The sequence below is a fragment of the Enterococcus sp. 12F9_DIV0723 genome, assembly GCF_002174375.1.
GTDB classification, from domain to species: Bacteria; Bacillota; Bacilli; order Lactobacillales; family Enterococcaceae; genus Enterococcus_A; species Enterococcus_A gilvus.
In genome coordinates this window covers 2,398,390-2,456,060 of sequence record NZ_NIBK01000001.1, presented here as the reverse complement: position 1 = coordinate 2,456,060, position 57,671 = coordinate 2,398,390, and the positions used below count along the sequence as shown (strand labels likewise).

Sequence of the window (57,671 nt, the reverse complement as noted above, 5' to 3'; positions counted from 1 at the left end):
ACGGCACGCTGATGTTTGACAGCAACATCGATGAAGTCGTGAATGCGTTGAAGGTCAAAAAAGACAAGATCGAATCAAAAGGGATCAAGTCGATCCGTTCCCGCGTGACGAACATCAAAGAATTCTTGCCGGCTGACAAACAAGACATGACCACCGAAGAATTCCGCCAAGCGATCCTCTTGCAGATCTTTGGTGTGGACAGTGTCGATCAAGTCAAGACCCATGAGTTGACTGACGAAGATTGGAAAGCCATCAATCAGATTTCTGAAGACTACTACAAAAATTGGGATTGGAACTACGGCCGTTCGCCTGAATTTAATCTGGAACGCCAAAAACGTTTTCCGATCGGTTCTATCGAGGTTCGCCTAGACGTTGCCAATGGCGCGATCGAAAAGGCAAAGATTTTCGGTGATTTCTTTGGATTAGGCGAGATCAAGGATGTCGAAAAGCAATTGGTGGGCACCCGTTATGATAAGAAGGCCTTAGAAGACCAGATTGACCAGATCGACCTGACGCATTATTTTGGCAACATCACAAAAGAAGACTTTTTATCGTTGATCTATTAAGACAAAACGCCCTTTCGATCTCAGAAGGGGCGTTTTTTTTAGTATCGGACTTCAAGAAAACAGACTGTAAAAATCGTTTTCTTTTGTTAAGATAGGAAGTAAGAATACAGTCAACAAAGGAGCTTCTATGAAAAAGCGCGAATTCATCGTTCAGGACCTATTGAGCAAAATCTATCAGGAAGAATTTAAGGAGGGAAAGCTGCCGAATCAAAGAAAGCTGGCGGACATCTACGGAGTCTCTCGCTTTACGATCCAGCAGGCAGTGAAAAACCTCGAGGAGATCGGGATCGTTCGCGTCGTTCAAGGCTCGGGGATCTTCGTCCATGAAAAATGGGTGAAAAATCCGCTGATCTTCAATTCGCTGACTCGAACCCCTTATGATCGGATCGGCTCAAAGATGATCGATTTGAAGAAGGGGCCTGCTACGTTAGATGAGCAGAAGATCTTTCAACTTCCAGACGGAGAGGAGATCTGGACCTTCGAACGGATTCGGATCGTCAATTACAAGATCGAACAGCTAGAGATCTCGAAGCTGCCGGTGGCGATGTTTCCTGATTTATCCAAAGAGGTCGTCGAGCACTCGATCCAGAATTACGTGGAGCAGAAGGGCTTCCGAATTTCCCATTACATCACCAGCTATGACCCCATCACTACGTCAAAGGAACAATCAAAGCTGCTCCTGTGCAAGCGCGGGACCCCCGCGATGCAAATCACGAATCGAGCGATCTTAGAAGATGGTCAGGTCTTTGAATACAGCAGCATCGTGGCGATCGATTATTCAGTGACCTATATCCGACCGTTTGACCGCGAGATCCATCGGTCAAGGATCGATTAACGCTGCCACTTTCATTTGCCAAAAAACGCCCCGCGCTTCAGCATCCAACTGAGTGCGGGGCGTTTCGCTAGTTTTTCTTAAGGTGTAACGATCGTTCCGTCAGGTGTACGGCTTTGCGTCCATTCGTGAGGACGGTAGACCACGGGATACTCCGCGGCTAATTCTTCATTGAAGGTAACGCCGATGCCGCTTTCTTCGATCGGATAAAAGAAGCCTTTTTCAGGAGTCGGAATATTGCCAAAGAGCTTCTTCGTGTTTTCAGGAACGTCGATGTTCTCTTGGATGGCGGCATTGTGTAAATGAATATTCAAGTGCGTATTCACCGCTAATCCAACAGGGGTGATGTCTGATGGTGTATGCCAAGCAATACGGATACCCATCGCGTCGCAATAATGGGCCAGCTTCAGCGCCGGTGTGATCCCGCCGATCTGTGACACATGCGCCCGCATGTAGTCGATTTGACGGTTGCGTACCAATTCCTTCCACTCCATCGGATTGTTGAACAATTCGCCTGTAGCGATAGGTGTCACCGATTGGCTGCGCAATTGCGCCAACCATTCATTTTGGTTTGGCGGCAGGATATCCTCTAAAAAGAAGAGGTTGTACTTTTCTGCTGCTTTCGCAAATTGGATCGCCTGATTCGGGTGCAGACGCTCATGGACATCGTGGAGCATCTGGAATTGGGTGCCGTAGTTTTCTTGGATGTCGGCAAACATTTTTAGCGTCGTATGCATGTAATCCTCTTGATCAAAATAGGAGCCCTCGATCGGATTTTCTGGGGTTTCCAGGTTGCTTGGATTGCCGCCATAGAAGCCTAGCTGGCAACGAATGTAGCGATAGCCTTCTGCCAAAAAGGTATCGACCTCGCTGTGTAGATCTTCTAAGTTATCCGCGACTGCGTGGGTATAGGCAGGAATCGCCGTCCGCGCCTTGCCGCCCAATAATTGATACAACGGCATATCGGCCAATTTCCCTTTGATATCCCACAGCGCCATGTCGACACCTGAGATCGCGTTGTTCGTGATAGGCCCATTGCGCCAGTAAGAGTTGACATTCATGACTTGCCAAAGGTCTTCGATATGGTTCGCATCTCTGCCGATAAGCAGCGGCTTCAAATATTCCTCTACGACTATTTGAACGGCTAAAGGACGGAATTGGAACGTGCCGCAGCCGACGCCGGAGACCCCCTTGTTGGTCTCTACTTTTACAATTAATAAATTATGGCGATCCGGTTTGATCGCGTAGCTTTTTATATCCGTGATGATCGTTGGTGTCATTTTCTTCACTCCAATGTACATAAATATGAATCATTTGCACACTTATTGAAACACGCCAATGATAGGGCTGTCAATTTGGTCTGAAAAAAGGGAAGTATACGGCGTAAAAACAGTCCAATTTTTAAATATATTTTTATAAAACTTTGATAAATAGCTGTTTGTTTTTGATTTTTAACAAAAAGGACTGGTTTTACAAGTTTAGTCAGCCATGCTACTATGTGTGTGAAAACGGAAACACATGAAATCATGTTTCGAAGAATAAGGAGGAAAAATAGTGAAGCACGAAGAGATAGCAAAACAAATCATTCAACATGTTGGCGGTGCAGGAAACATCAACAATGCTTGGCATTGTATGACTCGGCTGCGGTTCAATTTAAAAGATGAGAAGCAGGTGGATTATGCCGCGCTGGAAAAGATCCCGAAAGTCGTCGGCACAAAATACCAGAGTGATCAGCTGCAAGTCGTCATTGGAACAGATGTTGCAGAGTACTTTGCACCGATCGCCAAAGAATTAGGCTTAGACGAGAACAGTCAGCAAGACAGCGGTGAGAAAAAAGGCGCCGTGTCTCTATTTATGGATACTGTCTCTGGAGTTTTCGGTCCGATCGTTCCCGCGATTGCCGGAGCCGGCATGATCAAGGGGCTGATGGCAGGGCTGGTCGCATTGAATGTGATCTCCAATCAAACAGACACCTATTTGATCATCGACATGATCGCTAGCGGCGTATTTACTTTCTTGCCATTCTTTGTTGCTGCTTCTGCTGCTAGGATCTTTAAAACCAATCAATATTTGGCAGTCGCCATCGCTGCAACGCTGCAATTTCCGACGATGACCAACGCGGTCGCGGAAGGATCGATCTCAGCCTTCAAGCTGTTCGGTGTGATCCCTGTACCGGTCTTCAACTATGCAGGTACAGTTATTCCCATCATCTTTGCCGTCTTGGCCTTAAGCTATATCTATCGTTGGGTAGACAAGGTCTTGCCGCAAGTGTTACGAACCGTATTTACACCGACGATCTCATTGTTTGCCGCAGGTTTGGTTACATTGACGATCATTGGCCCACTGAGTATTCATTTAGGAAACCTATTGGCTGCGGGTGTTGCGTGGTTGTTCTCGATCTCGCCTGTCTTAGCGGGTGTCGTGGTGGGAGCGATTCGTCCAATCGCCATCTTCACGGGATTGCACCATGCAATGACACCGATCGCGTTGCAAAACTTTGCCAACCAAGGGTATGACATGCTGATGCCGATGATGTTTATGGCGAACATGGCGATCACTGGGGCAACAGCAGCGATCTATACGAAAGTAAAATCAAAAGAAGAAAAATCTCTAGTCTTGTCTTCGGCTGTTTCTGGTTTGCTGGGGATCACAGAACCGGCATTGTTCGGGATCTTATCTAAATACAAAAAAGCATTTATCGCTGCGACGATCGGTAGTTCTGTCGCTTCAGCGTTTATCAGTTTCTTCGGCGTTCGTATCTACGGCTACATTTTATCTAGTATTTTCAGTCTGCCAGCGTATATCGGTCAATACTTCATCTTCGCGGTTTTAGGCATTTTGATCGCACTGATCTCTTCATTCGTGATCACGTATATGCTCGTTCCCGCAGAAGAGGGCGAAGAAGAAGAATTCACGAACGAAGTGAATCTGCACGCAGTAGCGAAAGGCAGCTATGTACCATTAGAAGATGTTCCAGATGAAGTATTTTCAAGCAAAATGATGGGGGACGGCTTTGCGATCAAATCCGTAGATGGCGTTGTTTACGCACCAGTCAGCGGAATCGTGACAACGGTCTTCCCTTCAAAACATGCGATCGGCATCAAAACGGCAAATGGCGTAGAAGTCCTTGTCCACATGGGGATCGATACGGTCACTTTGGATGGAAAAGGTTTCGACGTCGCTGTAAAAGCTGGAGACAAAGTAACCGCCGATACCAAGATCGCCAAAATGGATCTGGACTATATCCACAGCCAAGGAAAAGAAACCATGATCATCGTCGTGATTACGAACATGGATCGTGTGTTGAAATTCTCAGGTGAAAAAAATCTAGAAGGACAGCATCAAGCGGGGGCCATTTTGGAACGCGCCTTGCTGAATGGATAGGGGATAAGAAGTACATGAAACGAATGGAAATCTTAAAGCGTTTAGAAAAAGCCGGAGTGATCGCTGTCGTTCGAGGCAAAGATCACACCGAGGCGGTTCAGGCAAGTGAGGCGATCCTTGCGGGGGGAATCAAAGGGATCGAAGTGACGTTTACGGTTCCGAATGCGCAAGCAGTGATCCAAGAGCTAGCCGAAACCTATCGTGACCGAGAAGAAGAGGCGGTCATTGGTGCTGGAACAGTCCTGGATGCCATGACCGCGCGCTTAGCGATCATGGCAGGTGCAGAGTTCATCGTCAGCCCAAGTTTTGATCAGGAAACCGCGGAGATATGCAATTTGTACCAGATTCCTTATTTGCCGGGCTGCATGACGATCACTGAAATTCAGCAGGCGTTGAAAAGCGGAGCAGATATCATCAAACTCTTCCCCGGCAGTGTCAGCGGTCCGAGCATGGTTTCGGCAGTCAAAGCGCCGTTGCCCCATGTGAATTTAATGCCGACAGGCGGGGTAAATCTAGAAAACATGGCGACGTGGTTCGAAGCAGGTGTCGTAGCTGTCGGCGTCGGCGGAAATCTGTTGGCACCAGCCGCGAAAGGTGATTTTGAGCAGGTCACGGAAATCGCACAGCACTACGCGGCAAAGCTGGCTGAGATTCGAGGCAAAGCAAATGGCTAAGGTCGTCTGCTTAGGAGAGATCATGATGCGTCTATCTGCTGAGGTAGGGACGCGCCTTAATAAAGCCCATCAATTTGACGTATTTTACGGAGGCGGCGAAGCAAATGTTGCCGTCTCTTTAGCCAATTACGGTCATCAGGTCCAATTTGCCAGCAAGATCCCGGACAATAGCTTCGGGGAGGCGGTCACTCAGCACTTGAGAAGTTATGGTGTGGGAACAGAGTACCTGTTGAAGGGCAACGGCAGATTAGGAAGCTATTATGTCGAGCAAGGCGTCAGTCAGCGTGGCACTAAGGTCATCTATGATCGGAGCACCTCTGCTTTTGCCCAAATGGCTGCAGTAGAATGGGCTGGCCCTGAATTGTTTGACGGAGCAGACATTTTCCACATCTCCGGTATCACACCGGCATTGTCAGAAAGCTGGCAGCAGTTGACCCTCGAATTGGTCCAACAGGCCAAAAAAGCTGGCTGTAACATCAGTTTTGACAGCAATTATCGTAAAAATCTATGGACACAAAAGGAAGCCGGGGCGTTCCTAAGAAAGATACTGCCCTTCGTTGACTATTGCTCCGCAGGCATGCTGGATGCGATCCACTTACTGGGTATTCCAGAGTTGGATGCGGGTATCACCTACTATTATCAAAAAATGCAGGAGATGTATCCTGCGATTAAAGCCTTTTATTCTACACACCGCCAGGTTCATTCCAGCAGTGTAAATGAACTGCAAGGGACCTTATTTGCTGGAGGGGCCTGTTACACCTCTAAGCAGCACATGATCGATCCGATCGTTGATCGAATCGGTGGAGGCGATGCCTTTACCGGCGGCATCCTACACGGGCTGTTGAAAGAACGTTCACCAGAAGAAATCATTGAATTTGCGACCGCCGCTTCAGTATTGAAGCATTCAGTAAAGGGCGACTGCAATCAATTCAGTGAAAAGGATGTTTTAACGTTCGCAGAAAGCGAAAGCGCAAAAATAGAACGATAAAAGACTCAGAAATGCCTTCGATTCAATGAAGGCGTTCCTGAGTCTTTTTTAGTTATAAGGCTAAAATGATCTTGAAGTATTGACGTTTTTCATTGCTCTGCCAATGCCACTCACCGTTGGAGCGCAGAACGGCTTGCTCCAGTTCATGATGAGAATCATTCGTAGGGGCTGTCTCTACGGATTCGTCAAACGAATGACGCGTAAAGGCGCTAGTGTTGCTTTCGATGATCAATTGCGTATGTTCTTGCCGGATAACGATGTCGATCGTGCCAAAGCTCGTTTCCTTCAGGAATTTCTCGAACAATTGGATAAATAGGAACAAATCGTCGTCCTCCAGCAGAGCGGCTTCTCGATCCACTGCCAATTGGCAAGAAAAGAATTTCGCCTGTCGCTGAAATTCTCCATGGTAATAGTCCCGCATCTGCTGGAGCAAATGACTCAATCCTACAGGCTGGTCGCTGCTTTCAGCCTCTTTTTCAGCCAGTAGCTTAAAGGTCGCCAATAGATTTCTCTGCTTCTCTGTTGCCTTTAGCTGCTGCTGCAGGGATTCTTGTTGCAAAAGACGCTGCTGTTTGATGAAGGCGAGGTCTTCCTCGACTTGATACCCGGCGATCAGCAGCATCAATCCGCTGAACAAGATCAACGGCCAATCCGTCGTTAAATTCGCGGCTCCTGCAAAGAGCTGAATATAAAAGAAACAATGGATGAAGGCCGCCATAATGATCCCCGGCGAACAAATCGTGTAGAAGCGATTATGATCGGCAGATTCTGCCAAGGCGATCGCCGACGTATACAAGGTCATAAAGACGTTGAAGCCGCTAAAAATCTGTACGGCGATCGGCAAAGATAGCTTGCCCATCGCGAGACAACATAGACCAAACACCAATAAAAAGACCTGTGACCCTACACCGTAGAGATAATAGTGATGGTACTTTTTCGTTCTCAGCAAATAGTAGTTCGTTAAAAAGACCGGAATAAGGATCGACGTCAGATTGTAAAGAATCGAGGACACCCTTGGTCCTAATAATGTACTCGCGGGAACATTCAATACGAGGGATTGCATCCCCACCAGCAAAGTAAAGCCGATCAGCAGCAGGGAGCCGATGCTGGCTTTTTTTGATTCCTTCGGCTTTGAAAGGAATAAGGCCACCAATAAGGCAATCAACAGCGAGCAGACGATCAGCAGTAGAAACTGCGGCAGAGAACGAAGAATGAAGAAACGATTGACCTTCGCGGCGTCTCCAATGAATACTTGCGCGGGAATGCCGGCGTAGTATTCATAAGGCGTTTTCGTGACGATTCGTAATTTCTGCTGGTAATAATCATGAGGCAGACGGATCGTCGTCTGCAAGAGCCCCGGCTCTTTCTGGGCATCCATGGCGCTGTATTTGTAGATCAGCGTTTCCCCTACGAAAACAGAGAGCCACTGATGGTTTGTACGGACGACTAACTGCGGGTCCTTCAGCTTTGTCTCTAAATGCTGCTGCATAACGAGGGGATTGTTCGGGTGTACATTTTTTAAGCGCTGTTCCGTCTTGCCGAAGATGTAGTGATCCGAGTGATCCTTGACGATAAAGGTCCATCGTTCATTCAATGTGGTAACATTTGTTTTTTTAATTTCACTTGTAATTTTAAAAGTAGTAATTGAAAACGTCGTTAAAATAACTAATATTATTAAAAGTGAATTTGTTTTTTTAGGGGATCGAAAGTCTCGATCCTTCCCAGCCCGGAAGATAATGGTAGAACACCCTTTCATTGAAAAAAGAAAATATTTAGCGTATTTGGCTACAATAATAGTAACATATTGACAGAATTAGTCAAAAAATAGTCAGAATTTTCTTCAATAGTCCTATAAAAAATAGCTTTTTTTGATGAATGTGCTATGATGATACTAAGGTATTTTCTTTCTAAAGGAGGCGTGAAACACGTGCTTAAAAATAAAAAAATAACAGTTGTATATGCTGTTTCGATTTTTCTTCTGTTTGTCCTGGCTGTCCTAACAATTGTTATTCCAAAATTGCTGAATGTGACACCCTATGTCGTCTCTGATGACAAAATGGTGCCAGAATACCACAAAGGCGGATTGGTTTTTGTCAAAGACGTGATGGACCCGATTCATGTAGGGGATACGATCACGTATTATGAAAATCAAGGGAAGTCGATCAAAACACGGCGTGTCTTAGCGGTGGATCACAAAATCGACGGCTATTTTGTCAAAGGGGACAGTGCTGTCAAAGCAGAGATGGGGATGGTCCATGAGCGGAACCTGATTGGCCGACCGCACTTTTATCTACCCTACATAGGCTTTTTAGCAGATGCGAAAATTATGAACATCCTAAAGTGCTGCCTGTTTGTCGGAGCCATTTTAATGACACTCTCGACCATTTTCTTCCAAACGGAGAGAAGGCAGAAGCTGCGCCAGCAAGTCGAATGAAAAAAGGCCCCCCGATCGTGGGTCTCTCAAGCGTCAGTATGTTCTAGCGCTTGAGATCCTCACGATTCATGGAGGTCATTTTCTTTTTTAATAAGAGAGCAAGGATTCCTTGAGTTCATTTCTAGAATCTTTCATTTCTTCCTGTATTTCTTTCCGACTCGCCTTCAATTCTTCTTTGACTTCTTTGGAAGCCTCCTTCATTTCGTGTTTGCTGTCTTTCAAGTCACTGTTGACTTCTCTTCTCACTTCTTTTAACTCTGTACGAAAACTTGTTTTCCATACAGGACGAAAAATTGAACGATTGACTGTAAGCAACCCGATACAAGCGATCCCTAAAATCAACACGGTGATATCCAACCTATTTTTTTTCATATTCGTTCCTCCTCGAATTGTTGCGGCACATAGTCCAATCAACGAATCTCCCCCAAAGTTGCTTGTCGTTTCTTGTCGGTGCTCGTCGTTTTTCTTTTCGATTTATTACTACACTCTCATAATAAAAGAAAAAGGCCTCCGTTACGTCCAACCAAAGTCCTATTTTTGTTCGGCTGAAGGACCAGAAAAGGAAAAAAATGATAATTCCACAAAAAAAAGAGCAGAGAGCTGCTCCTTTTACTTCACGACCGTATAGCCGCCTTCTTGTAAAACGGCAACGGCATCGTCGTAACAATCAGATTTGATTAAAATATAATCCGTATTGTACGTAGAGATCGCGAAAATGCTGATCTGAGCGTCGGCCAGCAAAGAAGCGATTTTTGCCAAGATTCCTACCAGGCTAAAATCTAAAACGCCTTCGATCTTGAGACCTCGCCAATCATCCTCCCGATTGAGCGTATCAGCAGGAACGTGGTCGGTGGCAGAAACGAGTGAGATTTCTTCGTCTGTGACGCCTATGAAGAGCGGCTGTTGTGTGACGTCGATGGTTTTTAAGTCAGCGACTTGATACACGGACAACGCTTGCGGCAATGTGACTAGCTTCATTTTTTTAACTCCCTTCTATTCTTGTGATCCTTCAAATTTATCAGAGGGCCTAGTGAAATGCAATCGGATTCTTTGCTGAAAAACGCGCGTCATAGTATATTTGAAAAAATGATCGAAGGAGTTGTTGACCATGAAGGCACTGTATTTTGAAACCTTTGGCGGCAGCGAAGTTCTGCAATATGGCGAACTCCCTGCGCCTATTCTGAAGGAAGAGGAAGTATTGGTAAAAGTAGAGTATATCGGGTTGAACTTTGCTGATATTTACCGTCGCCGCGGGGAATACCACATTGAAAAGCACGAACCCTACATCAATGGGTATGAAGGGGCAGGCGTTGTCGTGGAGATCGGCGCCAAGGTGTCCAGTCAAAAAATCGGAGAGACCGTATTGTTTGTCGATGTTCCTTTTGCGAACGCCGAGTATGTCGCTGTTCCCAGCGAACAAGTGATTCAACTGCCAAAAGGCGTCGACAGCAAATTAGCCGCAAGCATCGGTCTGCAAGGAATGACGGCTGATTTTTTGGCACATGATCTGGGGGAAAATGCGCCCGGTGAAAAAGTGTTTATCACTGGGATCAGCGGCGGAGTCGGTCAGATTCTTTCGCAAATGTTAGTCGCGGACGGTGTCGAGGTGTACGGCTCTGCTTCCTCGACTGAAAAGCAAGCGTTGGCTTTGTCTCATGGCGTCAAGCATGTCTTTCCGAGTCGAGAAAATTCTTGGATCGAGTCCGTGATCGGCGCCTTTGCTACTGCCTATGACGGTGTCGGCTCCACGATCCAACAGAGTTTCGATTTGATCCAGCATCGAGGAAAAGTCGTCTTTTTCGGGATGGCAGGAGGCGACCCGGTAAACATCGACCCCGTCGAATTAATGTCGGAATCTAAAAGCCTGTTAACGGGAGATCTGTGGGATTACCTAACAAGTTACGAAGAACGGAAAATGCGCAGCCAACGATTGTTCAACTATTTCATTGAAAAAAAGATCGCCATCAGCGAACCGACTATTTTTCCATTATCAGAGGGAAAACAAGCCCATGAATTTCTCGAGACAGGCAAAAGCATCGGAAAGGTCCTGTTAAAACCGTAAGTCGAAGGTTCGTTAAGACGAAAAAACGTAAGCACAACTTTCGTCTTCTTTTTGTCTTTCTAGTATAGTGGACGGGGGAGGTGGAAACATGGAAAATCTTATCTTGATTGGGCACATTATTTTTGGTATCGCTTCATTTGCAGGCTCTTTATTATTGACGATTGGTTTTAGAAATTCATTCGCCAAATTGACAGGGATCCAAAAATCAGGCATCGTCTTGACTGTTGCTAGTCTTTTCGGAACGATCGCCTTTGCAATGTTGACAAAAGGCAACGTGATCGGTGCAGTCCTATTCATCGTATTGGGCATCGCTATGTGCGCATTGCTTGTGGCACCAAAAGCAGTAAAAGAATAAAAGAGAACAAAAGGAAAACGCTGGAGACTAGGTCTCTAGCGTTTTTTTGATGTCATTGAAATCATTTGTTGATGAAGAAAAAACGAGATGTGTAGAAGGACGGCCGAATGCCATCGTCTCGTCAATGAATTGTTCCAGCTCTTCCATGTCCGCGGCGATGACTTTGGCTAAATAACTGAAGGTGCCCGCGAGCCGATAATTTTCCAGCACGAGGGGATGGTCCGTACAAAATTCACGGAAAGCTTGACAATTGACCGTTTCAAACAAAATAAAAGCGGTAAGGCTTTTTTCGATTTTTTTATAATTAATGTTGATGGTATATTTTTCGATGATTCCTTTGTCCTCTAATTTTGTGATGTGTTCCTTTACGGCAGGGGCGCTCAAAGCGACTTTTTGGGCAATCTCACTATAGGACATTCGGGCATTTTTTTGTAACAATGCGAGAATTTTTTTATCCGTTTCATCCATTGAATGCACGCCTTTCTTTTTTTAGCTATTTTAGTTGATTTCCCTTAAATAATAAAGATCTTTTGCAAAAACACATTATAAATCAACTGTAATATCTTGGAATTCTACATTATCATAAGTAGAACAAAAGGAGGATCACTCATGAAGAAAATTTTATTGCTTTTGGCCGACGGCTTCGAATCCTATGAGGCCAGTGTATTTACAGATGTTTTTGGGTGGAATTTATTTGAGGGCGATCGAACAACTTCACTCGTTTCGGTGGGGATGCATCCAACCTTAGCGTGTACGTGGGGCTACTCATGTATCCCCATGAAACAACTGAAGGAGATTCAGTTGGAAGAGTTTGATGCGTTGGCGATACCCGGCGGTTTTGAAGAAACCGGCTTCTATAAGGACGCGTTCAATGAAGAATTTCTATCAGTTATTCGCTGGTTTGATCAAAAAAACAAACCCATTGCTTCGATTTGCGTGGCCTCCCTAGCTGTCGCAAAAAGCGGTGTGCTAAAGGATCGTTTCGGCACGACGTATCGCTTCAAAAATAATCCGCGGCAAGACCAGATGGAAGAAATGGGCGTGAAAGTCAAAAGAGAAGAGAGGATCGTCGAAGATCGGAACATCATCACCTCCTCTTCACCAGAAACGTCATTGGATGTCGCCTTCTTATTATTAGAAAAAATGACTAGCAGAGAAAATATGTTGAAGGTGAAGGAACGGATGGGCTTCTCCGTCTAAGAAGGAGGGATCGCCAGTTTTATAGTCAAGTCAGAGAAAAGCGTTGGTTGATCCCTTGTGTTACCTGTGAGACCGGTGGAACACTTTGGATGTGAAAGAACTGTCTGCTTCAGAGAAATAAAAAAATCTGTTCGTTGATTTTTAGGTCAACGAACAGATTTTTTTGCTGAATGTACATCACAGGAGGGATTCGAACCCCCGACCGTCCGCTTAGAAGGCGGATGCTCTATCCAGCTGAGCTACTGTGACAGTAGTTTTGCAACAATTGCTATTATAGAAAAACTACCCTTGAATGTCAATCCTAATTCGTTATTTTACTGATTCAAAGAGATATTCTTTGATCAGCTTCAAGGTTTTTGGATTTTCGACCAGAGATCCGTGATCAGCTTGCTCGTCCACAATGATTTCTTTGTATGTCTCACTGTCGCCGTATATCAAGCGCCCGGCCAATACACTAGTCAATGGGACCGTCATATCTGTGTTCTGTTCGCCGCAATTGCCGGCGATGTTGTAGACGGTGATGTTTTTTGGGATGTTTTGTTTATTTTTTAAATAGTATTTCAATAAGTCGCTTTCGACCTTTGGTTTTGTAAAGGTCGCGCTGTCGTCATTGTACTCCCAAGACGTATCGTTATAAGGGGACCCAAGCGTGATCAAGTGTGAAAGTGCAGGATCGTTGCTCTTTTGCTCGTTTTCCAAGTATCCGGTGATGATCAGTCCGCCATTGGAATAGCCCAAGTAATCATAGGTGTTGAAGGTATATGATTTTTCCGCGTATTCTAATGCCTTTTGGAACCAGCGTGATTGTTTCGGCAAGGAGGGGTCTGTTCCGTCCTCGAAAGCAACAGCGATGATGGGACGCTTTGTCTTTTTTGTAAAACGCCCTGAAGAGGTGATGGAATCATCCTTGTTGACCGTGATTTTTATTTCATCGACATTTTTTTCTGTCTGTTTTAACGAATCAACGAGACTGTCAAATCGATTGACATCTCCATTTGTACCGGGAACCATGATGACTGGTGCCGGTATTGGCAAGGGGTCAGTCGAACTTTTTGATGCATGCACGCGGTCTTTTGTTTCGAATAGGATCAATCCGAGAATACACACTAATAGAATTGCTAGGGCGCCCCAAATTTTTTTGTTCTTCACAGGCAATTCCTCCATTTCAGTTCCCTAGTGTACGCCGATTTTCTTGATGTACAAGTAAAAAGGCAGAAATTCAAAAAAGTTTCAAATTTCCGCCAAATGTATTAGTTGTTTTTTGAGATCAGTGCCACGCCATCCCCTAACGGAAGCAGCGTAGAAGTAAGTTCAGGAGAAGTGGTGACCACCTCTAAAAATTCATTCAAATGACGATGGATCGCCCGGTTCTTGCGAGGGATGTCCTCGATCGGCTGCAAGACGGTACCTGCTTGGAAAATATCATCCACCATCAGGACGCCATCGTCTGATAGAAGTCGCAGACATTCAGGTAAGAAGGCAATGTATTTTGATTTAGCACTGTCCATGAAAATAAAATCATAGGGACCTTCCAACGTGCTGAGAATGTCTGCTGCATCGCCTTCTAATAAAGTCACTTGGTCTGCCAAGCCCAGTTTTTCAAAGTTTGCTTTGGCCTTTTCGATCATGACCGGGAAGCGATCGATCGTTGTGATCTTTGCTTCTTTCCCAAGGGATTCAGCCATTAAGCTGGCAGAAAATCCGATGGCTGTCCCAATCTCTAGGACTCTCTTTGGTTGTTTTTGCTTCAGTAAAAATTGCAAGAAGACAACTGTCTCGTGGGGAATCACCGGCACGCCATTCTCATGGGCAAGTGCTTCTAAGTCACCCAGTGATCCAGTCAGTTGCTTCTGTTCGGTTCGTAAATAGTGCAGAATATCTTCATTGATTATTGGTCGGTACATCATTTCATTGCGCATTATTTTTCCTCTTTCTCTAGTAGGTTTCCTAATAAGGCCCAGTCCTCCGTGATCGTCTCACTCAACTTACGGTTGTAAAACACTGCCGCGGGATGGAAAAGTGGGAGAACGGTGTATGCTTGTTTTGACTGTTGGTAGTTGTTTTGGTCGGCGGTCAATTCTAAAACAGGTCCCCGATAGACGTCGCCATGGCGTTCGCTGATCTGCCATTTGGGTCCGAGCAGCCGTTGCAAACCGATATTGCCTAATGTTGCAATGATCGTTGGCTGGATCACCGACAGTTCATAGTCCAAGATCGGGGCATGAGCCAGAATCTCTTTTTTTGTCGGTGTTCGATTAGGGTACACGGTCTCAGGTTCTTTTGTCCGCTTGTTGATCCGTTCGACGATCTTATAGGGGCGGCTTCTGACCGCACTGGTGATATAGGTGTTTTCCCGAGTAAGCCCGATAGCTGTCATCGCTTGGATCAATTCTTTTCCAGCAGCTCCAGAAAAGGGGATATGATTCACGACTTCGTTCCGACCAGGCGCTTCACCCAGCAGCATTAATTTTGGATGACGAGGTCCTTGACCTGCCATAAATCCCTCAAGCTGGAACCCTTCGGAACGTGTTGCCACTAAATCGACAAGCTCTTTTGGATACTCCATTTTTGCCACCTCACTTTATCGTCCTTCTAATAGTAGAAAAAAGCAGCCCACCCGTCAATAATTAATCATTGACTTGGCCTATCTTTTTTAGTAAACTATGAATGTTGTAATTGTGGAACCCACAGCTACAACCGCGCAGAACAAGTTATTAAGTACTTCGGTCACTTGGGATGGCGAGTCTAAGTATCTATTATAAGGAGGTGCCACAAGCATGTACGCAATCATCAAAACTGGCGGTAAACAAATCAAAGTTGAAGAAGGTCAAGCAGTCTACATTGAAAAATTAGACGCTGAAGCTGGAGAAAAAGTTGTCTTCGACCAAGTTGTTTTAGTAGGCGGCGAATCTACGAAAGTAGGAGCTCCTATCGTTGAAGGTGCAACTGTTGAAGGAACTGTTGAAAAACACGGCAAACAAAAGAAAGTCGTTACTTTCAAATACAAACCTAAAAAACATTCACACCGTAAACAAGGTCATCGTCAACCTTACACTAAAGTTGTTATTGACTCAATCAAAGCATAAAAAAAGAAGGTGCCTAAGTTGATCAAAGGTACATTCACTCGAAATCATGCAGGTCAAATCAGCGAATTTACCCTGACAGGTCATGCCGAAGCAGGCCCTTACGGTAGCGATATCGTATGTTCTGCCGTTTCCGCGTTGGCGATCAGTACAGTAAATAGTCTGGATGCACTGGCAGGTGTCATTCCGAACATCGAGACCAACGATGATGAAGGTGGTTATCTTCATGTCGTGTTGAATCTGGATGATTCCATGACACAAGAGCAGATGAATATCTCGCAAATCTTGCTAGAACATTTATTGTTAGGCTTGCAATCAATCGAAACTGAGTATTTGGATTTCATGGAAGTCCAAACAGAATCTAAATCATAGGAGGTGCAGCTCATGTTAATGAATATGAACTTACAATTATTCGCCCACAAAAAAGGTGGCGGTTCAACTTCTAACGGACGTGACTCAGAGTCAAAACGTTTAGGTGCTAAACGTGCTGACGGTCAAACTGTTACTGGTGGATCTATTCTTTATCGCCAACGTGGTACTAAAATTTTCCCTGGTGTAAACGTAGGTATCGGTGGCGATGACACATTGTTTGCTAAAGTTGACGGCGTAGTACGTTTCGAACGTAAAGGTCGCGACAAAAAACAAGTGTCTGTATACCCAGTCGCTCAAGAAGCATAAGACATTCGAAGTCCTAATCCTGATTTTCAGGGTCAGGGCTTTTTTTTCGCTTCTTTTCACAAGTTAAGGTACTATTTTAATAGTGAAAGAAGTATGAGGTGTTTTTTGTGAATAAGAAAGAACGAACAGTACAAATTTTTGGGAGGATCGCGTCGGTGCTATCCGTACTGATGTATGTATCTTACATCCCACAGATCATGAATAATTTGGCGGGGGACAAAGGGAATCCCATTCAACCAATGGTGGCGATGGTCAACTGTATTTTTTGGGTGATCTACGCGTCTATGCAAAAGAAAAAAGATTACCCGATCATCATCGCAAATGTTCCAGGTGTATTTTTAGGAGCCATTACCTTTATAACTGCATTGATGTAAGTATCAAGAAACTAGCCAAGACAGAATTCCTGTCTTGGCTAGTTTTTTTTATTAGAGAAGACGATCGCTCCTATATAATAGAAGAAACACGGAATAGGGACGCACTTTTACTAGAAAAGGAATAATAAATGATAAAAAAGCTTAAAATTAAGTTAAGGCATTTTTCCGAAAAACCCATAAATTTTCAAATTTAAAAAATATAGTGTATTATTTTATATCGAAATGTTTGACTTTTTAATAAAAACTATAGATGATTGGTAATAGGGAATACACTAATAAAGAAGGTGACTGAATGGAACGACGGATTGACCGCATTTATCGCTTCGTTTTGGAAAATGCAAATGTAACAACGAAAGACGTAGCAGATTCATTGGATATTCAACGGACAAATGCTAGTAAGGATCTGAATCTTCTTGTTAAAGAGGGTCAATTGAGTAAAAGTGAAGGCAGACCTGTTCGCTATTTTGTTTCAGATCAATCAGGAGAAATGTCGTTTGATACAGAAACCACTCACATAAAGAAAAAAGTTGTCGAGCCGCCTGAGAAAAAGATCCTGCATCAAAACACAGGCAACGTCTTTACTCAGATCATAGGATCGACGGGCAGTATGAGAAATGCTGTCGAGCAAGCCAAAGCGGCTATATTATACCCCCCTCGCGGATTGAATTGTTTGATCACTGGACCTACAGGATCAGGTAAAACCTTCTTTGCCCACGCGATGTTTCAGTTTGCGCAAACGGAAGGTGTGGTGGAGACTGGACGAGAGCTGGTCGTCTTTAACTGTGCCGATTACGCAAACAACCCAGAGTTATTGATGAGCCACCTCTTCGGTTACGAGAAGGGTGCCTTCACGGGAGCGGACAGTGAAAAGGATGGATTGATCCAACAGGCGGACGGCGGCATGCTGTTTTTAGATGAGATTCACCGACTGCCGCCAGAAGGACAGGAAATGATTTTCTACTTTATGGATCATGGCACCTATAGTCGACTGGGAGAGAGTGGGAAAAATCGGTTTGCGAATGTTCGGATCGTCGGTGCAACGACGGAAGACCCGCATTCTGCACTGTTGGATACCTTTGTTCGACGTATTCCAATCAATATCCAAATGCCAGCCTTCAGCAGCCGCCCCGCATCAGAACAGCTAGATTTGGTTCGTGTGATGGTGGCGATGGAAGCTAATCGAATCCAGCGAAAGATCACTTTGTCGGAAGATGTTGTAAAAGCTTTGCTGGGCAGCGTTTCCTATGGGAATGTCGGACAATTGAAGTCGAATGTACAATTGATCTGTGCACGAGGGTTTATGAATCATATGATGCAGGAAGAAATTCATATTACTTTGAATGACTTGACTGAGGGGATCAAAGCAGGACTTGTTCAGCTTTCTGCTGACCGGATCAAGACGACAGATATCTCACCGTATTTGGAGCCAGAAATGGTGGTTACGCCAAATGAGATCGATGAATTGATCAAAACAGATACTTACGAATTGCCCTATAATCTATACGACATCATCGGTGATAAAGCGGCGTTGTTGAAGACGGAAGGTCTGGATCAAGAGACGATCAATCACTTTATCTCTACCGATATCAATGTCCACTTGAAATCCTTTTACAAGAATCATGGCTTTACCTTCGATACAGAAACACGTTTGACAGAATTTGTGGATAAGCGTGTGATAGACATCAGCAATAAAATCGCCGTGCTGGTGAGTGAACGTTTAGACACTCATTTTCAGCAAAACTTTATTTATGCGATGAGTCTCCATATTTCTTCCTTTTTAAAGAAAATACACGTGGGAGAAACTCGTGAGACAAATGCCAATATTCGAGAAATGGCGAAGGACTATCCGACCGAGTTTGCGGTTGCACGAGAGATCCGACGCTTAGTCGAAAATGAATTTCAGGTGATCATTCCAGATAGCGAAGATTATTATTTGACCGTTTTACTGGTGTCGTTAAGAGAAGACCAATCTGCAGGGAAAATCGGCGTCGTCGTCGCGGCGCATGGAAACAGCACCGCTACATCCATGGCCCAAGTGGTTCGAGAGTTGCTGGATGTATCCAATATCATCGCAGTGGATATGCCGCTAGACATGCATCCGCGAGTTGCCTACGAAAAAATGCGGGAAGCAGTGTCGCAGATCGACGAAGGCAGCGGCGTACTCATCATGGTGGACATGGGATCATTGGCTACCTTTAATGAAGAAATCCGAAAAGATACCGGTATCGACGTGTGCACCCTGGATATGGTGACGACACCGTTGCTGATTGAAGCGGCTCGCAAATCAAGTGTTCTTGGATCAGGAGTCGATGAGCTATACGATTCCCTACAAGGCTTTCGCGGCTATGGCCATGTAGTACAGGAAAAAAATGATTCCCACGAAAAGCAAGCGATCCTCGCTATTTGTGCTTCGGGAGAAGGAACGGCCAAACGATTAAAAGAAATCATCGAGCGCCCGTTGAAACAGCGGAATTTGAAGCATATTGAAGTGCTGACATTGGCTGTGGCAGATATCAAAAGCAAGGTGCCGGGATTCAAGGAAGAATTTAAAATATTAGCAACGACCGGGATCATGGACCCGAAAATCGGTGCGCCCTATATTCCGATGGAAAAATTTATCAATCAAAAAGCCGATCAAATATTGGATGAGCTATTATTGGAAAATGATCTGTCTGAACAAGAAGAAGTCGTCCTTGATGCGAATAAAGCACGGGAATTGTGTGTGAAATTCATGGAAGAGAGCTTTACGTTCATCAATCCAAATAAATTGATCGATCCACTGTGGCGACTGGCTAATACAGTGATCAAAAGTAACGGCGATTCTTCTGACTATGCATTGATTGTCAATTTTGTAATGCACATGGCTGGAACGATCGAGCGAGGAATCCTACAACAACCGTTGAAAATCGACGAGGAATCAAAGCGGATTTATCAAACGGTAACGGACAATGTTGTGATGAATCGCGGCTTGAACGAACTAGAAAGCCAACTGCGTATCACGATCCCTACTTCAGAACGATACTATATCTATCAATTACTTAAAAATAATGAAGAAATCATTGTATAAATAATACACAAAAAAGGATACAGTCTACTGTATCCTTTTTTGTGTATCGTTTGAAACGCGATAAATAAAGAATTCTTTAGTAGTGTATCTTGGCACGGCACTTGCTTTATTATAAGTGAGTACTGTGTGTCACACTGTACTCAAATGTAGCACAAGTCTTTTAGCATTTGAGCCTTGTAGTAGCAGGAGGTGGTGGGATGGTAATGGATATTCGACTCACTCGTATCGATGATCGTTTGATTCACGGTCAGGTAGCGACTGTTTGGTCTAAAGCAACAGGAATCGAGCGTATCTTAGTTGTCAGCGACGAGGTTGCCAACGATGAGTTGCGTAAGTTTCTCCTAAAACAAGCCGCACCACCAGGAATCAGGTCCAATGTCGTCACTAAAAGAAAACTGGTTGAAGTGTATCGAGATCAATTGTTTGATGGAATGAAGATCATGCTGCTGTTTGCCTCTCCGCAAGATGTGGTGGAGGTCGTCGAACTAGGTGTTGATTTGAAAGCGGTCAATATCGGCGGCATGCGATTCAGCGAAGGAAAGAAAATGATCACCAATTTTATTTCCATAGATAATGATGATGTGAGATGTTTCCTTGAGTTGTCAGAAGCAGGAATCGAATTGGAAATTCGCCAAGTGCCGACAGACCGAAAAACAGATCTGATGCAATTGATCAAAAAAGAGAAGATGCTGCAGTAAAATAATTTTGGTTACAGGTTTTTTTAGAACTTATTTATATTTTGAGCTGTAACAATAATAGTAGGAGGTATGAAGATGGTAGGAATTATCATTGCCAGTCATGGTGAATTCGCGAATGGTATCTTGCAATCCGGAGCGATGATCTTTGGAGAACAAGAAAACGTCAAAGCTGTTACTTTGATGCCAAGTGAAGGACCTGATGATGTTAAGGCAAAAATGAAAGAAGCAATCGCCTCTTTCGAAAACCAAGACGAAGTATTGTTCTTAGTAGATCTTTGGGGTGGCACTCCATTCAACCAAGCAAACAGCTTGTTTGAAGAACACAAAGACAAGTGGGCAATCGTTGCTGGTATGAACTTACCAATGTTGATCGAAGCGTATGCTTCACGTTTCTCTATGGAAACTGCGCATGAAATTGCTGCACACATTTTAGGTACAGCTAAAGAAGGCGTTAGAATCCGTCCTGAAGAATTAGAACCAGCTGAAACAGCTCCAGTAGCTGCAGCAGAAGGTGGACAACCAACAGGTACAATTCCAGAAGGAACCGTACTTGGTGATGGACACATTAAATTTGTGTTGGCTCGTGTCGATTCTCGTTTATTACATGGACAAGTGGCAACAGCTTGGACAAAAACAACAGGCCCTAACCGGATCATCGTTGTTTCAGATGCAGTAGCAAAAGACGATCTACGTAAGAGATTGATCGAACAAGCTGCTCCTCCAGGTGTTAAGGCAAACGTTATCCCTATCGAAAAAATGATCGAGATTTCAAAAGACCCTCGTTTCGGAAATACCAAAGCGTTGTTACTATTTGAAAATCCTGAAGATGTATTGCGTGCGGTTGAAGGCGGCGTTGATATTAAAGAAATCAATGTTGGATCAATGGCTCACTCAGTTGGGAAAGTCGTAGTAAGTAAAGTATTGTCAATGGGGCAAGAAGATGTTGATACTTTCGAGAAATTGAAAGCAAAAGGAATCAAATTTGATGTACGTAAAGTGCCAAATGATTCTAAAGACAACATGGACGAAATTCTTAACAAAGCAAAAAATGAATTGAAAAACGCTTAAGCAACATAATTAACTTAAATAGGAGGGCTTATAATGTCTGGTATTTCAATGGTATTAGTAGTAATCGTTGCTTTTCTAGCCGGTATGGGAGGAATCTTAGATGAATTCCAATTCCATCAACCGTTAGTAGCATGTACATTAATCGGTCTAGTGACTGGTAACTTATCAGCAGGGATCGTTCTTGGCGGTTCATTGCAAATGATCGCCTTAGGTTGGGCAAACATCGGGGCTGCCGTAGCACCGGATGCTGCATTGGCATCTGTTGCATCTGCAATTATTTTAGTTTTGGGTGGTCAAGGAGTGAAAGGTGTTTCTTCAGCCATCGCAATCGCAGTTCCACTAGCTGTAGCTGGATTGTTCTTAACAATGATCGTTCGTACTTTAGCTGTGCCGATCGTTCACTTTATGGATGCGGCTGCTGAAAAAGGTGAAATGCGCAAAGTTGAAATGTGGCATCTTATCGCAGTATGTATGCAAGGTGTTCGTATCGCTATTCCTGCTGCTGCATTATTAGTTATCCCAGCTGACACTGTACGTGGATTCTTAGAATCTATGCCTGCATGGTTAACTGATGGTATGGCTATCGGTGGTGGTATGGTTGTTGCCGTTGGTTATGCAATGGTTATCAACATGATGGCTACACGTGAAGTATGGCCATTCTTCGCAATCGGTTTTGCCGTTGCAGCTATTTCTGAATTAACATTGATCGCACTGGGTGTTATCGCAGTTGCATTCGCTTTGATTTACTTGAACCTACAAGAAACTGGTGGCGGTTCATCTAATGGCGGCGGAGGCAATACAGGTGACCCATTAGGCGACATTTTGAATGATTATTAATCTTGAAGGAGGAGAAATAAAATGGCAGAAAAAATCGAATTAACGAGAAAAGATCGTTTAGCCGTTGCATGGCGTTCTACCTTCATTCAAGGTTCTTGGAACTATGAACGTATGCAAAATGGTGGCTGGTGTTACGCAATGTTGCCAGCAATCAAAAAATTATACAAAACTAAAGAAGACCGCATTCTAGCAATGCAACGTCACTTAGAATTCTTTAATACTCACCCATATATCGCATCACCAATCATCGGAGTGACACTTGCACTTGAAGAAGAACGTGCAAATGGCGCACCTGTTGATGACGTAGCGATCCAAGGGGTTAAGGTTGGTATGATGGGACCTCTAGCCGGTGTTGGTGACCCAGTGTTCTGGTTTACTGTACGTCCGATGTTAGGTGCCTTAGGTGCATCTCTAGCGCTTGCTGGAAATATCTTAGGACCAATCATTTTCTTCCTTGCTTGGAACATTATCCGTTGGGCATTTATGTGGTATACACAAGAATTCGGTTACCGTGCCGGTTCTAAAATCACAGATGACCTTTCAGGCGGATTATTACAAAAAGTTACTAAAGGTGCATCTATCCTTGGTATGTTCGTACTAGGTTCCTTAGTTCAACGATGGGTAAATGTGAAGTTTACACCAGTTGTTTCTACTGTTAAATTGGACAAAGGTGCTTACATTGAATGGGATAAATTGCCTGCTGGTGCTCAAGGAATCAAAGAAGCACTCTCTCAACAAGCATCAGGTTTAGCGTTAGACAGTAATAAAGTAACAACATTACAAGACAACTTAAATCAATTAATTCCTGGTCTTGCTGCATTACTATTAACATTGCTTTGCATGTGGTTATTGAAGAAAAAAGTTTCTCCAATCATCATCATTCTTGGTTTGTTCGTAGTCGGTGTTGGCTTACACGTATTAGGTATTATGTAAGAAAGTCAATCGTTAAAATGCTCGGGCTTGCCCGAGCATTTTTTTCTTAATAAGTGTACAATAAAGATAATAAAAGCAGATACATATATGGAAATGGAGTAGATCTAATGGTTCAGTCAATCAATACAAAGGTCGATTTGACGATCGATGCTACCTCATACTTAGGAATTGCAGATTACGGTAAAATCATGATTGGTGATAAAGGCTTTGAATTTTACAACAATCGTGATGCTCGAAAATTCGTTCAAATTCCTTGGGAAGAAGTAGATTATGTTATCGCTTCAGTGGTATTCAAAGGAAAATGGATTCCCCGTTATGCGATCCAAACGAAAAAAAGCGGGACCTATTCGTTTGCCTCTAAAGAACCTAAAAAAGTGTTGCGTGCGATTCGTGAGTACGTTGATCCAGACCACATGGTACGTTCATTAGGATTTTTAGATGTTGTCAAACGTGGACTTCGCGGCAAATTTAATAAGTAGAGAAAAGTCGTTTATCTATCGGATGAACGGCTTTTTAATGTTGTCACAAACTTCTGTGCCAAAGCTCTATCTACATTTCATTGAAAGCGGATACTGGAGGCGCTATGATAAATATGTAAACGAAATCATTTTAAATTATTTCTTAAGGAGGAAAAAGAAATGGAAGCTACTAGACAGAAAAGTGGTCTTAAGGCGAAAGTTCAGCGTCTCGGAAGTCACTTGTCAGGGATGGTAATGCCGAATATTGGAGGCTTTATCGCGTGGGGGGTTATTACAGCGCTGTTTATCCCAGATGGTTATTTTCCAAATGAACAGCTGGCTACATTAGTTGGACCAATGCTTTCTTATTTATTGCCATTATTAATCGCTTATACAGGCGGCAGCATGGTACATGGTCAACGTGGGGCAGTTGTAGGGGCAATCGCAGCAATGGGTGTTATTGTCGGATCAGACGTTCCAATGTTTATCGGAGCGATGATGATGGGGCCTTTAGGTGGTTGGTGTATCAAAAAATTTGATGACGCTTTCCAAGAAAAAATCAAAGCCGGATTTGAAATGCTGGTCAACAACTTTTCTTCTGGATTGATCGGGTTCGCGTTAGCGATCGTCGGGTACTATGCAATCGGCCCAGTCGTTCAAGGGGCTACACATTTAATGGCTGCAGGTGTTGAATCAATCATCAACATGCACTTGTTGCCACTGGCAAATATCTTTATTGAACCTGCGAAGATCTTGTTCTTAAACAACGCGATCAATCATGGAATCTTGACACCGCTTGGAATTGAACAAGCAGCAGAATCTGGAAAATCAATCCTATTCTTATTAGAAGCAAACCCTGGACCAGGTCTAGGAATCTTATTAGCCTTTACATTCTTTGGCAAGGGTGCGGCGAAATCTTCTGCACCAGGCGCGATCATTATCCAATTCTTAGGTGGGATCCATGAAATTTACTTCCCATATGTAATGATGAAACCTCTTTTATTCCTAGCCGTTATGGCAGGTGGGGTTGCCGGAACATTTACGTTCCAATTGTTAGGTGCCGGATTACGAGCAGCTGCATCACCAGGTTCGATCATCGCGATCATGGCGATGACACCGCCGAATGCAATCTTTGCCAACTTAGCAGGGATTGTCGTCGGGTGTGCCGTTTCATTCTTAGTCGCTATGATCATTATCAAGTCAGACAACAGTGAAGAAGACGATTTAGCAGCGACTCAGGCAGCTGTTGCGGGTGCGAAAGCACAAAGCAAAGGCCAAGGCGCAGTGAAATCTGAAAATCAAGAAATGTTTGGTACGGTCAACAAGATTATCTTTGCTTGTGATGCCGGAATGGGATCAAGTGCCATGGGTGCTTCTGTTCTACGCGACAAGGTGAAAAAAGCAGGCTTATCCTTGCCAGTATCGAACTCAGCAATCAACAACTTGACAGATGATCCGAATGCGTTGATCGTTACACAGGAAGAATTACATGAACGTGCGTCACAAAAAGCACCGAGTGCAACGTTCGTTCAAGTAGAAAACTTCATGAATTCACCACGCTACGATGAAATCGTTGAACGCTTATCGAATGAACCAACGGGTGACAGCGAAAAAAAGCCGCTGACAGATGATGTGGTACAAGGCGTAGCCGACTATTCAAAAGTCGATCACATTGTCTTTGGATACGATCAAGTAAAAGGATCTGCCAATATGGGCGCAACGATCTTGAAAAAATTATTGAAGGACAACAACTTGGTTTATCCTGTTGCAGTCGAACCGATCCATGCATTGAAGGATGAAACAAATGCGTTGATCATCACGAACGACGATGAAACCCTCAAAGCAGAGCAACAAGCACCAAGCGCAACACATGTGCCTTTGACGGATCTGGTCGCTTCAGAAAAATATGACAAAGTCATTCAAAATTTAAGGAAATAAGTAGTCTTTTATACAGAATCGTATTACTCTTAAAGCAGTGAGGATTCTCACTGCTTTTACCCTTTTGAAAGTATTGGAGGAGATATTGTGTATTTTTCGATTCGCGAAAAAAAGATACTTTCCCTTTTATTAGATTATCCGAATGGCATTACACCAGAAGAGTTGCAAGACATTTTACAAGTCAGCAAACGGACGGTTTATCGAGAAATATCAAGCATTGAAAAAACGATCAAATCACAGGATATCCAGATCATCAAACCACGAGGGGAAGGGTATCGAATCGTGGGAGAGTCAGTGAATCTGGAGCGGCTGCAGCAGCAGTTGACGGAAAAGCAGGAGGAGTTGTTTACGGACAACGTGCAGCGTCAAAGCGCGATTGTTTGTTCCTTATTATTGATGGATGAGGAAGAAACGATCGAAGGGTTGGCGATCGACTTTAAAGTAAGTCCTGCGACGATTACTTCTGATTTGTCCGCTATTGAAAAAAGTTTGATTGATTACCGCTTGGAGTTGAAACGATTAAAGGGTCGCGGGATTCGCATCGAAGGTCGAGAGAAACAGCGACGACAGTTATTGAGCAATTTGATCTACAACGGCGTGAGTGAATTTGATTTCTTTCAATACATCGATTCATTAGAAGATGAGACGGTGACTACCGACAGCTTCTTTTTAAATTTATTGAGTCGGTCAAACTTACTGCTGTCACGAACAATTCTCGAACAGGTGTCACAGCAGGCGTTTGAGCAAGTCACAGATAATCAGCTGCAGCGTGTGCTGATCTTACTGGCATTATCTATTGATCGCATGATGGAAGAACGATTCGTGGAAGTTGAACAAGAGAACAAGGCAAAACCTGAAAGCATGCAGATTGCTAGTCAAATCATGATCAAAGTGGCGACAACGATCAAACAGTCCATACCGCCGCAGGAAGTTCGTTTCTTTGCCTTTCAGCTCGAAGGTGTGAATTATAAGAGACCGCAAAATATCTTTATTGATAGTTTTGATGTAGAGCTTTCGTATAAGATCAAAGAATTGATCCGACTGGTTTCCGAAACGACGGAGATTGATTTTCGCAAAGATGAACAGCTGTTTACAGATCTATCTGCACACATGTCTGCGGCATTGAAGCGAAATCTGACGGTCATTCAAGGGGCAAACAATCCGCTGCTGCAAAAAATTCGTGATAAGTATCAGGCGTTGACGACAGCGATCATCAAAGAATTAGCGGTTGTTTTTCCGGATCATCAATTTACTGCGGATGAATTAGGCTATGTCGTGATCCATTTTGCGACATCGTTGGAACGGCATCCGAGTGGACGCGCATTGTCTGCCTTGGTCCTGTGTTCCAGCGGGATCGGTACAGCTCGTATTTTAGAAAGCCGTATCCATAAGTATCTGAATGAGATCCAAAAAGTACAGGTCGCCAAGATTTCAGAAATGAATCAGTTGGATTATAAAAGTTATGATTTGATTTTAGCGACCGTCTTTTTACCAGGGTTTCATTTGCCTTACAAAGTCATCTCACCGCTATTATTGGATGACGAAATCAAAGAAATCAAAGAGTACATCCAAACCTTACATCCAGAAAAAGCCAACGAACGAGCAGATGAGCCTGAACAAGAGCCGAGTGAAGCCTTTGATGAAATTTATGAGACGATGCGGATAGCCAATAGCTTATTGCAGAACTTTGACGTGAAGCAGGTGTCTGCACGAGAAACGATCGAGTTGACGTTAGATGAGATCATCGAACAGTTGCAGGGCACGATCGTTTCGGATGCGAAATTGGTGACGGATAAAGTGATCAAGCGTTATTTAGTGGCGCCGATCGGGGTGCCAAAGACCAATTTTGCGTTGTTCCACTGTGCGGATGCACATGTCAAAGAGCCATTATTTACGATCTACGACTTGGACCAGAAATTTTTGATTCAAGGAATGGATAAAAAAAGCATTGAACTTACCAGGGTGTTGTTATTACTCGCACCTGATCCAATGCCGGAGAGCCAACAAAGCCTATTAGGAAAAATCAGCAGCTCAGTGATCGAGAGTGATCTGAATACTGAAATCTACAAATTTGGCAATAAAGAAATCATCTATCAATTGTTAAGCTCTTTATTTGTCAAAGAGATTCGGGAAAACTAGCGAAAGCAAAAAAAATCGGGGGGAACTAAAAATGGAATTAAAGCCAGAAATGATTTTATTAGACCAGAAATATGCCAACAAGGAAGAAGCGATTCGTGCGAGCGGGCAGCTTTTAGTAGATGCTGGCTGTGTGGAAGCAGGCTATATCGATGCGATGATTGAACGGAACGAATTGGTTTCTGTTTATATGGGAAACTTTATCGCGATCCCTCATGGAACCGATGAAGCGAAACGCTATGTGAAGAAAAGTGGTATTTCAGTGATTCAAGTCCCAACGGGCGTTCACTTTGGTAAAGACGACACAGAGGATGTGGCGATGGTATTATTTGGTATCGCTGGAATCGAAAATGAGCATTTGGATATCTTGCAGAAGATCGCGATTTTCTGTTCAGATGTTGAAAATGTGGTCAAATTAGCAGATGCAAAAACAAAAGAAGAAGTCATGGGCTATCTTCAGGAGGTAGAATAGGATGCAAGCAACACACTTTGGCGCAGGAAATATTGGACGCGGATTTATTGGAGAAATTTTAGCAAAGAATGGTTTTTCAATCGATTTTGTTGATATCAATGAAACGATCATCAATGCTTTGAACGAGCGGAACGAATACACCATTCAGCTAGCTGATGAAAGTCAAAAAGAGATTCATGTCGCAAACGTGGATGGGTTGAACAATCAAACCAATCCTGATGCGGTGATCGACTCCGTCAGTAAGGCAGACATCGTGACGACCGCGATTGGGCCGAATATTTTACCATTTATCGCAGAATTGATCGCTAAAGGGATTCAAAAACGTCGCAATGAAGGCAACACGGCTCCTTTAGATGTGGTGGCCTGCGAAAATATGATCGGCGGCAGCCAATTTCTATTTGAAAAAGTACAAACGTTCTTGTCTGACGAAGACAAAGAATATGTGGAACAATACATCGGATTCCCTAATGCAGCAGTCGATCGTATTGTACCGATCCAGCATCACGAAGATCCTTTATTCGTGTCTGTAGAACCGTTTAGTGAATGGGTGATCGATGAAACGCAAAGCAAAAATAAAGACTTGCGCCTCGTTGACGTGGAATATGTAGAAGATTTGGAACCATATATCGAACGGAAACTCTTTTCCGTTAACACAGGCCATGCGACCGTAGCCTATACAGGGGCTTATGAAGGATACAAAACGATTGATGAAGCCATCGCGGATGAACGGGTTTTAGAAAAACTGCGTGCAGTGCTAGGTGAAACCGGCAGCTTATTGATTCATAAGTGGGGATTTGATGAAGAAAACCATCAAGCCTATATTAATAAGATCGTTAGCCGCTTTGAAAATACTTATATTTCTGACAGCATCAGCCGGGTCGCCCGTACACCGATCCGCAAGCTTGGATACGATGAACGATTTATTCGCCCAATTCGTGAGCTGAAAGATCGTGGATTAACGTACACGAATTTAATCGATGTCGTGGCGATGGTCTTAAAATACGACGATCCAACTGACGAACAAAGTGTTGAATTGCATGAATTGTTGAAAGAAAAGTCACTTGCAGAAGTTATCCAGCAAGTAACGGCTCTAAAAGACGACGCACTGATCGAAGAAATTACAGCGACATACGAACAGTAATGATTCTTCTCCAGAATAGGCGCAGGCCTTTTCTGGATTTTTTTTTTGGAATTCTGGATAGGGATGAAATGCTGAATGATAAAAATTTAATTATTTGGTCTAGACTTTTTTGTTGTAAAATGCAATCGATGGTGTTAGAATTGGTGTATACCAAAACAACAAAGGAGCGTTTACCCATGAAAGTAATTCGCGTGAAAGATGCCAACGAAGGCGGAAAAAAAGCATTTGAACTCATCAAAGATGGAATGGAAAACGGCGTAAAAGTATTAGGACTAGCAACTGGTAGTACCCCTGAAACTTTATATAAAGAAATGACTTCTAGTGATTTAGATTTTTCAGAAATGACTTCTGTGAACTTAGATGAATATGTTGGTTTATCTGGTGACGATGTACAAAGCTACCGTTACTTCATGAACGATCAATTATTCAACAAAAAACCGTTTAAAGAAACATTCGTACCAAACGGAAAAGCGGAAGATCTACAAGCTGAATGCACACGTTATGATGGTGTGATCGCGGATCATCCAATCGATTTACAAGTATTGGGCATCGGCCGCAATGCGCACATCGGTTTCAACGAACCTGGAACATCTTTTGACGTCACTACTCATGTCGTTGAATTGACAGAATCTACGATCGAAGCAAACAAACGCAACTTCGATAAAGTGGAAGATGTGCCAACACATGCATTATCAATGGGTATCGGCTCAATTATGAAGAGTAAAAAAATCTTGTTGATGGCTTTCGGTACAGATAAAGCAGAAGCAATCAAAAACATGATCGAAGGATCAGTTACGACAGACGTCCCAGCAAGTGTTTTACAAAACCATGCAGACGTAACAGTCATCATTGACGAAGACGCAGCAAGCCAACTATAATCCATTGCTTTTTAACACCAAGGTTGAATGATCTTGGTGTTTTTTTTGTTTGCTTGCTTCTTATTCTTCCTTTGGCTATAGTAAAAACTAGAAAAGATACGGGAGGATTCTATGCGTTTAGATAAATTTTTAGCAGAAGCAGGCTTAGGCAGTCGCAAAGAAGTGAAGCAGCTGATCAAAAAGGGCCGGATCACCGTCAATCAGCAGCTTGAAAAATCAGATAAAACACAAATTGATCCCGAAAACGATACGATTGCTTTTCAAGGAGAAGTGCTGCATTATCAGGAGTTCTATTACTACCTGCTGCATAAACCAGCAGGGGTTGTGAGTGCGACGGAGGATGCGCGGGATCGAACGGTCATGGCGTTGTTTTCCATGACGGATTTTCGCAGCGATCTTTTTCCGGTAGGTCGCTTGGACAAAGACACCGAGGGGCTTTTGCTGATTACCAATGATGGTAAGCTTGCCCATGATTTGTTATCGCCGAAGAAGCACGTAGAGAAGGAATATTTTGCCGAAGTTTGCGGCGTGATGACGTCAGAAGACCAAAAACGTTTTGTGGATGGAATGTCATTAGATGGAGAAATGACCTTACCAGCGGAATTGGTTATTGATGAAACCACAGAAGAAACGTCGAAAGTCCGAATCGTTTTGCATGAAGGAAAGTTCCATCAGGTCAAACGCATGGTCAAAGCGTGCGGCAAAGAAGTAACCTATCTGAAAAGAATTCGGATGGGTAAGCTGACCTTGCCTGAGAACCTTGCTAAAGGCAGCTATCGCCCGCTGTCGGAGGAAGAATTAGCGATGCTAAAGGGTTAGACGCAACCTTTTTTTCTGACCGTGCTATACTTGAAAAGAAGAGAGTGTTTCAATAGAGGAGGTGGTGCACAAATGGATTTGCACTTATCAGTTTATGAAATCATGCTGCGGCTCTTTTTAGCGATGATCATGGGGGGCGCCATCGGGATCGAACGTGAGTATAAAAATCGTCCAGCAGGTATTCGTACCCATATTTTGGTCTGTATGGGGGCGACCATCATCGCATTGATCCAAGTAGAGATCGCAGACCAAGCCCTGCGCTACGCTGCAGCCAAGCCGCAATTCGTCGGGGTCGTTCGGGCAGATGAAGCACGGTTGATCGCACAAGTCGTCAGCGGGATCGGTTTTCTTGGTGCGGGGACGATCATGGTCAGCAACCGTTCTGTCAAAGGGCTAACGACGGCGGCCTCGATCTGGGCAGGTGCCGGATTAGGGATCGCTATTGGCATGGGGTATTATACCATCGCCATTTGCAGCTTTGTCGGGATCATACTTGCGTTGACAGTGGTCAAACGAATCATCAAAATCAACTCGATCAAAAAGCTGGAGATCCGCTACATTCATCGAGAGGCCACAAAAGAGTTTATCATGAACTATTTTGACAGCAAAAAGATCGAAGTAGAGGACGTCGATTTTGATGTCGATTTTATGGATGATTACCGGATCTACACGAATGTCTATACGATCGACTTGCCGCGGGGCATGAATTACACCGATGTGATCGAGGATTTGTCGATGTATAAGAATATCACCAAACTTCGAATGATCAATGTTTAAAAAAGAAGGTAAAATCATTTTTTGATGATTTTACCTTTTTTTGGTGTTCCGAGAAGGATCGAATCCTCTGGCGAAAGAGGAGGAATGGATTCGTTGATGCCTGTTAACTAAAAAAGCTTGATAGGAAATATCCTATCAAGCTTTAGCTCTATCTAGTCTAAACCAATCAAATAATCGTCGTCATTCATGGCTTCCACTTGACCAAGCAAGTAGCCATTACCGACTTGTGAGAAGAAATCGTGGTTGCTTGTACCTGTAGAGATACCGTTCATTACGATCGGATTCACATCGTCTGCGGTATCTGGGAAGAGCGGGTCCATGCCGAGATTCATCAAGGCTTTGTTGGCATTGTAGCGCAAGAAGGTCTTCACTTCTTCCGTCCAGCCGATTTCATCGTACAATTCTTCCGTGTACCGTTCTTCGTTTTCGTACAATTCATACAATAAATCGTACATCCATTCCTTCAACCGTTCTTGTTCTGCTTCTGGCTGTTCGTTGAAACCACGCTGGAACTTATAACCAATGTAGGTACCGTGAACGGATTCGTCACGGATGATCAGCTTGATGATTTCAGCTACGTTGGCTAGTTTATTGTTTCCTAAATAATAAAGTGGTGTATAGAAGCCAGAATAAAATAAGAAGGTTTCTAAAAAGACGCTGGCGATTTTCTTTTCCAACGGTGTGCCGTTTTTATAGATCTCATTGATTCGTTCGGCTTTCTTTTGCAAATATTGGTTTGTATTGGTCCATTCAAAGATTTCGTTGATTTCCGTTTTCGTGTTTAACGTACTGAAAATCGAAGAATAGCTTTTTGCGTGGACGGATTCCATGAATTGGATATTGTTCAATACCGCTTCCTCATGAGGTGTCCGCACATCTTCTCTCAATTGATCCATGCCGCTCTCTGATTGGACGGTGTCTAGCAGGGTCAAGCCGCCAAAAACATAGCCCACCGTTTGTTTTTCTAGTTCGGATAATTTGCGCCAGTCGTCTAAGTCATTCGACAACGGAATCCGTGTATCCAACCAAAATTGTTCCGTTAATTTTTCCCACGTCGATTTATCGATGACGTCTTCGATCTCATTCCAGTTAATGGCTTTATAATACGTTTCTGCCATGAATATTCCTCCTTCGTTCATCACATAAGTGTACCTCTTGTGATGAACACAAGAGGCAAGTGTTTTCTAAATGACGCAGCTTTCACATTGGTTTGAACCGATCTCTTCCGCATCATCGGTAAATGTCCGAACGTAATAAATGGATTTGCAGCCTTTATAGAAGGCGTAATTACGTAAGATGTTCAAGTCACGTGTCGTTTGTTTGCTTTCTGTTTTCCATTCGTACAAGCCTTCAGGAATCTCAGAACGCATGAACAAGGTTAAGCTCATACCTTGATCGATATGTTGTTGCGCGGTCGCGTACACGTCGATCACTTTACGCATATCCATATCATAGGCAGAAGTGTAGTAAGGCAAGGTATCATTATTCAAATAAGGCGCTGGATAATAAATTTTGCCGATTTTCTTTTCTTGGCGTTCTTCGATCAAACGAGTGATTGGGTGCAAGCTGGCACTGGTGTCGTTGATATAAGAGATCGACCCATTTGGAGCTACTGCCAAACGATTTTGATGATACAAACCGTCTTTTTGAACCGCTTCTTTTAGCGCTTGCCAATCTTCCGCAGTCGGAACAAAGATATCCTTGAAGATTTCTTTGACCTTGTCTGTTTTCGGTGAAAATTCGCCGGTCGTGTATTTATCAAAATATGAACCATCGGCATAAGCAGATTTTTCAAAGTTATGGAACGTGGTCTTCCGCTCTTTTGCCAAGTCTTTGCTTTCCATCAAGGTCCAATAGTTCAGCAAAGTAAAATAAACATTCGTGAAGTCGATGGATTCTTCTGAACCATATTCCATCAGGTGTTTCGCAAAGAAGCTGTGTAAGCCCATCGCACCTAAACCGATCGTATGGTTCAAGCTGTTACCATTTTGAATGGAGGGAACAACTTCGATATCTGATTCGTCGGTAACGAAAGTCAACGCACGCACCATTGTCCGAACGGATTGACCAAAATCAGGACTTTCCATCAAGTTGACGATATTCGTTGAGCCGAGGTTACAAGAAATATCGGTACCTAAAACATCATATTCTTGACGACCATTGATCGTAGAAGGTGTTTGTACTTGTAGAATCTCTGAACACAAGTTACTCATAACGATTTTTCCGTCTACTGGATTGGCACGGTTTGCTGTGTCGATGTTGATGATATATGGATAACCAGATTCTTGCTGCAATTTAGAGATTTCATTCTCTAGATCACGGGCACGGATTTTTTTCTTGCGGATATTCGGATTTGCGACTAAGTTGTCGTATTCCTTCGTGATATCGACATACGAATAAGGCACGCCATATTCACGTTCGACACCGTAAGGGCTGAACAAATACATGTCTTCATTTTTACGAGCTAATTCGTAAAATTTGTCTGGGACAGTCACACCAAGTGAAAGAGTCTTCACACGAATTTTTTCATCGGCATTTTCTTTCTTAGCAGATAAGAACATTTCGATATCTGGATGGAAGACGTCTAAGTACACGACGCCAGCTCCTTGACGTTGGCCCAATTGGTTTGAATAAGAAAAACTATCTTCAAACAATTTCATGACTGGGACAACACCGCTTGCTGCGCCATCGTATCCTTTGATCGGCGCGCCGGCTTCACGCAAATTAGAAAGATTGATCCCAACACCGCCGCCGATTCGTGATAATTGCAGGGCAGAGTTGATCGAACGACCTATGCTGTTCATGTCATCGGTTACTTGGATCAAGAAACATGACACCAATTCACCGCGACGTTTACGTCCAGCATTTAAAAAAGAAGGGGTAGCTGGCTGGTAACGCTGATGGATCATTTCATCTGCTAAAGACAAAGCCAATGCTTCGTCGCCATCCGCAAAATACAACGCATTAAAGGCTACGCGATCTTCATAGCTTTCCAAATATTCTGTGCCATCGTTACTTTTTAAGGCATATTGCGAATAGAACTTGTACGCTGCCATAAATGATTTGAAGGTAAAGTGCTGCTCATCTAAATAGCGGAAGAGTTTTTCAATAAAAGCAGGAGTATATTTCGCAATAAATTCAGCTTCTAAAAATTCTTCTTCTATTAAATAGTCGATTTTTTCTTGTACTGAAGAAAACGTGTGGGTATTTGGTTCTACATTCTCTTTAAAAAAAGCGGCTAGAGCATCTTTGTCCTTGTTAAGGGGGATCTGTCCATTGACTGGACGATTGATTTCATTGTTCAATTTAAAGTAGGATACTTCACCTAGGTCTTTTAAACTCATTTCGTCACATCTTTCCTATATATAGTGTCTGTTCATTTTTTTGTCTATTTTATTTTCTATCTATATTAATGCCCGTTTGATCGTCCGTTTCTGCGAAAAACCTAACTGATTAAATAAAGAAAACTTTGCAATCACGGATCGCAAAGTTTCGAACTACGCTAATGCTTTCAATTGATCTGGACGGAAACCGATGATGGCTTGTTGTCCGCCGAAAATAACTGGGACACTCTGGAAACCTTGATCTTTTAGAAAACCTAGAGCTTCTGGCTCGTTGTCGATGTTGACCTCTTCGAATGAAATATGATTTTCAGTTAAATAACGTTTCGCCATTTTACATTGCATGCAATTGTTTTTTGAATATACTTTTACCATAAGACGACCTCCCTTGATTTCTACAATTACTAGTATAAAAGATGTAGGGAAAAAGTCAATCGTTAAACACCATATATTGTGGTGTAAATTAATTGGTATACTACTCTTTGTGTTTTTTGCAAAAACATTGAAAACGGGCTATTTCAAAGGAAAATCCCTTTACAGGATAATCAAATGAGGGATTTCGTGTTTTTTTACGTTAAAAAAGTTTTTTTAATAACGAAAAACAAGTTGTGAAAACAAATAAATCAGTGAATGTCAAACAAGTTGCTCAGAATTAAAAGAAAATCTTCGACCATTTATTGACTTTGCTATCAAATGAAGCTATTCTTAGTGAGAAAGATTCTCATTATTAATTAGGGTTAGGTGGAGGAGTAAATGACAACTTTGGCAGATGTTTTATTAAACCAAGTCGTACAAATTGATGAAATGACTCTAGAAAATGATTTAAAGCATCGACTGCAAGATTTAGGAATGATCGTCGGCTCAAAAGTTGCCGTCGTCAATCACTCTGGTGAGAATGGCATTGTTTTATTACACAATACACGGCTGGCGTTATCCCAGTCTTTATTAAAAAAAATACTTGTGAAAGACCTAACGGAAGATCAGGAGGCGTGGGTGCCTTTAGATCAACTGCGTGCCGGAGAACAAGGGGTCGTGGTAAATGTTCATGGGACTGGTGCTGTAAAGCGACGGTTGATGGATATGGGGTTGACTAAGGGAACCCAAGTCAAAGTAGTGAAGTTGGCTCCATTAGGCGACCCGATCGAATTGCGCGTACGAGGGTATGAGCTGAGTTTACGAAAAAGCGAATCAGAGATGGTGGTCGTGTCGAAGGAGGCGGAATAGATGGCAAAACTGCATATTGCTTTAGCAGGGAATCCCAATAGCGGGAAAACCAGTACGTTTAATGTGCTGACAGGAACGAATCAATTTGTCGGCAACTGGCCGGGGGTCACTGTAGAGCGAAAAGAAGGCATCTACAAAAAGGATTCGGAAGTGATCATCGATGATCTTCCTGGAATCTATTCTCTTTCTCCGTATTCTCCTGAAGAAGTCGTTGCTCGGGACTATTTATTGTCTGGAACGCCCGATGCCATCGTTAATATCATCGATGGAACGAACTTAGAGCGGAACCTGTATTTGACCACTCAATTGATCGAGACAGGGATTCCAGTTGTCGTCGCCGTGAATATGATGGATGTTATCAAAAAAAGCGGAAAACAAATAAACTTAGAGAAATTGGCGTATGCGCTAGGTGTTCCCGTCGTTGGCGTCAGCGCGCTAAAGAATTGGGGCTTGGACAAAGCAATCAATGAAGCCCTTCATCTCATCAAAAAAGGGACAGAAGAAATCACCTTCCCTCATTATGACAATCGATTAGAGGCAGCACTGAATGAGATTGAAGAGGTCTTAGGAAGTACTGCTCCCGTCAAGTATAGCCGTTGGTACAGCGTGAAACTATTTGAACGAGACGAACGTGCCAAAGAGGATCTGGATCTTAGTTCGATCCAGCAAAAAGAAGTCATGGAAATCATCAAAATCACGGAGAAGATTTTCGGGGAAGATGCGGAAAGCTTAGTTATTAATGAGCGGTACAATTTTATTACCCATCTAAAAACCCTGTGTGTGGTAGACGAAGATCAATTTAAGCTATCGATCTCGGATAAAATCGACCACATTGTAACGAACCGTTTCTTGGCGTTGCCCATTTTTGCTTTAGTGATGTGGTTGATCTACTATATTGCCATCCAAACCATCGGAGCAATGGGCACCGATTGGGTGAACGACAATTTGTTTGGCGATATCGTACCAAACGCTGTCAGTGGGATGCTCCAATCTTGGAATGTCGCAGAATGGATGCAACAATTGATCTTAAATGGTATCCTCGCAGGGGTCGGGGCCGTATTAGGCTTCCTTCCGCAGCTCATGGTCCTTTTCCTGTGCTTAGCGCTTTTAGAGGATTGCGGATACATGTCTCGGATCGCCTTTGTGATGGACCGGATTTTCCGCAAGTTCGGTTTGTCCGGTAAATCGTTTATTCCAATGCTGATCGCTACAGGCTGCGGAGTGCCCGGAGTAATGGCGAGTCGGACGATCGAGAATGAAAAGGATCGGCGAATGACAGCGATGCTGACGACCTTCATGCCTTGTTCAGCGAAGCTGCCGATCATTGCTTTGATCGCTGGCGCATTTTTCCCTAACAGCAGTTGGGTCGCACCGTCGGCTTACTTTGTAGGAATGGGAGCGATCGTTTTATCAGGGATCGCATTGAAGAAAACGAAACTCTTTTCTGGAGATCCAGCGCCATTTATTATGGAGCTTCCGTTGTACCATATGCCTAGAATCGGAAATACATTGCGCTACACGTATGATCACAGTAAAGCTTTTGTTAAACGTGCAGGAACGATTATTTTTGTTTCTAGTATCGTGATCTGGTTTATTTCAAGCTACAACTTCTCGTTACAATCTGTGAACGAAAATGATAGTATCTTAGCCGCTTTAGGCGGAGTGATCGCGCCGTTATTTGCACCTTTAGGATGGGGCGATTGGCGTGGTGCTGTTGCAGCGATCACGGGATTGGTTGCGAAGGAAAATGTTATCGGCACTTTTGGTATTTTGTATCGTCACGCAGAAGTGGCAGAAAACGGCGTGGAGATCTGGAAATCCTTGCAGGGGGCCTATACACCTGTTGCCGGATATTCGTTCTTAGTCTTTAACCTGTTGTGTGCGCCGTGTTTCGCAGCGATTGGAGCGATTCATCGTGAGATGGGGGATATCAAATGGACGTGGCGAGCGATTGGCTACCAATGTGGACTGGCTTACGCGGTGAGCTTTATTGTCTATCAATTTGGCCATGTGATTTTTGAAAATGGTGAGATCGGCATTGGGTTGATTCTTGCGACGATCGTTCTGTTGGGAATGATCTACTTTGTTGTAAGAAAACCAATCAAGAAAACACCGACAGTTACGATCGAAGAGATCAAAGAGGTGAAAGAATGGCAACTATAATTTTGAGCATAGTGATCTTTGGCGGTGCCGGAGTGATCATTTACCGCCGAATCAAGAACGGCAATTCCTGTGAAGATTGCGGCAGTAGCTGTCCGGTAAAAGAAGAACAGCAAAAACATTAATTTTTTGAAAGACTCGATGAAAAGCATCGGGTCTTTTTTTTGTCGAATAGGGCATAAGAAACTTTTGTTGCAAAGGTGTTGACAACTGTTCGGTACCGAACTATAATAGCAAACGAATTAAAGTTCGGTACCGAACTTTTAGCAAAAGGAAAAGAGGAATATTCGGATGAGTGAATTTACGAAAGAGTTGATGCGGCAACTGCGTTTTATCAGTTCTGCCAGCAACGCGTTTATGAGTCAAAGACAAAAATTAAATGGTCAGCAGCGTGTTCTCGCGATTTTGGCAAGAGAAGATGGCTTGATTCAAAGTCAGCTAGCTGAGATCCTAGATATTCGACCAAGTTCGTTGGCTGAATTAATGAAGAAAATGGAAAAGAGCGGCGACGTCTCACGAAAGGAAGAAGCGCACGACAAACGAATCAAACGTGTTTTTCTCACTGAAAAAGGAAAACAAAAGGCACAGTCCTTCAATCATGCCGGTGAAGACAGAAGCGATGTCTTTTTTGCAGGATTGACGAAAGAAGAGCAAGAGCAATTTAGTGACTACCTGCAAAAAATCTCTGCTGGCTGGCAGGATGAATTCCAAAAGCAGGCGGGACGCTTCGTTGATCCCATGGATCGTTTGCGTCAGATGCAAGCCATGCGAGATCAGTTTGCTGAAAACTGGCAAGAAGATTGGCAAAACCTTTCACGAGAGGAGCAGCATCGAATGAGGCATCAAATGCAGCGTGAGATGAGAAATGCCTCTAGGGATTTTTCTCGTAACTTTAAGCAAGATTTCCGCCATGATTTTTGGAGCAATCGAGATTGCTTTGATAAAAAAGAGAAGACAAAAAGAACAGAAGATACAGAATGGGAAGATTTTTAAAAAGCAGGTCACTGCTTTGAACAAGGAGGAACAAGTATGGATCGGGATATGAGTATGGCGGAAAAGCAGCCAAAAACGAAAAGTACCTATAAATTAAAGGATTTTATTCGCTTGATTACAAGTGTCAATCCGAAGAAAGCATTATTTGCTCTAGGATTGTTTTTAAGTTTGCTAACAAGTGGTGCGAGCTTGATCGTACCACAATTGACGAAAGGCTTAATAGACACGAGTAAATTAGCGAAGATCGATAAAACGATGCTGATCGTATTAGTTTTAGCGTTTGCGGCACAATTAGCATTTGGAGCAATCGGGAGCTTCTTGTTGCGCTACGTAGGAGAGAGTGCGGTCAAAACATTACGGGAAAAATTATGGAGCCATTTGTTGCAAATGCCGGTGGGCTACTATGACGACCACAAATCAGGAGAAAGCAGTTCTCGATTAGTGAACGATACGACAGTGATCAAGGATTTGGTGGCTACGCAATTTCCAAACTTTATTACCGGTGCGATCCAGCTTGTTGGGTCCATGATCATCCTATTCATCATGGATTGGAAAATGGCAGCGATGATGTTTCTAGCGGTTCCGATCATGGCATTGATCATGATGCCGATTGGTCGGATCATGTCACGCTTAGGGCGTCAGCTGCAATCTGCCACAGCGGATTTTAATGCCGAGGCCAGTGAAAAATTGTCTGAGATCCGCCTGATCAAAGCCAGCAACGGTGAAACGTTTGAAAAGAACAGCGGGCGTTCGTTTATCGAGAAGATTTTTAGTCTGGGCATTAAGGATGCCAAAGTTGAAGCTGTCTTGCAGCCGATCATCACGACGGTCATGCTAGGCTTGTTCGTAGGTATCCTAGGATATGGAGCGGTTCGTGTCCAAGCAGGGACATTGACCAGCGGACAATTAGTGGCCTTTCTCTTGTATCTATTTAATATCATGATGCCCGCGGCCAGCTTTGCGATGTTTTTCTCACAAGTCCAAAAAGCAATGGGAGCGACGGAACGGATCGAGCAGATCCTGAAAACAGAGCTAGAACCTATTGAAAGAGGAAAAGAAGTTGACGTTGCAGGAAAGACGATCAAAGCAGAAAATCTTTCTTTCCATTATGTAGCAGATCGTCCGATTTTGAAAAATGTCTCCTTTGAGGCGAAGCCAAACACGGTGATCGCGTTTGCCGGACCAAGCGGCGGTGGAAAATCTACGATCTTTGCGTTGCTGGAACGGTTTTATCAGCCAACAGAAGGTGCGATCCAGATAGGCGAGGAAACAATCGATGACCTCAGCCTAGCAAATTGGCGCTCGCAAATCGGGTATGTTTCACAGGACAGTGCGGTGTTCGCCGGAAGTATTCGTGAAAACCTCCAATACGGGTTGAATCGGACATTGACGGAAGAAGAATTGTGGCATGGCTTGGAATTGGCTTACGCAGATCAATTTGTTCGCGAATTTCCAGAACAATTGGAAACAGAGCTTGGAGAGCGCGGCGTGAAATTATCGGGTGGTCAAAAACAACGAATCGCCATTGCGCGTGCATTTTTGCGAGACCCTAAAATCTTGATGTTGGATGAAGCGACAGCCAGCTTGGACTCACAGTCTGAGGAAAAAGTGCAGCGTGCGCTAGATCAATTGATGGAAGGCCGGACCACTTTGGTGATTGCTCACCGTCTATCAACAATCGTAGATGCGGATCACATTTACTTCATCGAAAAAGGAGAAGTGACGGGTCACGGCACTCACAGCGAGCTGATCAAGACACATCCGCTCTATGCACAATATGTACAAGAACAAGTTGTGAATTAACAAAAGAAAAGAAAATCGCCCCAAAACTTTTCATCTGTAAAGTTTTGGGGCGATTTTCTTTTTATTTGTAATCTGGCATTGCTTCTTCGTAAGCGGTGATGGCCTCTTCATATTGCAGCGTGATACTGATATCATCCAGCCCTTTGACTAATTTATCCTTCCATGTTGGATCAATCGGAAACGCATAGTTGGCCTCAGCAGTTTGGATTTCCTGCTTTGGCAAATCAATCGTGATTTCCTCGTCAGCAGGAAGCTGGCTTAGACGATCACGAACCTCTTGGTCTACACGAATCGGCAACAGCCCATTTTTTAATGCATTCATATAGAAAATATCACTATAACTGCCGGCGATCACTGCTTTGAAGCCATAATCTTGAATCGCCCAAGCAGCATGTTCACGGGAAGATCCAGAGCCGAAATTTTCACCAGAGATCAAGATCGAAGCGTTTTTCCGTTCTGGTGCATTCAAAATAAATTCAGGGTTCGGTGAGCCATCTTCTAAAAAGCGCCATTCATCAAAAAGATGCTTCCCAAAACCCGCTTTGTCGACCTGTTTTAAAAAGCCTTTTGGGATGATTTGATCGGTATCAATATTGTCGTTCATGAGTGGGACCGTTTTTCCAGTATAGATCGTAAATTTTTCCATTAGATGACCTCCTTGCGACTATCGACGAAGTTTCCATGAATGGCGGCTAGGGCAGCCATCACGGGGCTGCATAGGTGAGTCCGCGCGTCTTTTCCTTGGCGTCCTTGGAAATTCCGATTAGAAGTTGAGGCACAATGGACACCAGAAGGAACGCGGTCGGGATTCATACCCAAGCACATCGAGCAGCCGGGCTCGCGCCATTCAAAACCAGCTTCGATAAATACTTTGTCTAAGCCAATTTGTTCGGCCGCTTTGCGAACGGGACGCGAACCAGGAACCACGATCGCAGTGACGTTGTCGTGGACTTTTTTTCCTTTAACGATTTTTGCCGCCTCTTGCAAATCAGACAATCGTCCGTTGGTACACGAGCCGATGAAAACATACCCCACAGGAATATCTGCTGGTGTTTGTCCTGGCTTTAGATCCATATAGTCGTACGCTTTTTGCAGATCAGGAGAGGTGACCGCTGGGAAGGACCCATCAAAAGGGACGCCCATTTCAGGATTGGTCCCCCAAGTGACGAATGGCACCAATTCATTGACCTCTAGAGTAAGCAGCTTGTCGTATGTTGCGTCATCATCGGTGTACAATTCCTTCCAGTCTTGGATCGCCGCATCCATGTTGGCAGGGGCGTATTCACGACCCACAACATAATCAAACGTTTTATCATCTGGAGCGATCAAACCGATTTTAGCACCGCCTTCGATGGCCATGTTGCAGATCGTCATACGCTCTTCCATGGAGAGGTTCTCGATCGTTTCTCCATAAAACTCCGCCCCGTATCCCACACCAAAGTCCGTACCATATTTGGCGATCAGTGCCAAAATAATATCTTTCGCATAAACACCTTTTGGCAATTTTCCGGTGATTTTGATCCCCATATTTTTTGGTTTGTTTTGCCACAATGTCTGAGTAGCAAAAACGTGTTCCACTTCGCTCGTACCAATTCCGAAAGCGAGTGCGCCGAAAGCACCATGTGTCGCAGTGTGTGAATCGCCGCAAACGATGGTTTTTCCAGGCTGTGTCAGTCCAGTTTCAGGACCTACCATATGGACGATTCCTTGACGCTCACTGCCATTGTCGCAAAGCTGCACGTCAAACTCCTGACAATTTTCCTTGAGTGTATCGATTTGTTTTTTGGCAATCAGATCCGTGAAATTAAAAATATCCACAGTCGGAGTGTTGTGATCCATCGTAGCGAAAGTCCGCTCTGGATGTCTAAGCGTCCGCCCCGCCTCACGAATTCCCGCAAAGGCTTGAGGGGAGGTGACTTCGTGAATCAAATGCAGATCAATGTAAAGTAATTGCGGGGCACCTTCTTCACCGTAAACGACATGTCGATCCCAAAGTTTATCAAATAGCGTTTTTCCCATAGTTTTTGCTCCTTCTCCATAAAAATAGTTCGTTGTTAAGTACTGCTAATACCATGAATCAGTATCAAGTTGATCATTGAACCTTCGCCAGTTCTTGGATCACGGCGTCCGTAAATGACGTCGTGGTTGCTTGTCCACCCAGATCATGAGTAAAGATTCCCTTTGATAAAACTGTATCGCAAGCTTTTTCAATAGCTTGCGCGGCTTGTTCTTCTTGAAAAGATTGACGCAGCATCATCGCGACAGACAGGATCATTGAGATCGGATTTGCGATTCCTTTTCCTGCAATGTCTGGTGCCGAACCATGGATTGGTTCGTAAAGCGATGGACCGCCGTCACTGTGGCTCGCACTTGGCAAGACACCTAATGATCCAGGCAACACCGAGGCTTCATCGCTTAAGATATCCCCAAAAAGATTTTCAGTCACGATCACATCAAATGATTTAGGGTTTTGGATCAATTTCATCGCTGCTGAATCCACGTACTGATGCTCTAGTTGACAATCTGGATATTCTTTAGCAACTTCTTCTGCTGTCGCCCGCCACAATTTACTCGAGGCAAGGACATTCGCTTTGTCTACAGACGTCACTTTTTTGCCACGCCCTTGAGCAATTTTGAACGCAGAGTGAAGGATTCGCTCAATCTCATTTTTTTGATAACGGGCAGTATCGTAGGCCATCGAGTCTGTTAGTTCTCGCGGCTCCCCAAAGTAGATCCCGCTGCTGAGCTCTCGAACAATGATCAAATCAGTGCCTTCAAGAATCTCAGGCTTTAAAGGAGAAAGATGTACTAGCGCAGAAGAAACTGCAACAGGACGAATATTTGCGAACAAATTCAATGATTTTCTTAAAGCCAATAATCCTTTTTCAGGTGTATCTTGCGCCTTTTCCCACTTAGGTCCGCCTATCGCTCCTAGAAGGATCGCGTCAGCCGACTGACAAGCCTCTAGCGTTTTTTCAGGCAGAGAAGCCCCCGCCGCGTCGATCCCCGCGCCTCCGAAAGGCATTTCTTTAAGCTCAAAGGTGTGTTGACACATCTTCTCAACTGCGGATAATACGTGTAATCCACTTTCCATGATTTCTGGTCCAATTCCATCACCAGCTAAAACAACGATATTACAATTCATGTGCATGCTCCTATCTTGTACGTACATATTTTTTTATTTTCTCTATCTTCAAGTCAATCAAGTATTGACGGGGGAGGAAACAAGAAGTTCTCTGTTTTCAACACTCGAAAAAAGGAAGGCTTATTTCCCGTTTTGCTCTAAGTGATTGCTCGCTTGAACGTAGGCTTTCGCAGAGGCATGTAAAACATCAAAATCGACACCGATTCCGCGAAACTCATTGTTCGAGTGCTCATCTTTAAGTGTGACACGTACTTCAGCTTGGGCGTCTTCTCCGCCAGTCAGCGCCTGGATTTCATACTCTGTCAATTCTGGACTTTGTTGGAACAATTCGTCAATTGCATTGTAGATGGCTTGGATGCTGCCGGAGCCGATGCGGGAAGCGACTTTTATTTCTTTGTCTTCATCGATAATTGAGACGATCGCTCCTTGATACCCATTCGAACTGTATTGGACTTGGACATCCGCTAATTTATAGTTCTCTGTTTCTTCTCGGTATTGATCAGCAAGCAGCGCGACCAAATCTTTGTCTGTGATTTGTTTCTTTTTATCGGCCAGCGATTTAAAACGCTTGAACGCTTCCTTGCTGTCAGCGTCAGTCAATTGATAGCCTAATTCCTCTAATTTCGCGTTAAACGCATGACGTCCAGATAATTTTCCAAGAGGAAGAGAATTTTGATTGACACCTACCATGGTCGGCGTAATGATCTCGTAAGTCTCAGGATTTTTTAATACTCCGTCTTGATGGATACCGGATTCGTGCGCATAGGCGTTATCACCGACGATTGCTTTGTTTTTAGGAACAGGAATGCCGGAAAGCCGAGAAACCAATTCGCTTGTCCGTTTCGTTTCATTTAATACAATGTTTGTGTCACACTGGTAAAAATCTTTGCGAATCGCTAACGCCAGTGCGACTTCTTCTAAGGCAGTATTTCCTGCACGCTCACCGATACCGTTCACGGCTCCTTCTACGCGATTTGCGCCATTCTCGATTGCTGCCAAGGCGTTTGCTGTAGCCATTCCCAAGTCATCGTGACAATGGGAAGAAAACGTGATTTCCTTTTCACTGCGGATGTTTTCGATCAATGATTTGAAGATTTCTCCGTATTCAGTCGGATTTGAATAGCCGACAGTGTCCGGTACATTGATGATCGTCGCTCCGGCATCGATGGCTGCTTGTACAGCTTCTAACAAAAAGTCCTTGTTTGTACGAGAGGCATCTTCAGGTGAAAACTGCACTTTCTCAAACAAACTACGTGCGTAACTGACATGTTCTTTAATAGAAGAAAGAACGTCTTCTTTACTCATTTTCAATTTGTACTTCATATGAACATCGCTTGTGGCTAAAAAGACATGGATTTGCGGATCAACGGCATCTTTTAATGCTTCGTATGCACGATCAATGTCTTTCTTCTGACAACGTGCCAATCCAGTGACAGTCATTTTGGTGACTTGACGGGCGATACTTTGGACGGCTTCGAAATCTCCTTGTGAAGCGATAGGAAAGCCTGCCTCGATGACATCAATGCCCCATTTTTCTAATTGTAGTGCGATCTGAACTTTCTCTTTAGTATTAAAATTTACTCCCGGGGTTTGTTCACCATCTCTTAATGTGGTATCGAAAAATTGAACTTTTCTCATTTTTACTCCTCCTTCATTTTAAAAACGGGTATAAAAAAAGCACTCCATCGGAAAAGAACCACTTTCTTCTCCGATGCAATGCGAATAGGGACTTCATGAAATAATTTTCAGAAAGTCCCAGCTATAATAATAAAGTTGCGTTGAAAGACTTCGTTGATTTACTCATAGCAACCACCCGTTTAGTGTCAGAATTTTTTTAAAATTGTTGTAATCATCGTATAAAAAAACAGAAGCATTGTCAACCGTATTATGAAAAAAAGATGAGAATATTTTTTAATAAATGTCGCTCGTTATGAAATGATCCTGCATGAAGGAATTCTTTCCCTCTTTTATAGGAAAGTTTCTTCCTATGTAAAGAACGTCATTATCTACCATGGCTGTGTCAATAAAATGAAAGAGAACTAAAAATTAAGCTTCAAATTTTAATATATAAAAAAATTTTAAGGTTAATTGCTGATTCTACAAGTTTTCTAAGGATATTTTTAAAATACGACAAATAAAATTAAAGCAAAACTATTGCTTTATTAAAAACAAATGATTAAACTACTCTTTATATTCAGAACTTCGTAATTATTCTGAAAATTGAATCAAAAGGGGAAAAAGATATGAGGAACAAATTAGCTTATGGTATTATCGCGGTTTGCGGACTCGCTTTGGCGGGGTGTTATGGAGGAGGGGGCGCTTCAACTGATGAGAGCAGTTCAAGTGCGAAGGCAAAAGACAACGGAACATTCAATTTAGTGGTCCAACAAGAAATGCCGACAGCCGACTTATCTGTAGCCACAGATACAATCAGTTTTACTGCATTAAACAATGTATATGAAGGAATTTATCGTTTAGACAAAGACAACAAGCCGCAGCCAGCAGGAGCGAGTGAAAAAGTCAAAGTCAGCGACGACGGAAAAACATATACCGTAAAATTAAGAGAAGATGCAAAATGGTCCAATGGTGATCCCGTAACAGCTAAAGATTATGTCTTTGGATGGCAACGTACAGTGAAACCAGAGACAGCCTCAGAATATGCGTACCTTTTTGAACCTGTAGAAAATGCTGCTGACATTTCAGCTGGTAAAAAATCTCCAGACGAGTTAGGGATCAAAGCAGTGAATGATCACGAATTAGAAATCAAATTATCAAAACCTACACCGTACTTTGATTACTTATTAGCATTCCCATCGTTCTTCCCACAAAATCAAAAAGTGGTTGAAGCAAACGGTAAAGAATATGCGACTAAGAGTGATAAAGCCGTGTACAACGGTCCATTTACATTGGAAGGTTTTGACGGTCCCGGAACAGATACCGAATGGGAATACAAGAAAAATGACACTTATTGGGATAAAGACGAAGTCAAATTATCCAAAGTTAAAGTCAACGTAGTAAAAGAATCTTCAACATCATTGAACCTATTTAAAGATGGCGAAGCAGACGACGTGATTCTTTCTGGTGAATTGGCACAACAAAATGCAAATGACCCAGCATACAAATCATTTAAAGAAGCGCGTACCAGCTACCTTGAATTTAACCAAAGAAAAGAAGATTCACCATTTAGAAATGAAAACTTACGTAAAGCAATCTCATACGCGATCAACCGTAAATCTTTGGTTAATCAAGTATTGGGTGATGGCTCTGTAGTATCAACTGGATTGGTACCTTCTGGCATGTCTAACAATCCTAAAGGGGATGAAGACTTTGCTAAAGAAGCAGGGGATCTAGCTCCTTACGATAAAGAAAAAGCCAAAGAATATTGGGATAAAGCGAAGAAAGAATTGAAAATCGATTCTCTTTCATTCGAATTGATGGCTTCTGATACAGATTCATCGAAGAAAGTTATTGAATATATGCAAAGTGCATTAGAAGAAGCACTGCCTGGAGTTAAAGTGAAACCAACACCAGTTCCTTTCTCTGTTCGTTTAGACCGTTCGAACGCTGGGGACTTTGATGTTCTACTTGGCGGATGGGGCGCTGACTATGCAGACCCTTCAAGCTTTACTGACTTGTTTGTCACAGGCAATTCTTACAACCGTGGTCGTTGGAGCAATAAAGAGTACGACAAAGCAGTTGAAGAATCAGGAAACAAAGATGCTAGTGATGAAGAAGCACGTTGGGACGATTTGCAAAAAGCAAATGAGATCATCTCGAAAGAATCTGGAGTCGCACCGCTTTACCAATTATCTGAAGCACATTTGATCAACGAGAAAGTCAAAGGGATCGTACATCATCCTGCCGGCGCTTCTTGGGATTACAAATGGACATACGTGGAAGAATAATTCGACAAATGAAAAGAAGTTGGAACGAGTCTCGTTCCAACTTCCTTTTAAATCATGGTTAACAGTGCACAAATGATTGATGCGGCAATAGGTATTGCTGCAATGATCAACCAAAAAGAATACCGCCCTTGTCCAACACGCGAGAGGGGCTGGAATTCTGATTTTTTCTTTTGTTTTCTGCTGAAGGCCTGATGCATCGAATGCTGAAAGTGATCGAAGAAGCCTGAAGAAAAAATCCAATACAGGATACCAATGATCAAAAAGGGCAATCCGATCAAAAAAAATCGGTTTGATAAAGTGAGTAGGGAAAGTGACTGACGTGCGGCTGAATAAATCGCAACGATCACTAACAAACTACCGCCTATGCCAATGGGAAATAATTTATTTTTCATACATACACTCCAATAAAATGAATTAAGGATTCATGCTGGTTAGTTGAACAGCTATCCGCAACATATTCCTACTCTAAACTATAACAAAAGTAGAAGTCAAAATTTACGAGCGGATCAAAACACATTTTGTCGAACAATTCTAAGCGATTCGTTTCTCCTTATGCAGCAGTAGCAGTATGAGCAGAAGAGGGACGCATCGCACGATATCAGATTTTTTTTCAATGGGAAAAAGAATTAATTATAGAACTAGGAGGCACCTCATGGGCAGTTATTTAAAATATTTTTTAAAGCGTGTCTTTTTCATGTTGATCACACTATGGTTGATTGCGACCATCACATTCTTCTTGATGCAATTACTACCAGGGACACCTTATACCAATCAAGAACGTTTAAGTCCTGAGACAGTTGCAATGTTGAACAGACAAGTAGGTCTGGATAAGCCAGTCATCGTACAATATGGCATTTATCTATCAAACCTTGTACAAGGAAATTTCGGAATTTCTTTCCAATTTAAAAATCAAGCCGTTGCTACCTTATTAGCAGGACGAATTGGACCGTCATTGCAATTAGGGTTGCAGGCAATCGTCTTCGGAACATTCGTGGGGATCGTGTTAGGTACGATCTCTGCCATGAAGCAGAATTCATGGGCGGATACAGCATCTACCTTAGTAGCGATACTAGGGCGCTCGATTCCAAACTTTGTTTTTGCAGTATTATTGCAATATATTTTCGCGATGAAATTGCGTATTTTGCCAATTGCGAAATGGGAAGGTTTTGCTTACACCATTTTGCCAACATTGGCTTTGGCAATGTCTCCACTAGCCGATTCCGCACGGTTCATACGAACTGAAATGGTGGAAGTACTCCATAGCGACTACGTTGAACTGGCACGGGCAAAAGGCTTGAGCCGTTGGGAGATCGCCTTTAGACATGGACTGCGGAATAGTTTGATCCCGTTGATGACATTACTTGGACCACTAGCGGTTGCTTTGATGACTGGGTCGCTTGTTGTAGAGAACATCTTTGCGATTCCCGGTATCGGAGAACAATTCGTAAAATCAATCATGACCAATGACTATCCAACGATCATGGCAGTAACGATTCTTTATTCATTCATGCTGGTTTTCGTTATTCTAGTCGTCGATCTACTTTACGGATTAGTTGATCCTCGTATCCGTCTATCCGAAGGGAGCAAAAGCTAATGGAAATAAAATATCCTTCAGTTGTTGATATTCCAGCAGATGAATTTCAACCCTTACAAAAAAATACGGAAGAGGAGCGCGAGGAGATCGCAGCCCCTTCCCTAAATTTCCTACAAGACTCATGGCGCCGATTAAAGAAAAATAAAGCGGCAGTCATTTCAATGGTCGTACTTGCAGTAATCATCTTTATCTCGATCATTACGATTTTTGTATCACCGCAAGACCCAAGCAAACAAAATGTCGATTACATCAACTTGCCTCCTCGTGTCCCTGGTTTGAACATCAATGGATTAAACGGGAAAACGATGGTTGCAGGGGAGTTAGTAGATAAATACGCACAAGCAGATGTTCCTGGAAATGTAAATTATCTATTAGGAACAGATGGTCTGGGCCGTGACGTTTTGAGCCGTCTCTTCATGGGAACGCGTATTTCCTTATTGATCGCCTTTATCGCAGCGCTATTTGATATAACGATTGGTGTGGCATACGGATTGATTTCTGGCATGCTTGGAGGCAGAGTCGATAATGTAATGCAACGTTTCTTAGAGATCCTTTCTGGAATTCCCAATCTGGTAGTTATGATTCTGATGCTAGTTGTCTTTGAACCAGGTATTTTTTCAATCGTTGCAGCGATGGCTATCACGAACTGGATACCCATGGCACGGATCGTCCGAGCCCAGACACTCAAGCTAAAAGATCAAGAATACGTGTTAGCTGGGATGACTCTGGGTGAATCAAAATGGAAAATTGCCTTTAAACACATCATTCCGAATATTTCGAGTGTCATCATTATTCAAATGATGTTTAGTATTCCAACAGCGATTTTCTTCGAAGCGTTCTTGAGTTTCATCGGATTAGGATTAACACCGCCATCCGCATCATTAGGTACGTTATTAAACGACGGATACAAAACGTTCTTGTACTTACCATACTTACTATGGATTCCAGCAGTGACGATCTCATTGATCATGATTTGTTTCAATCTATTGGCTGATGGTCTACGCGACGCATTTGATCCGAAAATGAAAGAGTGACGATTTATGGAAAAAATATTAGAAGTAAATAATTTAAATATTTCATTCGATACCTATGCTGGGAAAGTCAAAGCGATACGTGGAGTGGATTTTGATCTGAATAAAGGGGAAACATTAGCGATCGTTGGGGAATCTGGTAGCGGTAAATCAGTGACCACGCGAACGATTATGCGCCTGCTTTCCGGGAACGCGAACATTGATGAAGGACAGATTTTGTTCAAAGGACAAAATATCGTAGATAAATCAGAGAAAGAAATGCAAAAGATTCGCGGACGAGAAATCGCGATGATTTTCCAAGATCCAATGACATCACTTGACCCAACCATGACGATTGGAAAGCAAGTAGCGGAGTCTCTAAGAAAGCATAAAAAAATCTCAAAAAAAGAAGGGTTGAAAGCTGCCCTTGATTTACTAAATCTAGTTGGGATTCCAGATGCCGAAAAACGATTAAAAAATTACCCGCATCAATTTTCTGGTGGTCAACGCCAACGGATCGTTATTGCCATTGCTTTGATCTGTAATCCTGAGATCCTGATTGCTGACGAACCGACGACCGCGTTGGACGTTACGATCCAAGCGCAAATTTTAGAGCTGCTAAAAGAGATTCAAGAGAAAATCGAAACATCGATCATTTTTATCACCCATGACCTCGGTGTCGTTGCTAACGTGGCCGATCGAGTAGCCGTCATGTATGCAGGGAAAATCGTAGAAGTAGGAACGGCGGAAGAAATTTTTTACAATCCGCAACACCCGTATACTTGGGGACTGCTTGGATCAATGCCAACCTTAGAGAGTGAAAATGATCGCCTTTATGCAATTCCAGGATCTCCTCCAGATTTATTAGATCCGCCAAAAGGAGATGCCTTCTATCCCCGTAACGAATTTGCTTTAAAAATCGATGCGGAAATGGAGCCGCCTTTCTTTGAGATTTCTGAAACTCACAAGGCAGCAACGTGGTTATTGGCACCTCAAGCACCAACAGTAACACCTCCGGCTGAGATTCAACGACGTTGGGATATTTTTCGTAAAAAGCAAAACCAATATTCCGCTTAAGTGTAGCGATAAAAACGGAGGATAAAAATGGAAAAACGATTATTAGAAGTAAATAATTTGAAACAATATTTTAACACGGGCACTAAAAATGAAGTCCGTGCCGTCAATGATGTGAGCTTTTACATCAATGAGGGAGAGACGTTCGGATTGGTAGGGGAGTCTGGTAGTGGAAAATCTACTACAGGACGGACGATTATTCGACTAAATCAAAAAACGGACGGAGAAATCCTTTTTGATGGCAAGGATGTATCGAAAATTCATGGAAAGGCAGAGCTGACAAAATTTCGTCGCGATGTCCAAATGATTTTTCAAGACCCATATGCGTCGCTAAATCCGCGGATGAAGGTCAAAGATATCATCGCGGAAGGCATTGATGTGAACGGACTTGCTAAAACTCCGAAAGACCGAGACAAGATCGTCAATGATTTGCTTGAGACGGTTGGGTTGAACCCCAGTCATGGGACTCGCTATCCACATGAATTCTCAGGCGGGCAACGTCAGCGTATCGGGATAGCACGAGCATTGGCAGTACGTCCACGCTTCATTATCTGTGATGAACCAATATCGGCTTTGGATGTATCGATCCAGGCACAGGTAGTAAATCTGTTGCAAGACTTGCAAAATGAGCACAACTTGACCTACTTGTTCATTGCCCATGACCTCTCAATGGTGAAGCACATCAGTGATCGTATCGGCGTGATGAATAATGGCCATTTGTTAGAAGTCGGCAGCAGTGACGAAATCTATCACTATGGCGTTCATCCTTATACGGAAAGTTTGCTTTCTGCGATTCCGATGCCTGATCCCGATCACGAACGTCAACGTCGTCGAATCAAATATCAAACGGAACCTCACGACGGCAAAGCGCGTTCATTGCGTGAGATTGCGCCAGGTCATTTTATTTATTCTTCTGAAGACGAAGTGGCCTATTATAAAAAGAAATTGCAGCATTTAAAAAATGAAAAAGCCTTGGCAGTTTAAAAGTGCCCAATGAAAAGGAGCCAAAACAGACATTTATCTGTTTTGGCTCCTTTTGTGATGAGAGAGAAATTTAGGTTAAACGCGTAGCCGTCTTCTTAATAGGATGCTTCCTGCGAATAAAGTCATAATCATTCCTATGAGGGTGAAAATGACAGGCTGTTTTTCCCCCGTCTTAGGGTATTCTTTCTGCCCATTTGCCTCGGTAAGGAGTCTGTTCTCAGTAGTGTTTGAATTGTTTTGAGGAGCAGCATCCTTTAACACAATTGGATTCGCAGGTGTCTCCATGGTTTGAATCAACGGAACAGGCTTTGGTCCATTATCGATAGGTCCATTTCCTTCTTGCGAGGAATATAACCAATGGACAAGTCCTGAGAATAATCCATTGGCGTAACTTAATTTGTCTTCAGCACCACTAAGATGATCCAAAATATGAAGCATTTCTTCATTTGTGAAAGAACGTAAAGGCACAAAGCCTTCCTTGTTCGAATAAAGAATCCTCAGATAGGCTTGCAGCTGATCAATGTTTTGCGCTAGCTCAGCAGTGGTAGTGTAGTTGTTAGGATTGAAAGCCAAAGCCTGTTCGACCTTGTTCCAACTTACCGCATGGTCTTTATAAACCATACGTAAAACGTGAACGTAGCTTCCTAAATCCATGCCTGTAAGGTCAAAGTTATAACGGTTGAAAAGTTTGAAGGCATTTGTGAGCTCTTCGTCCGAATATCCTTTAAGTTCATTCTGAGTTATCCCATAATCTGATCCGGTTAAGTTCTCACGAATTTTCTCTGCTGTCCATTCTTTGTTCAACTTTTCTTCTAAATCAGAAGGGGATTCTACCGCCTTTTCTATGACCGTTGCACTAGCTTGTGGGACTACAGCACTAGTCGCCTTTTCTATTTTATCCGAAACGGCAGGTTCCTCAGCGTGTCGTTTTTCTACAACGGTTGTTTCAGTTGTTAGATGATCAATTGTTTCTTCATTTACTGCATGTTCACTGCTGCTGATAGTAGCTTCAATTTTGCTAGTGGAACGTTCAACTGTTTTTTCTGTAGAAGCGGCAGGATTCTCCTTAGGGTCAACGGAAAGAACAGGATCTGTTTCTGATTCCTCAGAAAGGGAAGCGCTATCAATAAATTGTTCTTGATTAGAGTTTACGGTTTTTTCAGAGAGACTTTCGGAAGTATCAGCAAATGCGACCATTGGGAAATTCAGAACCAACAAACTAAAAACAACCATTTTTTTCACACGAATCACTCCTTAAACTTTTTCTGTAACACAATTGTAACATAAGAAATATTTTTGTAAAGTTGTTGTTGAAAATTTTTTTTGATGATGCTCCAAGATGTTCATTGGATGACCACACGTACATTCCTTCCATTACAAAATAGAAATTAAAAGATAAATTATTAGTTTTTTTAAACAATTGGCAGCTTGGTACTTTATAAATCAGTTATCCAGATGCTCTTTATCTATTATAAATATAATTTTAATACCAATACGAATCATATAAAAAAATAATTATTGCACTAATTGAAAATATGGTAAAATGATAAATGACAAATAATGCGAATGGCTATTATTTTTGTAGAAATGACTCTGTGGTTCCTTTTTAAGGAAATGTTTGCCTTTAATGAAAGCGTTTTTGTGATCGGGGTATAAAGTCAGTTGGTTTTAACAAGGAAGACAAGAAAAAATGAAGGTGGGAATTAAAAATGAAGAAACAAAAGATTGCTTTATTTTCAGCAACTCTCGCAACAATGGCAGGGATTGGGTTCTCTCATTCCACGGAAGCGCGTGCAGATGCGAGTGGTGACGCAGCACAAGCGCCGACAGCAACGGCTGAGGATTCCAAAGCGACGATAGCAGTAGTTCAATCAGAAGTTACTAAGGCACAAGAGACAGCAACTGCTACTCAGACGGAAGCAACTACTGCCAAGGAGGCCTACGAGACCTCACAAGCTGCTGCAAGCAAAGCACAGGAGGAGGCAAACACTGCAAAAGAAGCTGTAGACGTAGCACAAGAGGTTGTGTCTGAAGCTGAAAAAGCGGCAGAAGGAGCAACACCCGAAAAGATCGAGCAAGCACAAAAGGATGTGTCGGAACAGGAAAAAGCAAATGAGGGTATCAAGGAAGCAATCAAGGAAGATGAAAAAGCAATTGATGCTGCGGGATCAAAGGTAGAGGAGACTCAAGGGGAAGCGGATGCTGCACAAAAAGTTGTTGAAAACGCGAAAACGGACGTCGATAACTCCCAAGAAAAAATCAATGAGAAGCAACAAGCAGTAAAGGATGCGCAAAGTATTGTTGACGGGGAAGGCGCCACCGAAGCAAACGACAATCTAGAAAAGGCGAAGGAAGAACTAGAGGCTGCTAAAAAAACTGAGGAAGCTGCTAAAACAGATTCTGAAACAGCTGCGGCAACAGAAGGAAGTGCGCAAACAGCCAAGAATGTTGCTGAAGGTGAAGCAACGGATGCCGCTAGCGCCGTTGATGCTGCAAGTAAAAAGAAGCAAGAGGCGGATGAAGCGGTCAAAAAAACACAAAATGATTTGGATAGGGCGAATTCAGAGGCAAAAGACGGGTTAAACAAGATCGTGGTGACGCAGGAATATGTAAATGCGCTGAAAGCCTACGAGGCGGATCGCAGCGAAGCGAATAAAAAGCAACTTTTAGCTGCTGATGCTGCAGCCTTGGCAGCAAATGCAAAATTCCAGTCAAATGAAGCCGATAAAGCTATCATGATCAATGGTCAGACGGATATGACAACGGCTCTCATAGAAGAATTATCGATTTACGCAGCTCGTTTGATCAATTCTGTTCGTCAGATGTTTGGCATGAAGGATGTGACTGTTTCTTTAGGATCGATCAAATTTACAGACGAAATTGCTAAAGCCTATGAAGCGGATAATTGGAGCGGCTTCAACGGACATTATAACGATGCTATCAATCAGGCAGCGAGAAACAATGGATTACTAGAACACCCAGGTGGAAACCTCTACGAAAATTTATATTCATATAGTTCTAGTTCAATGAAACCAGACGGTTCTTGGAATCTTAGCAAAAATGACTTGAAGAGCTTGATCTATAATGCTATGTTGGGCTTTTTGTACGGTGACAGTGGTAGCAACTGGGGCCATGCATTTAGTATCACGGGTCTCATGTATGGGAGTTCTACAGATGAATGCTATTTTGGTGTATCCTTCTCCAAAGCAAGCAGACCATCATTTTCTACTCATTTTGAATTTGTCCCGCACAGCTACTACATTAAAGATGCGAGTAAATTTGATACTAAATCGATTGATATCCCTGAAATAGACGATGCGAAAGCGCAAGAAAAAATCAACAAATTGACGCAGGAGCTGACCAATCGAAAAGAAGATGCAAAGATTGCCGGGGAAGGATTAGAAAGTGCGCGCAAAAAAGCTGACGAAGCAAACCAGAAACTTGAAGCAGCAAAAGCTGGATTAGAAAAAGCGACGACGGATAATCAAGAAGCGAAGAAGCAGCTGGCAGCAGCAACAAAAGCTGTTGAAACGGCTACGGAAAAAGTGAATGTAGCTCAAGGAGTCGTTGATAAATTTAATTCAGATGCAGAAACGAAACAGAAAGCACTAGATGCTGCACAAGAAGCACTCGAAGCAGCAAAACAAGAAAAAGCTTTGAAAGTGACAATACTGGAAGAAGCCAAAAAACAATTAGACACAGTGAATGATAAGTTGAGCGCCGCGCAAGCAGCTTTGACCGCTGCCAAAGAAAAACTAGCTGATGATAAAAAGGCATTGGAGAGCGGCGAACGACTAGTAGAGCAAAAGAAAGCCGAAGTGGCATCATTGAAACAAGCTTCTGAAGCATTATCTGCGGCCCTTTCTGATCTGAAAAAAGCAGAATCTGCGTATGCATCTGCTGTTAAGAAACTGGAAAGTGCCAAAAAAACTGCTGAGACTGATGCGGCGACGTATCACGCCTTACAAGCTAAAGCAGACGCAGCAAAGGTAAAACTGGAAGAAACAAAAGAAAAATTAAACAAACTTAAAAATCATCTTGCTCTTAATGAAGAATTGGATTCTGTTAAGGGCAAATCCGCGGATGCAACAAGCGGAGCTGCTTTTATTGGAAATGCATCAAAGCAGGGAGTTATTGGGCAAACAAACGCAAGCACTCTTAAATCGTTAAAAATTCAAGTTAGTGAAAAGAAGAAAAGTCAATTAACGCCTACAACTACTAAATCAAGTTCAGTATTTCCTCAAACAGGATTTTCTGATGATCCTGCATTAGCTCTTTTAGGAGTAACGCTAATGGGTCTTCTAATAACCTTAGGATTGGCAGAGTTGGATAAAAGAAATCGTTTCTTTCTAAAATAAAAATTGAATCGATAAATAGAAAAATCGCCCTCAAAAAGTTAGTTTTCGTATAACTTTTCGGGGCGATTTTAAATTGCTTTCCTAGTAAGATATCTGTAAAATAAAAAAATGCCACATCAAGCGTCTTTTTCTAAACTACCGAAGTAGCCAAAAACGCTTATGTGGCGTGGGTTTGGCACCCAATGGGCCGTGAGGGGCTCGAACCCGCGACCCGCTGATTAAGAGTCA

The 57,671-nt window shown here is 43.1% G+C and carries 54 protein-coding genes, 2 tRNA genes and 1 other annotated feature (2 of these 57 only partly in view); of the genes, 37 read left to right on the top strand and 19 right to left on the bottom strand.

Going from position 1 to position 57,671, the window contains the following annotated elements; all coding sequences use genetic code 11:
• Positions 1–566, top strand: the 3' portion of a protein-coding gene (locus tag A5868_RS11635; RefSeq protein ID WP_086303404.1) for a lipoate--protein ligase. Its footprint begins 442 nt before the window's first position; the window shows 566 of its 1,008 coding nt (coding positions 443–1,008); its start codon lies beyond the left edge, outside the window; its stop codon occupies positions 564–566.
• A 127-nt stretch (positions 567–693) separates the two neighbouring features.
• Complete coding sequence (locus A5868_RS11630) at positions 694–1,401, top strand: GntR family transcriptional regulator (RefSeq protein ID WP_086303405.1); 708 nt, start codon at positions 694–696, stop codon at positions 1,399–1,401.
• A 77-nt stretch (positions 1,402–1,478) separates the two neighbouring features.
• Here the strand turns inward: A5868_RS11630 and A5868_RS11625 are convergent, their stop codons facing one another.
• Positions 1,479–2,678, bottom strand: coding sequence for an enolase C-terminal domain-like protein (locus A5868_RS11625; protein WP_086303406.1), 1,200 nt, complete (start codon positions 2,676–2,678; stop codon positions 1,479–1,481).
• Between the two features lie 274 nt (positions 2,679–2,952).
• Between A5868_RS11625 and A5868_RS11620 the strand changes: the two genes are divergently transcribed.
• The 3 genes from A5868_RS11620 to A5868_RS11610 are packed head-to-tail and all read left to right on the top strand — an operon-like array spanning position 2,953 to position 6,444.
• Entirely contained in the window at positions 2,953–4,782 is a 1,830-nt protein-coding gene (locus A5868_RS11620) for a glucose PTS transporter subunit IIA (RefSeq protein ID WP_086303407.1), read from the top strand.
• 14 nt (positions 4,783–4,796) lie between these two features.
• A complete protein-coding gene (locus tag A5868_RS11615; RefSeq protein ID WP_010779908.1) occupies positions 4,797–5,456 on the top strand; it encodes a bifunctional 4-hydroxy-2-oxoglutarate aldolase/2-dehydro-3-deoxy-phosphogluconate aldolase in 660 nt (219 codons plus the stop codon).
• A complete protein-coding gene (locus tag A5868_RS11610; RefSeq protein ID WP_086303408.1) occupies positions 5,449–6,444 on the top strand; it encodes a sugar kinase in 996 nt (331 codons plus the stop codon). The genes A5868_RS11615 and A5868_RS11610 overlap by 8 nt, the downstream gene beginning before the upstream one ends.
• A gap of 52 nt (positions 6,445–6,496) precedes the next feature.
• On the opposite strand, the gene A5868_RS11605 is transcribed toward A5868_RS11610, so the two are convergent.
• Positions 6,497–8,038, bottom strand: coding sequence for a DMT family transporter (locus A5868_RS11605; RefSeq protein ID WP_254908283.1), 1,542 nt, complete (start codon positions 8,036–8,038; stop codon positions 6,497–6,499).
• 333 nt (positions 8,039–8,371) lie between these two features.
• Here A5868_RS11605 and A5868_RS11600 point away from each other — a divergent pair, with 333 nt between their 5' ends.
• Positions 8,372–8,878: a S26 family signal peptidase gene (locus tag A5868_RS11600; protein ID WP_086303409.1), complete on the top strand. Its 507-nt coding sequence runs from the start codon at positions 8,372–8,374 to the stop codon at positions 8,876–8,878.
• Positions 8,879–8,965: 87 nt separating this feature from the next.
• On the opposite strand, the gene A5868_RS11595 is transcribed toward A5868_RS11600, so the two are convergent.
• Positions 8,966–9,250, bottom strand: a complete 285-nt coding sequence (locus tag A5868_RS11595) for a hypothetical protein (protein WP_086303410.1) — start codon at positions 9,248–9,250, stop codon at positions 8,966–8,968.
• Positions 9,251–9,487: 237 nt separating this feature from the next.
• Positions 9,488–9,856: an ACT domain-containing protein gene (locus tag A5868_RS11590; RefSeq protein ID WP_086303411.1), complete on the bottom strand. Its 369-nt coding sequence runs from the start codon at positions 9,854–9,856 to the stop codon at positions 9,488–9,490.
• A 130-nt stretch (positions 9,857–9,986) separates the two neighbouring features.
• On the opposite strand from A5868_RS11590, the gene A5868_RS11585 reads away from it, so the two are divergent.
• Entirely contained in the window at positions 9,987–10,940 is a 954-nt protein-coding gene (locus tag A5868_RS11585; protein WP_086303412.1) for a zinc-binding dehydrogenase, read from the top strand.
• 88 nt (positions 10,941–11,028) lie between these two features.
• Positions 11,029–11,295, top strand: a complete 267-nt coding sequence (locus tag A5868_RS11580) for a hypothetical protein (protein WP_010779916.1) — start codon at positions 11,029–11,031, stop codon at positions 11,293–11,295.
• Positions 11,296–11,322: 27 nt separating this feature from the next.
• Here A5868_RS11580 and A5868_RS11575 read toward each other — a convergent pair whose 3' ends face one another.
• Positions 11,323–11,763, bottom strand: coding sequence for an Lrp/AsnC family transcriptional regulator (locus tag A5868_RS11575; RefSeq protein WP_086303413.1), 441 nt, complete (start codon positions 11,761–11,763; stop codon positions 11,323–11,325).
• Positions 11,764–11,904: 141 nt separating this feature from the next.
• Between A5868_RS11575 and A5868_RS11570 the strand changes: the two genes are divergently transcribed.
• Positions 11,905–12,495: a DJ-1/PfpI family protein gene (locus A5868_RS11570; RefSeq protein WP_086303414.1), complete on the top strand. Its 591-nt coding sequence runs from the start codon at positions 11,905–11,907 to the stop codon at positions 12,493–12,495.
• Positions 12,496–12,670: 175 nt separating this feature from the next.
• Here the strand turns inward: A5868_RS11570 and A5868_RS11565 are convergent.
• The 4 genes from A5868_RS11565 to A5868_RS11550 all read right to left on the bottom strand — a co-directional run bounded on the left by A5868_RS11565 (position 12,671) and on the right by A5868_RS11550 (position 15,061).
• Positions 12,671–12,744 (bottom strand) — tRNA-Arg (locus tag A5868_RS11565).
• 60 nt (positions 12,745–12,804) lie between these two features.
• The gene (locus tag A5868_RS11560) at positions 12,805–13,644 is read right to left on the bottom strand and encodes an alpha/beta hydrolase (RefSeq protein ID WP_086303415.1); all 840 of its coding nucleotides are present in this window, start codon (positions 13,642–13,644) and stop codon (positions 12,805–12,807) included.
• Between the two features lie 101 nt (positions 13,645–13,745).
• Positions 13,746–14,414, bottom strand: coding sequence for an O-methyltransferase (locus A5868_RS11555; protein WP_086303416.1), 669 nt, complete (start codon positions 14,412–14,414; stop codon positions 13,746–13,748).
• On the bottom strand, positions 14,414–15,061 hold the full coding sequence (locus A5868_RS11550; protein ID WP_010779978.1) for a uracil-DNA glycosylase: 648 nt from the start codon (positions 15,059–15,061) through the stop codon (positions 14,414–14,416). Before A5868_RS11550 ends, A5868_RS11555 begins: the two co-directional genes overlap by 1 nt.
• Before the next feature lie 119 nt (positions 15,062–15,180).
• Positions 15,181–15,252: a sequence feature (ribosomal protein L21 leader region), on the top strand.
• Between the two features lie 20 nt (positions 15,253–15,272).
• On the opposite strand from A5868_RS11550, the gene rplU reads away from it, so the two are divergent.
• The 17 genes from rplU to A5868_RS11465 all read left to right on the top strand — a co-directional run bounded on the left by rplU (position 15,273) and on the right by A5868_RS11465 (position 31,852).
• Positions 15,273–15,581, top strand: a complete 309-nt coding sequence (gene rplU, locus A5868_RS11545; protein ID WP_010779979.1) for a 50S ribosomal protein L21 — start codon at positions 15,273–15,275, stop codon at positions 15,579–15,581.
• A gap of 18 nt (positions 15,582–15,599) precedes the next feature.
• The gene (locus tag A5868_RS11540) at positions 15,600–15,950 is read left to right on the top strand and encodes a ribosomal-processing cysteine protease Prp (RefSeq protein ID WP_010779980.1); all 351 of its coding nucleotides are present in this window, start codon (positions 15,600–15,602) and stop codon (positions 15,948–15,950) included.
• 12 nt (positions 15,951–15,962) lie between these two features.
• Positions 15,963–16,256, top strand: a complete 294-nt coding sequence (gene rpmA, locus A5868_RS11535) for a 50S ribosomal protein L27 (protein ID WP_010779981.1) — start codon at positions 15,963–15,965, stop codon at positions 16,254–16,256.
• 107 nt (positions 16,257–16,363) lie between these two features.
• Positions 16,364–16,630 (top strand): SemiSWEET family transporter, encoded by a 267-nt coding sequence (locus A5868_RS11530; protein ID WP_010779982.1) that lies wholly within the window; start codon positions 16,364–16,366, stop codon positions 16,628–16,630.
• Positions 16,631–16,922: 292 nt separating this feature from the next.
• The gene (locus A5868_RS11525; protein ID WP_086303417.1) at positions 16,923–19,697 is read left to right on the top strand and encodes a sigma-54-dependent transcriptional regulator; all 2,775 of its coding nucleotides are present in this window, start codon (positions 16,923–16,925) and stop codon (positions 19,695–19,697) included.
• A gap of 197 nt (positions 19,698–19,894) precedes the next feature.
• Positions 19,895–20,395: a PTS system mannose/fructose/N-acetylgalactosamine-transporter subunit IIB gene (locus tag A5868_RS11520; protein ID WP_010779984.1), complete on the top strand. Its 501-nt coding sequence runs from the start codon at positions 19,895–19,897 to the stop codon at positions 20,393–20,395.
• A gap of 75 nt (positions 20,396–20,470) precedes the next feature.
• The gene (locus tag A5868_RS11515; RefSeq protein ID WP_010779985.1) at positions 20,471–21,463 is read left to right on the top strand and encodes a mannose/fructose/sorbose PTS transporter subunit IIA; all 993 of its coding nucleotides are present in this window, start codon (positions 20,471–20,473) and stop codon (positions 21,461–21,463) included.
• A 33-nt stretch (positions 21,464–21,496) separates the two neighbouring features.
• Positions 21,497–22,300, top strand: a complete 804-nt coding sequence (locus tag A5868_RS11510; RefSeq protein ID WP_010779986.1) for a PTS mannose/fructose/sorbose transporter subunit IIC — start codon at positions 21,497–21,499, stop codon at positions 22,298–22,300.
• 21 nt (positions 22,301–22,321) lie between these two features.
• Positions 22,322–23,233, top strand: a complete 912-nt coding sequence (locus A5868_RS11505; protein ID WP_010779987.1) for a PTS system mannose/fructose/sorbose family transporter subunit IID — start codon at positions 22,322–22,324, stop codon at positions 23,231–23,233.
• A 107-nt stretch (positions 23,234–23,340) separates the two neighbouring features.
• On the top strand, positions 23,341–23,712 hold the full coding sequence (locus A5868_RS11500) for a DUF956 family protein (RefSeq protein ID WP_010779988.1): 372 nt from the start codon (positions 23,341–23,343) through the stop codon (positions 23,710–23,712).
• A gap of 159 nt (positions 23,713–23,871) precedes the next feature.
• Positions 23,872–25,629 carry a PTS mannitol transporter subunit IICBA gene (locus A5868_RS11495; protein WP_010779989.1) on the top strand — a complete coding sequence of 586 codons (1,758 nt, stop codon included), beginning with the start codon at positions 23,872–23,874 and terminating at the stop codon, positions 25,627–25,629.
• Positions 25,630–25,716: 87 nt separating this feature from the next.
• Positions 25,717–27,768 (top strand): BglG family transcription antiterminator, encoded by a 2,052-nt coding sequence (locus A5868_RS11490; RefSeq protein ID WP_010779990.1) that lies wholly within the window; start codon positions 25,717–25,719, stop codon positions 27,766–27,768.
• Between the two features lie 31 nt (positions 27,769–27,799).
• Positions 27,800–28,237, top strand: coding sequence for a PTS sugar transporter subunit IIA (locus tag A5868_RS11485; RefSeq protein ID WP_010779991.1), 438 nt, complete (start codon positions 27,800–27,802; stop codon positions 28,235–28,237).
• A 1-nt stretch (position 28,238) separates the two neighbouring features.
• Positions 28,239–29,378 (top strand): mannitol-1-phosphate 5-dehydrogenase, encoded by a 1,140-nt coding sequence (locus A5868_RS11480; protein ID WP_086303418.1) that lies wholly within the window; start codon positions 28,239–28,241, stop codon positions 29,376–29,378.
• A 176-nt stretch (positions 29,379–29,554) separates the two neighbouring features.
• Entirely contained in the window at positions 29,555–30,256 is a 702-nt protein-coding gene (gene nagB / locus A5868_RS11475) for a glucosamine-6-phosphate deaminase (protein ID WP_010779993.1), read from the top strand.
• Positions 30,257–30,367: 111 nt separating this feature from the next.
• Positions 30,368–31,075 (top strand): pseudouridine synthase, encoded by a 708-nt coding sequence (locus tag A5868_RS11470; protein ID WP_086303419.1) that lies wholly within the window; start codon positions 30,368–30,370, stop codon positions 31,073–31,075.
• A 72-nt stretch (positions 31,076–31,147) separates the two neighbouring features.
• The gene (locus A5868_RS11465; protein ID WP_010779995.1) at positions 31,148–31,852 is read left to right on the top strand and encodes an MgtC/SapB family protein; all 705 of its coding nucleotides are present in this window, start codon (positions 31,148–31,150) and stop codon (positions 31,850–31,852) included.
• A gap of 152 nt (positions 31,853–32,004) precedes the next feature.
• Here A5868_RS11465 and nrdF read toward each other — a convergent pair whose 3' ends face one another.
• The 3 genes from nrdF to nrdH form a co-directional block, all read right to left on the bottom strand.
• Positions 32,005–32,970, bottom strand: a complete 966-nt coding sequence (gene nrdF, locus A5868_RS11460; protein WP_086303420.1) for a class 1b ribonucleoside-diphosphate reductase subunit beta — start codon at positions 32,968–32,970, stop codon at positions 32,005–32,007.
• Between the two features lie 66 nt (positions 32,971–33,036).
• Complete coding sequence (gene nrdE, locus A5868_RS11455) at positions 33,037–35,196, bottom strand: class 1b ribonucleoside-diphosphate reductase subunit alpha (protein ID WP_086303421.1); 2,160 nt, start codon at positions 35,194–35,196, stop codon at positions 33,037–33,039.
• 153 nt (positions 35,197–35,349) lie between these two features.
• Entirely contained in the window at positions 35,350–35,568 is a 219-nt protein-coding gene (gene nrdH, locus A5868_RS11450; protein WP_010780000.1) for a glutaredoxin-like protein NrdH, read from the bottom strand.
• Between the two features lie 378 nt (positions 35,569–35,946).
• Between nrdH and A5868_RS11445 the strand changes: the two genes are divergently transcribed.
• From A5868_RS11445 to A5868_RS11425, 5 genes are all read left to right on the top strand, one after another.
• Positions 35,947–36,417 carry a FeoA family protein gene (locus A5868_RS11445; protein ID WP_086303422.1) on the top strand — a complete coding sequence of 157 codons (471 nt, stop codon included), beginning with the start codon at positions 35,947–35,949 and terminating at the stop codon, positions 36,415–36,417.
• Positions 36,418–38,580, top strand: a complete 2,163-nt coding sequence (feoB, locus tag A5868_RS11440; RefSeq protein WP_086303423.1) for a ferrous iron transport protein B — start codon at positions 36,418–36,420, stop codon at positions 38,578–38,580.
• Entirely contained in the window at positions 38,568–38,702 is a 135-nt protein-coding gene (locus A5868_RS11435; protein ID WP_010780003.1) for a FeoB-associated Cys-rich membrane protein, read from the top strand. Before feoB ends, A5868_RS11435 begins: the two co-directional genes overlap by 13 nt.
• Positions 38,703–38,868: 166 nt before the next feature.
• Positions 38,869–39,570: a MarR family winged helix-turn-helix transcriptional regulator gene (locus A5868_RS11430; RefSeq protein WP_086303424.1), complete on the top strand. Its 702-nt coding sequence runs from the start codon at positions 38,869–38,871 to the stop codon at positions 39,568–39,570.
• A 36-nt stretch (positions 39,571–39,606) separates the two neighbouring features.
• Entirely contained in the window at positions 39,607–41,373 is a 1,767-nt protein-coding gene (locus A5868_RS11425; protein WP_086303425.1) for an ABC transporter ATP-binding protein, read from the top strand.
• Between the two features lie 61 nt (positions 41,374–41,434).
• Here the strand turns inward: A5868_RS11425 and leuD are convergent, their stop codons facing one another.
• The 4 genes from leuD to A5868_RS11405 form a co-directional block, all read right to left on the bottom strand.
• Positions 41,435–42,019: a 3-isopropylmalate dehydratase small subunit gene (gene leuD, locus A5868_RS11420; protein ID WP_086303426.1), complete on the bottom strand. Its 585-nt coding sequence runs from the start codon at positions 42,017–42,019 to the stop codon at positions 41,435–41,437.
• Positions 42,019–43,392, bottom strand: coding sequence for a 3-isopropylmalate dehydratase large subunit (gene leuC, locus A5868_RS11415; protein WP_086303427.1), 1,374 nt, complete (start codon positions 43,390–43,392; stop codon positions 42,019–42,021). Before leuC ends, leuD begins: the two co-directional genes overlap by 1 nt.
• 73 nt (positions 43,393–43,465) lie before the next feature.
• Complete coding sequence (gene leuB / locus A5868_RS11410; protein WP_086303428.1) at positions 43,466–44,518, bottom strand: 3-isopropylmalate dehydrogenase; 1,053 nt, start codon at positions 44,516–44,518, stop codon at positions 43,466–43,468.
• 120 nt (positions 44,519–44,638) lie between these two features.
• Complete coding sequence (locus A5868_RS11405; protein ID WP_010780009.1) at positions 44,639–46,156, bottom strand: 2-isopropylmalate synthase; 1,518 nt, start codon at positions 46,154–46,156, stop codon at positions 44,639–44,641.
• A 605-nt stretch (positions 46,157–46,761) separates the two neighbouring features.
• Here A5868_RS11405 and A5868_RS11400 point away from each other — a divergent pair.
• Positions 46,762–48,423 (top strand): peptide ABC transporter substrate-binding protein, encoded by a 1,662-nt coding sequence (locus A5868_RS11400; protein ID WP_010780010.1) that lies wholly within the window; start codon positions 46,762–46,764, stop codon positions 48,421–48,423.
• Between the two features lie 47 nt (positions 48,424–48,470).
• Here A5868_RS11400 and A5868_RS11395 read toward each other — a convergent pair whose 3' ends face one another.
• Positions 48,471–48,815 carry a DUF3899 domain-containing protein gene (locus A5868_RS11395; RefSeq protein ID WP_086303429.1) on the bottom strand — a complete coding sequence of 115 codons (345 nt, stop codon included), beginning with the start codon at positions 48,813–48,815 and terminating at the stop codon, positions 48,471–48,473.
• Between the two features lie 260 nt (positions 48,816–49,075).
• Between A5868_RS11395 and opp3b the strand changes: the two genes are divergently transcribed.
• Genes opp3b through A5868_RS11375 form a run of 4 tightly spaced genes read left to right on the top strand, consistent with a single transcriptional unit; the run spans position 49,076 to position 53,085 of the window.
• Positions 49,076–50,017, top strand: coding sequence for an oligopeptide ABC transporter permease (opp3b, locus tag A5868_RS11390; protein WP_010780012.1), 942 nt, complete (start codon positions 49,076–49,078; stop codon positions 50,015–50,017).
• Complete coding sequence (gene opp3C, locus A5868_RS11385) at positions 50,017–51,051, top strand: oligopeptide ABC transporter permease (RefSeq protein WP_010780013.1); 1,035 nt, start codon at positions 50,017–50,019, stop codon at positions 51,049–51,051. Before opp3b ends, opp3C begins: the two co-directional genes overlap by 1 nt.
• 6 nt (positions 51,052–51,057) lie before the next feature.
• Entirely contained in the window at positions 51,058–52,104 is a 1,047-nt protein-coding gene (locus A5868_RS11380) for an ABC transporter ATP-binding protein (RefSeq protein ID WP_010780014.1), read from the top strand.
• Between the two features lie 27 nt (positions 52,105–52,131).
• Positions 52,132–53,085, top strand: coding sequence for an ABC transporter ATP-binding protein (locus A5868_RS11375; RefSeq protein ID WP_010780015.1), 954 nt, complete (start codon positions 52,132–52,134; stop codon positions 53,083–53,085).
• 75 nt (positions 53,086–53,160) lie between these two features.
• On the opposite strand, the gene A5868_RS11370 is transcribed toward A5868_RS11375, so the two are convergent.
• A complete protein-coding gene (locus A5868_RS11370; RefSeq protein WP_254908320.1) occupies positions 53,161–54,318 on the bottom strand; it encodes an LPXTG cell wall anchor domain-containing protein in 1,158 nt (385 codons plus the stop codon).
• A gap of 476 nt (positions 54,319–54,794) precedes the next feature.
• Here A5868_RS11370 and A5868_RS11365 point away from each other — a divergent pair, with 476 nt between their 5' ends.
• Entirely contained in the window at positions 54,795–57,443 is a 2,649-nt protein-coding gene (locus A5868_RS11365) for an SEC10/PgrA surface exclusion domain-containing protein (RefSeq protein WP_086303431.1), read from the top strand.
• A gap of 183 nt (positions 57,444–57,626) precedes the next feature.
• Here the strand turns inward: A5868_RS11365 and A5868_RS11360 are convergent.
• Positions 57,627–57,671: transfer RNA gene (locus tag A5868_RS11360), tRNA-Lys, on the bottom strand; it runs 28 nt beyond the window's last position.

What these genes read in the sequence shown, in the direction of transcription:
- A5868_RS11580 (WP_010779916.1), top strand. Translation starts at nt 11,029, where the DNA reads ATGGAAAATCTTATCTTGATTGGGCACATTATTTTTGGTATCGCTTCA.
- A5868_RS11555 (WP_086303416.1), bottom strand. Translation starts at nt 14,414, where the DNA reads ATGCGCAATGAAATGATGTACCGACCAATAATCAATGAAGATATTCTG.
- A5868_RS11405 (WP_010780009.1), bottom strand. Translation starts at nt 46,156, where the DNA reads ATGAGAAAAGTTCAATTTTTCGATACCACATTAAGAGATGGTGAACAA.
- rpmA (WP_010779981.1), top strand. Translation starts at nt 15,963, where the DNA reads ATGTTAATGAATATGAACTTACAATTATTCGCCCACAAAAAAGGTGGC.
- A5868_RS11375 (WP_010780015.1), top strand. Translation starts at nt 52,132, where the DNA reads ATGGAAAAACGATTATTAGAAGTAAATAATTTGAAACAATATTTTAAC.
- A5868_RS11445 (WP_086303422.1), top strand. Translation starts at nt 35,947, where the DNA reads ATGACAACTTTGGCAGATGTTTTATTAAACCAAGTCGTACAAATTGAT.
- A5868_RS11365 (WP_086303431.1), top strand. Translation starts at nt 54,795, where the DNA reads ATGAAGAAACAAAAGATTGCTTTATTTTCAGCAACTCTCGCAACAATG.
- feoB (WP_086303423.1), top strand. Translation starts at nt 36,418, where the DNA reads ATGGCAAAACTGCATATTGCTTTAGCAGGGAATCCCAATAGCGGGAAA.
- nrdH (WP_010780000.1), bottom strand. Translation starts at nt 35,568, where the DNA reads ATGGTAAAAGTATATTCAAAAAACAATTGCATGCAATGTAAAATGGCG.
- nrdF (WP_086303420.1), bottom strand. Translation starts at nt 32,970, where the DNA reads ATGGCAGAAACGTATTATAAAGCCATTAACTGGAATGAGATCGAAGAC.
- A5868_RS11550 (WP_010779978.1), bottom strand. Translation starts at nt 15,061, where the DNA reads ATGGAGTATCCAAAAGAGCTTGTCGATTTAGTGGCAACACGTTCCGAA.
- A5868_RS11470 (WP_086303419.1), top strand. Translation starts at nt 30,368, where the DNA reads ATGCGTTTAGATAAATTTTTAGCAGAAGCAGGCTTAGGCAGTCGCAAA.
- A5868_RS11465 (WP_010779995.1), top strand. Translation starts at nt 31,148, where the DNA reads ATGGATTTGCACTTATCAGTTTATGAAATCATGCTGCGGCTCTTTTTA.
- A5868_RS11380 (WP_010780014.1), top strand. Translation starts at nt 51,058, where the DNA reads ATGGAAAAAATATTAGAAGTAAATAATTTAAATATTTCATTCGATACC.
- A5868_RS11590 (WP_086303411.1), bottom strand. Translation starts at nt 9,856, where the DNA reads ATGAAGCTAGTCACATTGCCGCAAGCGTTGTCCGTGTATCAAGTCGCT.
- A5868_RS11435 (WP_010780003.1), top strand. Translation starts at nt 38,568, where the DNA reads ATGGCAACTATAATTTTGAGCATAGTGATCTTTGGCGGTGCCGGAGTG.
- opp3C (WP_010780013.1), top strand. Translation starts at nt 50,017, where the DNA reads ATGGAAATAAAATATCCTTCAGTTGTTGATATTCCAGCAGATGAATTT.
- A5868_RS11425 (WP_086303425.1), top strand. Translation starts at nt 39,607, where the DNA reads ATGGATCGGGATATGAGTATGGCGGAAAAGCAGCCAAAAACGAAAAGT.
- A5868_RS11570 (WP_086303414.1), top strand. Translation starts at nt 11,905, where the DNA reads ATGAAGAAAATTTTATTGCTTTTGGCCGACGGCTTCGAATCCTATGAG.
- A5868_RS11615 (WP_010779908.1), top strand. Translation starts at nt 4,797, where the DNA reads ATGAAACGAATGGAAATCTTAAAGCGTTTAGAAAAAGCCGGAGTGATC.
- A5868_RS11520 (WP_010779984.1), top strand. Translation starts at nt 19,895, where the DNA reads ATGGTAATGGATATTCGACTCACTCGTATCGATGATCGTTTGATTCAC.
- A5868_RS11630 (WP_086303405.1), top strand. Translation starts at nt 694, where the DNA reads ATGAAAAAGCGCGAATTCATCGTTCAGGACCTATTGAGCAAAATCTAT.
- A5868_RS11500 (WP_010779988.1), top strand. Translation starts at nt 23,341, where the DNA reads ATGGTTCAGTCAATCAATACAAAGGTCGATTTGACGATCGATGCTACC.
- A5868_RS11515 (WP_010779985.1), top strand. Translation starts at nt 20,471, where the DNA reads ATGGTAGGAATTATCATTGCCAGTCATGGTGAATTCGCGAATGGTATC.
- A5868_RS11430 (WP_086303424.1), top strand. Translation starts at nt 38,869, where the DNA reads ATGAGTGAATTTACGAAAGAGTTGATGCGGCAACTGCGTTTTATCAGT.
- leuB (WP_086303428.1), bottom strand. Translation starts at nt 44,518, where the DNA reads ATGAATTGTAATATCGTTGTTTTAGCTGGTGATGGAATTGGACCAGAA.
- A5868_RS11510 (WP_010779986.1), top strand. Translation starts at nt 21,497, where the DNA reads ATGTCTGGTATTTCAATGGTATTAGTAGTAATCGTTGCTTTTCTAGCC.
- A5868_RS11625 (WP_086303406.1), bottom strand. Translation starts at nt 2,678, where the DNA reads ATGACACCAACGATCATCACGGATATAAAAAGCTACGCGATCAAACCG.
- A5868_RS11595 (WP_086303410.1), bottom strand. Translation starts at nt 9,250, where the DNA reads ATGAAAAAAAATAGGTTGGATATCACCGTGTTGATTTTAGGGATCGCT.
- A5868_RS11505 (WP_010779987.1), top strand. Translation starts at nt 22,322, where the DNA reads ATGGCAGAAAAAATCGAATTAACGAGAAAAGATCGTTTAGCCGTTGCA.
- A5868_RS11400 (WP_010780010.1), top strand. Translation starts at nt 46,762, where the DNA reads ATGAGGAACAAATTAGCTTATGGTATTATCGCGGTTTGCGGACTCGCT.
- A5868_RS11525 (WP_086303417.1), top strand. Translation starts at nt 16,923, where the DNA reads ATGGAACGACGGATTGACCGCATTTATCGCTTCGTTTTGGAAAATGCA.
- opp3b (WP_010780012.1), top strand. Translation starts at nt 49,076, where the DNA reads ATGGGCAGTTATTTAAAATATTTTTTAAAGCGTGTCTTTTTCATGTTG.
- A5868_RS11395 (WP_086303429.1), bottom strand. Translation starts at nt 48,815, where the DNA reads ATGAAAAATAAATTATTTCCCATTGGCATAGGCGGTAGTTTGTTAGTG.
- A5868_RS11485 (WP_010779991.1), top strand. Translation starts at nt 27,800, where the DNA reads ATGGAATTAAAGCCAGAAATGATTTTATTAGACCAGAAATATGCCAAC.
- A5868_RS11370 (WP_254908320.1), bottom strand. Translation starts at nt 54,318, where the DNA reads ATGGTTGTTTTTAGTTTGTTGGTTCTGAATTTCCCAATGGTCGCATTT.
- A5868_RS11480 (WP_086303418.1), top strand. Translation starts at nt 28,239, where the DNA reads ATGCAAGCAACACACTTTGGCGCAGGAAATATTGGACGCGGATTTATT.
- A5868_RS11575 (WP_086303413.1), bottom strand. Translation starts at nt 11,763, where the DNA reads ATGGATGAAACGGATAAAAAAATTCTCGCATTGTTACAAAAAAATGCC.
- rplU (WP_010779979.1), top strand. Translation starts at nt 15,273, where the DNA reads ATGTACGCAATCATCAAAACTGGCGGTAAACAAATCAAAGTTGAAGAA.
- A5868_RS11610 (WP_086303408.1), top strand. Translation starts at nt 5,449, where the DNA reads ATGGCTAAGGTCGTCTGCTTAGGAGAGATCATGATGCGTCTATCTGCT.
- leuC (WP_086303427.1), bottom strand. Translation starts at nt 43,392, where the DNA reads ATGGGAAAAACGCTATTTGATAAACTTTGGGATCGACATGTCGTTTAC.
- nrdE (WP_086303421.1), bottom strand. Translation starts at nt 35,196, where the DNA reads ATGAGTTTAAAAGACCTAGGTGAAGTATCCTACTTTAAATTGAACAAT.
- leuD (WP_086303426.1), bottom strand. Translation starts at nt 42,019, where the DNA reads ATGGAAAAATTTACGATCTATACTGGAAAAACGGTCCCACTCATGAAC.
- A5868_RS11585 (WP_086303412.1), top strand. Translation starts at nt 9,987, where the DNA reads ATGAAGGCACTGTATTTTGAAACCTTTGGCGGCAGCGAAGTTCTGCAA.
- nagB (WP_010779993.1), top strand. Translation starts at nt 29,555, where the DNA reads ATGAAAGTAATTCGCGTGAAAGATGCCAACGAAGGCGGAAAAAAAGCA.
- A5868_RS11495 (WP_010779989.1), top strand. Translation starts at nt 23,872, where the DNA reads ATGGAAGCTACTAGACAGAAAAGTGGTCTTAAGGCGAAAGTTCAGCGT.